This is a genomic window from Mycobacterium sp. UM_11 (assembly GCF_001414075.1).
GTDB lineage: Bacteria > Actinomycetota > Actinomycetes > Mycobacteriales > Mycobacteriaceae > Mycobacterium.
In genome coordinates, this window is record NZ_LATC01000009.1 from 1 (window position 1) to 57,671 (window position 57,671).

At 69.3% G+C, this 57,671-nt stretch carries 51 protein-coding genes and 1 riboswitch (1 of these 52 running past the window's edge); of the genes, 31 read left to right on the plus strand and 20 right to left on the minus strand.

Going from position 1 to position 57,671, the window contains the following annotated elements:
* From WU80_RS03955 to WU80_RS03980, 6 genes are all read left to right on the plus strand, one after another.
* On the plus strand, nt 1-716 hold a 716-nt coding region (locus tag WU80_RS03955), incomplete at its 5' end, for an AAA family ATPase (RefSeq protein WP_156371777.1).
* Between the two features lie 960 nt (nt 717-1,676).
* Nucleotides 1,677-2,933 carry a PPE family protein gene (locus WU80_RS03960; RefSeq protein WP_055404903.1) on the plus strand — a complete coding sequence of 419 codons (1,257 nt, stop codon included), beginning with the start codon at nt 1,677-1,679 and terminating at the stop codon, nt 2,931-2,933.
* A 64-nt stretch (nt 2,934-2,997) separates the two neighbouring features.
* The gene (locus tag WU80_RS03965; protein WP_055404902.1) at nt 2,998-4,410 is read left to right on the plus strand and encodes a PPE family protein; all 1,413 of its coding nucleotides are present in this window, start codon (nt 2,998-3,000) and stop codon (nt 4,408-4,410) included.
* Nucleotides 4,411-4,457: 47 nt separating this feature from the next.
* Nucleotides 4,458-4,781, plus strand: a complete 324-nt coding sequence (locus WU80_RS03970; protein ID WP_055404901.1) for a DUF732 domain-containing protein — start codon at nt 4,458-4,460, stop codon at nt 4,779-4,781.
* Nucleotides 4,782-4,873: 92 nt separating this feature from the next.
* The gene (locus WU80_RS03975; RefSeq protein WP_055404900.1) at nt 4,874-5,194 is read left to right on the plus strand and encodes a DUF732 domain-containing protein; all 321 of its coding nucleotides are present in this window, start codon (nt 4,874-4,876) and stop codon (nt 5,192-5,194) included.
* Between the two features lie 148 nt (nt 5,195-5,342).
* Nucleotides 5,343-6,062, plus strand: coding sequence for an MgtC/SapB family protein (locus WU80_RS03980; protein WP_055404899.1), 720 nt, complete (start codon nt 5,343-5,345; stop codon nt 6,060-6,062).
* On the opposite strand, the gene WU80_RS03985 is transcribed toward WU80_RS03980, so the two are convergent.
* The gene (locus WU80_RS03985) at nt 6,059-7,255 is read right to left on the minus strand and encodes an NAD(P)/FAD-dependent oxidoreductase (protein WP_055404898.1); all 1,197 of its coding nucleotides are present in this window, start codon (nt 7,253-7,255) and stop codon (nt 6,059-6,061) included. The two genes, WU80_RS03980 and WU80_RS03985, sit on opposite strands and share 4 nt — an antisense overlap.
* Before the next feature lie 64 nt (nt 7,256-7,319).
* Here WU80_RS03985 and WU80_RS03990 point away from each other — a divergent pair, with 64 nt between their 5' ends.
* Nucleotides 7,320-8,264 carry a sterol desaturase family protein gene (locus WU80_RS03990; RefSeq protein ID WP_055404897.1) on the plus strand — a complete coding sequence of 315 codons (945 nt, stop codon included), beginning with the start codon at nt 7,320-7,322 and terminating at the stop codon, nt 8,262-8,264.
* Between the two features lie 95 nt (nt 8,265-8,359).
* Nucleotides 8,360-9,043, plus strand: coding sequence for a hypothetical protein (locus WU80_RS03995; RefSeq protein WP_055404904.1), 684 nt, complete (start codon nt 8,360-8,362; stop codon nt 9,041-9,043).
* Nucleotides 9,044-9,049: 6 nt separating this feature from the next.
* Here WU80_RS03995 and WU80_RS04000 read toward each other — a convergent pair whose 3' ends face one another.
* A complete protein-coding gene (locus WU80_RS04000; protein ID WP_055404896.1) occupies nt 9,050-9,505 on the minus strand; it encodes a nitroreductase/quinone reductase family protein in 456 nt (151 codons plus the stop codon).
* A gap of 113 nt (nt 9,506-9,618) precedes the next feature.
* Here WU80_RS04000 and WU80_RS04005 point away from each other — a divergent pair, with 113 nt between their 5' ends.
* The 3 genes from WU80_RS04005 (at nt 9,619) to WU80_RS04015 (ending at nt 12,440) form a co-directional block, all read left to right on the plus strand.
* Nucleotides 9,619-10,302 carry a TetR/AcrR family transcriptional regulator gene (locus WU80_RS04005; RefSeq protein WP_197281309.1) on the plus strand — a complete coding sequence of 228 codons (684 nt, stop codon included), beginning with the start codon at nt 9,619-9,621 and terminating at the stop codon, nt 10,300-10,302.
* A gap of 121 nt (nt 10,303-10,423) precedes the next feature.
* Complete coding sequence (locus tag WU80_RS04010; RefSeq protein ID WP_055404894.1) at nt 10,424-10,927, plus strand: VOC family protein; 504 nt, start codon at nt 10,424-10,426, stop codon at nt 10,925-10,927.
* Nucleotides 10,928-10,976: 49 nt separating this feature from the next.
* Complete coding sequence (locus tag WU80_RS04015; protein WP_055404893.1) at nt 10,977-12,440, plus strand: FAD-binding protein; 1,464 nt, start codon at nt 10,977-10,979, stop codon at nt 12,438-12,440.
* Between the two features lie 67 nt (nt 12,441-12,507).
* Here the strand turns inward: WU80_RS04015 and WU80_RS04020 are convergent, their stop codons facing one another.
* A complete protein-coding gene (locus tag WU80_RS04020; RefSeq protein ID WP_055404892.1) occupies nt 12,508-14,433 on the minus strand; it encodes an ABC transporter ATP-binding protein/permease in 1,926 nt (641 codons plus the stop codon).
* 93 nt (nt 14,434-14,526) lie between these two features.
* Here WU80_RS04020 and WU80_RS04025 point away from each other — a divergent pair, with 93 nt between their 5' ends.
* From WU80_RS04025 to gcvP, 12 genes are all read left to right on the plus strand, one after another.
* A complete protein-coding gene (locus WU80_RS04025) occupies nt 14,527-16,170 on the plus strand; it encodes an acetolactate synthase (protein ID WP_055404891.1) in 1,644 nt (547 codons plus the stop codon).
* A 38-nt stretch (nt 16,171-16,208) separates the two neighbouring features.
* The gene (secA2, locus tag WU80_RS04030) at nt 16,209-18,533 is read left to right on the plus strand and encodes an accessory Sec system translocase SecA2 (RefSeq protein WP_055405729.1); all 2,325 of its coding nucleotides are present in this window, start codon (nt 16,209-16,211) and stop codon (nt 18,531-18,533) included.
* Between the two features lie 61 nt (nt 18,534-18,594).
* Entirely contained in the window at nt 18,595-19,215 is a 621-nt protein-coding gene (locus tag WU80_RS04035) for a CDP-alcohol phosphatidyltransferase family protein (protein WP_055404164.1), read from the plus strand.
* Nucleotides 19,208-20,131: a DUF881 domain-containing protein gene (locus WU80_RS04040; RefSeq protein WP_055404165.1), complete on the plus strand. Its 924-nt coding sequence runs from the start codon at nt 19,208-19,210 to the stop codon at nt 20,129-20,131. Before WU80_RS04035 ends, WU80_RS04040 begins: the two co-directional genes overlap by 8 nt.
* Before the next feature lie 52 nt (nt 20,132-20,183).
* Nucleotides 20,184-20,516: a small basic family protein gene (locus WU80_RS04045; RefSeq protein ID WP_007170008.1), complete on the plus strand. Its 333-nt coding sequence runs from the start codon at nt 20,184-20,186 to the stop codon at nt 20,514-20,516.
* Nucleotides 20,517-20,518: 2 nt separating this feature from the next.
* Nucleotides 20,519-21,358, plus strand: coding sequence for a DUF881 domain-containing protein (locus WU80_RS04050; RefSeq protein ID WP_055404181.1), 840 nt, complete (start codon nt 20,519-20,521; stop codon nt 21,356-21,358).
* A gap of 29 nt (nt 21,359-21,387) precedes the next feature.
* Nucleotides 21,388-21,786 (plus strand): glycine cleavage system protein GcvH, encoded by a 399-nt coding sequence (gene gcvH, locus WU80_RS04055; protein WP_055404167.1) that lies wholly within the window; start codon nt 21,388-21,390, stop codon nt 21,784-21,786.
* A 250-nt stretch (nt 21,787-22,036) separates the two neighbouring features.
* Entirely contained in the window at nt 22,037-22,498 is a 462-nt protein-coding gene (gene garA / locus WU80_RS04060; protein WP_369808490.1) for a glycogen accumulation regulator GarA, read from the plus strand.
* Complete coding sequence (locus WU80_RS04065) at nt 22,498-23,259, plus strand: MerR family transcriptional regulator (RefSeq protein ID WP_055404169.1); 762 nt, start codon at nt 22,498-22,500, stop codon at nt 23,257-23,259. The genes garA and WU80_RS04065 overlap by 1 nt, the downstream gene beginning before the upstream one ends.
* Before the next feature lie 102 nt (nt 23,260-23,361).
* A complete protein-coding gene (locus WU80_RS04070; protein ID WP_007170013.1) occupies nt 23,362-23,856 on the plus strand; it encodes a bifunctional nuclease family protein in 495 nt (164 codons plus the stop codon).
* A gap of 249 nt (nt 23,857-24,105) precedes the next feature.
* Nucleotides 24,106-24,711 (plus strand): MerR family transcriptional regulator, encoded by a 606-nt coding sequence (locus WU80_RS04075; protein ID WP_055404170.1) that lies wholly within the window; start codon nt 24,106-24,108, stop codon nt 24,709-24,711.
* Nucleotides 24,712-24,752: 41 nt separating this feature from the next.
* Nucleotides 24,753-24,850: riboswitch (glycine riboswitch) on the plus strand.
* Between the two features lie 161 nt (nt 24,851-25,011).
* Entirely contained in the window at nt 25,012-27,837 is a 2,826-nt protein-coding gene (gene gcvP / locus WU80_RS04080) for an aminomethyl-transferring glycine dehydrogenase (protein WP_055404171.1), read from the plus strand.
* 4 nt (nt 27,838-27,841) lie between these two features.
* Here the strand turns inward: gcvP and WU80_RS04085 are convergent, their stop codons facing one another.
* The 6 genes from WU80_RS04085 to WU80_RS04110 form a co-directional block, all read right to left on the minus strand.
* Nucleotides 27,842-28,702 carry a haloalkane dehalogenase gene (locus WU80_RS04085; protein ID WP_055404172.1) on the minus strand — a complete coding sequence of 287 codons (861 nt, stop codon included), beginning with the start codon at nt 28,700-28,702 and terminating at the stop codon, nt 27,842-27,844.
* Nucleotides 28,703-28,719: 17 nt separating this feature from the next.
* Nucleotides 28,720-29,973: a 3-oxoacyl-ACP synthase KasB gene (gene kasB / locus WU80_RS04090; RefSeq protein ID WP_055404173.1), complete on the minus strand. Its 1,254-nt coding sequence runs from the start codon at nt 29,971-29,973 to the stop codon at nt 28,720-28,722.
* Between the two features lie 237 nt (nt 29,974-30,210).
* Complete coding sequence (locus WU80_RS04095) at nt 30,211-32,256, minus strand: substrate-binding domain-containing protein (protein WP_055404174.1); 2,046 nt, start codon at nt 32,254-32,256, stop codon at nt 30,211-30,213.
* A gap of 114 nt (nt 32,257-32,370) precedes the next feature.
* Nucleotides 32,371-34,560, minus strand: coding sequence for a malate synthase G (locus WU80_RS04100; RefSeq protein WP_055404175.1), 2,190 nt, complete (start codon nt 34,558-34,560; stop codon nt 32,371-32,373).
* 280 nt (nt 34,561-34,840) lie between these two features.
* On the minus strand, nt 34,841-35,881 hold the full coding sequence (locus WU80_RS04105; protein WP_055404176.1) for a hemolysin family protein: 1,041 nt from the start codon (nt 35,879-35,881) through the stop codon (nt 34,841-34,843).
* Nucleotides 35,878-37,248, minus strand: coding sequence for a hemolysin family protein (locus tag WU80_RS04110; protein ID WP_055404177.1), 1,371 nt, complete (start codon nt 37,246-37,248; stop codon nt 35,878-35,880). The genes WU80_RS04105 and WU80_RS04110 overlap by 4 nt, the downstream gene beginning before the upstream one ends.
* Nucleotides 37,249-37,545: 297 nt before the next feature.
* Between WU80_RS04110 and WU80_RS04115 the strand changes: the two genes are divergently transcribed.
* A complete protein-coding gene (locus tag WU80_RS04115; protein WP_055404178.1) occupies nt 37,546-38,166 on the plus strand; it encodes a GNAT family N-acetyltransferase in 621 nt (206 codons plus the stop codon).
* A 10-nt stretch (nt 38,167-38,176) separates the two neighbouring features.
* On the opposite strand, the gene WU80_RS04120 is transcribed toward WU80_RS04115, so the two are convergent.
* From WU80_RS04120 to WU80_RS04135, 4 genes are all read right to left on the minus strand, one after another.
* Nucleotides 38,177-39,613 (minus strand): GuaB1 family IMP dehydrogenase-related protein, encoded by a 1,437-nt coding sequence (locus WU80_RS04120; RefSeq protein WP_055404179.1) that lies wholly within the window; start codon nt 39,611-39,613, stop codon nt 38,177-38,179.
* A gap of 40 nt (nt 39,614-39,653) precedes the next feature.
* The gene (gene gndA / locus WU80_RS04125; protein WP_055405730.1) at nt 39,654-41,111 is read right to left on the minus strand and encodes an NADP-dependent phosphogluconate dehydrogenase; all 1,458 of its coding nucleotides are present in this window, start codon (nt 41,109-41,111) and stop codon (nt 39,654-39,656) included.
* Between the two features lie 100 nt (nt 41,112-41,211).
* Nucleotides 41,212-42,162 carry a M56 family metallopeptidase gene (locus tag WU80_RS04130; RefSeq protein WP_055403614.1) on the minus strand — a complete coding sequence of 317 codons (951 nt, stop codon included), beginning with the start codon at nt 42,160-42,162 and terminating at the stop codon, nt 41,212-41,214.
* A 14-nt stretch (nt 42,163-42,176) separates the two neighbouring features.
* Nucleotides 42,177-42,596: a BlaI/MecI/CopY family transcriptional regulator gene (locus tag WU80_RS04135; RefSeq protein WP_055403615.1), complete on the minus strand. Its 420-nt coding sequence runs from the start codon at nt 42,594-42,596 to the stop codon at nt 42,177-42,179.
* 272 nt (nt 42,597-42,868) lie between these two features.
* On the opposite strand from WU80_RS04135, the gene WU80_RS04140 reads away from it, so the two are divergent.
* A complete protein-coding gene (locus WU80_RS04140) occupies nt 42,869-43,258 on the plus strand; it encodes a PaaI family thioesterase (RefSeq protein ID WP_055403616.1) in 390 nt (129 codons plus the stop codon).
* Nucleotides 43,259-43,271: 13 nt separating this feature from the next.
* On the opposite strand, the gene WU80_RS04145 is transcribed toward WU80_RS04140, so the two are convergent.
* From WU80_RS04145 to WU80_RS04160, 4 genes are all read right to left on the minus strand, one after another.
* Nucleotides 43,272-44,660, minus strand: a complete 1,389-nt coding sequence (locus WU80_RS04145) for an NAD(P)/FAD-dependent oxidoreductase (RefSeq protein WP_055403617.1) — start codon at nt 44,658-44,660, stop codon at nt 43,272-43,274.
* 180 nt (nt 44,661-44,840) lie between these two features.
* Entirely contained in the window at nt 44,841-45,221 is a 381-nt protein-coding gene (locus WU80_RS04150; protein WP_055403618.1) for a DUF4189 domain-containing protein, read from the minus strand.
* A 107-nt stretch (nt 45,222-45,328) separates the two neighbouring features.
* Complete coding sequence (locus WU80_RS04155) at nt 45,329-46,246, minus strand: LLM class F420-dependent oxidoreductase (RefSeq protein ID WP_055403619.1); 918 nt, start codon at nt 46,244-46,246, stop codon at nt 45,329-45,331.
* Between the two features lie 59 nt (nt 46,247-46,305).
* Nucleotides 46,306-46,983 (minus strand): SDR family oxidoreductase, encoded by a 678-nt coding sequence (locus WU80_RS04160; protein WP_055403641.1) that lies wholly within the window; start codon nt 46,981-46,983, stop codon nt 46,306-46,308.
* Between the two features lie 254 nt (nt 46,984-47,237).
* On the opposite strand from WU80_RS04160, the gene modA reads away from it, so the two are divergent.
* The gene (gene modA / locus WU80_RS04165) at nt 47,238-48,008 is read left to right on the plus strand and encodes a molybdate ABC transporter substrate-binding protein (RefSeq protein ID WP_055403620.1); all 771 of its coding nucleotides are present in this window, start codon (nt 47,238-47,240) and stop codon (nt 48,006-48,008) included.
* A 9-nt stretch (nt 48,009-48,017) separates the two neighbouring features.
* On the opposite strand, the gene WU80_RS04170 is transcribed toward modA, so the two are convergent.
* The gene (locus WU80_RS04170) at nt 48,018-50,663 is read right to left on the minus strand and encodes an adenylate/guanylate cyclase domain-containing protein (protein ID WP_197281258.1); all 2,646 of its coding nucleotides are present in this window, start codon (nt 50,661-50,663) and stop codon (nt 48,018-48,020) included.
* Nucleotides 50,664-50,797: 134 nt separating this feature from the next.
* On the opposite strand from WU80_RS04170, the gene WU80_RS04175 reads away from it, so the two are divergent.
* The 5 genes from WU80_RS04175 to WU80_RS04195 all read left to right on the plus strand — a co-directional run bounded on the left by WU80_RS04175 (nt 50,798) and on the right by WU80_RS04195 (nt 55,360).
* Nucleotides 50,798-51,574 (plus strand): ABC transporter permease, encoded by a 777-nt coding sequence (locus WU80_RS04175; protein WP_055403622.1) that lies wholly within the window; start codon nt 50,798-50,800, stop codon nt 51,572-51,574.
* Nucleotides 51,571-52,677 (plus strand): sulfate/molybdate ABC transporter ATP-binding protein, encoded by a 1,107-nt coding sequence (locus tag WU80_RS04180; protein ID WP_055403623.1) that lies wholly within the window; start codon nt 51,571-51,573, stop codon nt 52,675-52,677. The genes WU80_RS04175 and WU80_RS04180 overlap by 4 nt, the downstream gene beginning before the upstream one ends.
* Nucleotides 52,678-52,784: 107 nt before the next feature.
* Entirely contained in the window at nt 52,785-53,852 is a 1,068-nt protein-coding gene (locus WU80_RS04185; RefSeq protein ID WP_055403624.1) for an alanine and proline-rich secreted protein Apa, read from the plus strand.
* A gap of 131 nt (nt 53,853-53,983) precedes the next feature.
* A complete protein-coding gene (locus WU80_RS04190) occupies nt 53,984-54,283 on the plus strand; it encodes a GlsB/YeaQ/YmgE family stress response membrane protein (RefSeq protein ID WP_055403625.1) in 300 nt (99 codons plus the stop codon).
* Nucleotides 54,284-54,331: 48 nt separating this feature from the next.
* On the plus strand, nt 54,332-55,360 hold the full coding sequence (locus tag WU80_RS04195) for a zinc-binding alcohol dehydrogenase family protein (RefSeq protein ID WP_055403626.1): 1,029 nt from the start codon (nt 54,332-54,334) through the stop codon (nt 55,358-55,360).
* Between the two features lie 6 nt (nt 55,361-55,366).
* Here WU80_RS04195 and WU80_RS04200 read toward each other — a convergent pair whose 3' ends face one another.
* Nucleotides 55,367-56,110 (minus strand): CPBP family intramembrane glutamic endopeptidase, encoded by a 744-nt coding sequence (locus WU80_RS04200; RefSeq protein ID WP_055403627.1) that lies wholly within the window; start codon nt 56,108-56,110, stop codon nt 55,367-55,369.
* Between the two features lie 110 nt (nt 56,111-56,220).
* Nucleotides 56,221-57,671, minus strand: partial view of a phosphoketolase gene (locus WU80_RS04205; protein WP_055403628.1) — the 3' portion only. The gene runs 919 nt beyond the window's last position; 1,451 of the gene's 2,370 nt are visible here — the last part of the coding sequence; its start codon lies beyond the right edge, outside the window; its stop codon occupies nt 56,221-56,223.

Consider the following 57,671-nt stretch of genomic DNA (forward strand, 5'->3'; position numbering starts at 1 on the left):
ATGTGTATAAGAGACAGGTGCTGCGCAAGCCGGTGGTCGTGGAAACCAGCCGCACCAAGCTGTTGGGCCGCTACATGGCCGACGCGGAGAAGAACACCGAGGAAATGCTCGAGGAAGCTCTGGGCGGGGCGGTTTTCTTCGACGAGATGCACACCTTGCACGAGAAGGGTTACCAGCAAGGCGACCCCTACGGGAACGCGATCATCAACACGCTGCTGCTGTACATGGAGAACCATCGCGACGAACTCGTGGTCTTCGGCGCGGGATACGCCAAGGCGATGGAAAAGATGCTCGACGTGAATCAAGGTCTGCGACGGCGGTTTTCGACCGTGATCGAGTTCTTCAGCTACACGCCGGACGAGTTGGTCGCGCTGACCCGGTTGATGGGCCAGGAGAACGAGGATGTGATCACCGAAGAGGCGGCCCACTCCCTATTGCCTTCCTACACAAGGTTTTATCTGGACGAGAACTACTCCGAAGACGGCGACCTGATCCGCGGCATCGACACGCTGGGCAACGCCGGTTTCGTGCGCAACGTGGTGGAAAAGGCCCGCGATCACCGCAGTTTCCGCCTCGACGACGAAGACCTGGACGCGGTTCTGGCCAGTGACGTCACCGAATTCAGCGAGCGGCAACTCTTGCGGTTCAAGGAGCTGACCGCCGAGGACCTCGCCGAGGGCCTCAGCGCGGCAGTGGCCGAGAAGAAGACGACGTAACTCGGCCTCGCGTCCGTGGCAGGCGGCCATGACGCGACCCTCCGGGGACCATTCGCCGCCGAGCGACCCACGTACCGTCGGAGCGGATCGGCGCCGCTTCTGAAAAACCCGCGGTTGGAACCGCTCCCAGGAAACTGCCAGCAGCTAGTCAGCGGTGCGGCAGTCTAGCCCGTTTACCCTGCGAGTAGGTGAACAGTAGGGAATGACATGGCAAATCACTCGCTCGCGGTGCGACGGCGGCCGGCGGCTTGGCGTCGGCGGCGGTTCGAGCGGGTGGCGCCAGCAACGTGACGCCGACAGCGCGGTCGGCTTGCAGCCGGGGCGACTGCCTCCGACTTTGAGGCAATTGGTTCGGTGATACGCCGGCTATGAGCTGGCCGGTTTAGGGTGAATGACAATTCGTGGAGTTGTCGTGCATTTATCTCGTGCTGTCGTGTTTACGTCAATAGGAGGCCTTTTCTGCTGACGCATATTGCGGTCTGAATAGGAGCTAGATCACATTTAACCGGGGCCGGTGAAATGCCGGGTTCGTGAAGCGAATATTGCTACTGCAGCGGTGGCGGAGCCTTTCGTTACCGTTGCTCTGTGCTGCGTAAAATCTTCTTACGCTGCGTGTTTGCGATATGATCGAATAGCTAGGCGGGCCAAAGTTCTCACACTCGCCAATACCGTCGTGTCATTGACCTTTTACATTATGTTACGCGCTGGGAACGATGCGCGAATACATTACGGTCACGATGATCTTATATTGGTGCAGCGATGGGTTGGGCGTCCCGGACGCCAATCTTCGCCGGGGGAATTCAGCTAGGGAGGAAATGGTCCTGTGTCTGCAGTGCGTGAAGTGAATCCATGGCCGGCGTAGCGGATTCGATGCGTTTCCTTAGAACTGTGCCGCGGTTGCGGCCGACCCAGCAAAGCCGCGCCTACCATGGCGGCCACTTGCGGGACCGGAGGTAGTACATGCTGGATTTTGGAGCGCTTCCGCCGGAGATCAATTCGGGGCGGATGTACGTGGGCGCGGGGTCGGGCCCGTTGCTGGCCGCTGCGGCGGCCTGGGACGAACTGGCCGCGGAGTTGCAGGCGGCCGGGGTGTCGTACCACTCGACGATCGAGATGCTGGCGACGGGCCCCTGGACGGGTCCGTCGTCGATAGCGATGGCCGCCGCCGCGGCGCCGTACGTGGTATGGATGCAGGCCACCGGCGCCCAGGCCGAGGAGGCGGGCGCCCAGGCCAAGCTGGCCGCGGGCGCCTACGAGGCGGCGTTCGCGGCCACCGTGCCGCCCCCGGTGATCGCGGCCAACCGCGCTTTGCTCGCGGCGCTGATCGCCACCAACTTCCTGGGCCAGAACACACCGGCGATCGCCGCCACCGAAGCCCAATACATGGAGATGTGGGCCCAGGACGCCGCCGCGATGTACGGCTACGCGGCCTCGTCGGCGGCGGCATCGCAGCTGACGCCGTTCGCCGAGCCGCCCAAGACCACCAACGAGTCGGCCGGTCCGATGCAGGCGGCCGCCGTCACCCAGTCGGGCGCGCAGTCGAGCTCCAACACCGCCGCGCAGCTGAGCACGGCGATGCAACCCATGCTCAACGCCGGCAATGTCCAGGCGGCCGCCCCGACCGCCCCGACGACGGGAACGGGCCTGGGGATCGGACAAAACCTGGACTACTGGAACAACATCTGGTCGGTGCTGACGGGCCCGTACTCCCCGCAGTCGTGGAGCAGCGTCCCGGGTGGCCCGTTCCTGTCCTTCGGCCAGGCGTACGCCTGGGGCCAGAACGGCCAGGGCGCCGCCGCCTACCTGTCCGGCCCGAAGGCGATCAACGGCGCGCTCGCCCCCTTGACCAGCGGCCCGAGCGCGGTGCGGCCGATGCTCAGCTCCGCCGTGGGGCCGGCGTCGGGGTCCATGGGCAAGGCGGCCCTGGTCGGCGGCATGTCGGTGCCGCAGGGCTGGACGGAAGCCGCTCCGGCGATCCGAACGATCGCCCAGGTGCTGCCCGCCGACATGACGGCCGCGCCGGCCGCCGCCCTGGCCGGTGAGGAGGGCATGTTCAGCCAGATGGGCCTGTCGAGCCTGCTCGGCCGCGCCGTCGCAAGCAGCGCGACGCGTTCGGTGGGCGGCGCCGCGGCTACGGCCACTGCGCTGGGCGGTGCCGTCGCCGAGGCCGATCCGGCCGCGGCCACCATCATCGTCATCCCGGCCCTGGAGGACTGACGGCGATGACCACCACACAGAGGCCAGCGCCGTCCGCGCGGGCGCCGAGGACAGGGGAATAGAGATGTTTTACGGAGCCTTCCCGCCGGAGTTCAACTCCGGCCGGATATACGCCGGTCCGGGGGCGGAGTCGTTGGTGGCCGCGGCGACGGCATGGGAGAACCTGGCCACCGAGCTGCAGTCCGCGGCGACCGCCTACTCCTCGGTGGTTTCGAGTCTGGCCACCGGCCCCTGGGTCGGTCCGTCCTCGATCGCCATGGCGTCGGCGGCGGCCCCCTACGTGGCCTGGATGCAGCAGACCGCCGTCCAGGCCCAGCAGGCCGCGACGCAGGCCGCCGCGGCGGCGGCCGCCTACGAGACGGCGCTCGCGGCCCACGTGCCGCCCCCGGTGATCGCCGAAAACCGGGCCCTGTTGGCGCAGCTGATGGCGACCAACCTGTTCGGGCAGAACACGGCGGCGATCGCGGCCACCGAGACCCAGTACGGCGAGATGTGGGCCCAGGACGCCGTGGCGATGGACACCTACGCCAGCTCGTCGGAGGTGGCCACCCGGTTCACGCCGTTCAACGACCCGCCGCAAACCACCACCGGCGCGGGCCCGACGATGCAATCGGCCGCGGTGAGCCAAGCCGCGGGCACATCGGCCGGCAGCGTCGGGTCGACCATCAGCGCAACGGCCGACTCGCTGACCGCGGGCCCGGGCAACCCGATACTGGCGTGGCTGTCGCAGCTCGCCACCGAATACAACACCGCGATCACCACGTTCTTGAAGGGCTTCGGCACCACGCCCGCCGGCACCCCCTTGATCACGGCCATGTACAACGCCGTCAAGGTGCCGTTGGGACTGACCACCCAGTTCAACGACGTCGGGTTGCTGATCAACTTCCCCCTGTCGCAGTGGCTCAAATTCGCCCCACCCGCCGCCTACGGCGCGTTGCCGAAGGACGCGCTGGGTGCCGGTCTCGGGGCGCTGGGCTTCGGCCGCGGCACGCTGTACGACGCGATCAGTCCGGCGGCGGGTTTCGCGCGTGGCACCTTGGTGGGGCAGCTCACCGTCCCGCCCAGTTGGGCCTCGGCCACCCCGGCCATCCGGACGGTCGCCGCGGCGCTGTCGGCCGCCGGGCCCGAGGCCGTCCCGGCCGCCAGTCTGGCCGAGGGCGGCCTGTTCAGTTCGATGGCCATGGCGGGGATGCTCGGCAGTGCCCTCGGCGCCGGCGGGCCCACCGTGGTGGGGGCCAGCGTGCGCAATCGGATGAAGCCGATCAAGGACCTCAAAGACAAGCAGTCGCCGGAACAACTCAAGCGGCTGGTCGCGCAGATATCGGAGAAACCCGAAACCGTGCAGCACCACAACGTCGACCAGGAAGGCTTGGACGCCCTGCTCGAGCAGCTGGCGAAGAAGCCCGGCATTCACGCGGTCCACCTGAAGAAGGGTGACAAGTCCAAGGTCCTGCCCGCTGACGCCCAATTGGGCTGAGGGTCAACATGTTTCGGGCCAAACAGCTAAGCCAAGGAGGTTGCGCGATGAAACGTTTACTGGTTCTATTGAGCGCCCCGGTCGTGATCGGGTTGGCCGCGCCGGCGCACGCCGGCCCGCCGCCAGAGCCGGACGGCGACGACGGGGCCTTCCTCGCCGCCCTGCATCAGGCGGGCTTCAGCTTCGCCAGCCCGGACGCGGCCGTCGGGGCGGGCCGGGCCGTGTGTTCGTGTCTGAACAACGGCGAGTCGGGCCTCGAGCTGGTCCACGACGTGAAGACGCACAATCCGGGGATGGACATGGAGATGGCCTCCAACTTCGCCATGATCTCGGCGAAGTACTACTGCCCGCATCAACTCTCCAAGGCCTGATCGGCCGGCCCGAGTCAGGCTGATGGACAAGGCGATTCAGCCATAGGATTCGACGCTGCACGCGGTCCGCCGGCGTGAGACAATCGCGAGCTATGAGGATGCTGGTGGGTGTCGTCGGCGTGTGCGCCGCGATCGGACTCGCCGCGCCCGCACATGGTGACCCGGATACCGGCGGCGTCGACCAGGCGAGCTTTCTCGCGTCGCTGCGAAGCGCGGGCATCACCTACAAGACGCCGGAGGCGGCGGTCCAGTTCGCCCAAGCGGTGTGCACGGCGATGGGCAACGGCGAGTACGGCCCCCAAATGGTCAACGATCTGAAGGGCCAAAACCCCGGGCTCACTACGGATCACGCGACGTCGTTTCTGGCGATCGCCGCGAAGTATTACTGCCCCCAGCAACTCAACAGGAGCTAGCCGCCCATAGCGGGAACCGTTTGGCGGCCCCCAGGTTTCGCACAGGTGGCCGCCGCGCGTCCGGTTCCGGCGAGGTCCACCCGCTGTTCACCTGAGCCTGGTTAGCTGCGGCTACGGCAGCGTACGCGGCCCGAGGAGAAGGAGTGCCATGGATACGCTCAGCGTCGCCGATTTCGCGCTCCGGCTCGCCGTCGGGGTGGGCTGCGGCGCCCTCATCGGCCTGGAACGGCAATGGCGGGCGCGCCGGGCCGGATTGCGCACCAACGCGCTGGTCGCGGCCGGCGCCACCTTGTTCGTGCTGTACGCCGTCGCCACCACGGACACCAGCCCGACCAGGGTCGCGTCGTATGTGGTGTCCGGCATCGGCTTCCTCGGCGGTGGCGTGATCCTGCGGGAAGGCGTCAACGTCCGGGGCCTCAACACCGCCGCCACCCTGTGGTGCTCCGCGGCGATCGGCGTCCTGGCCGCGTCCGGGCATCTGGTGTTCACCCTGATCGGCACCGGCACGGTCATCGCCATCCATGTGTTCGGGCGCCCGCTGGGCCGGCTGATCGACCGCGACAACACCGGCGACGAGGACGAAAGCCTGCGGCCCTACCTGGTGCAGGTGATCGCCCGCCCGAAACACGAGAAGTACGCGCGCGCCCAGATCGTGCAGCACGCCAACGGCAACGACATCACGCTGCGCGGCATCCACACCGGGCGGGCCGACGGCGACGACGAGATCACCCTGACCGCGCACCTGCTCATGGACGGGGATGCGCCATCGCGGCTGGAGCGGCTGGTGGCCGAGCTGTCCCTGCAACCCGGGGTCCGTGCGGTCCAGTGGTACGCCGGCGACGAGGCGCAGTCGGACAGCCGCGGCTAGGGGCGCGACTGCAGCTCCGGCGCGGCCACGGCCAGCAGGTCGGCGCGGTTGCCGGTCAACGGCGGATAGATCCGGCGGGTATTGATGGTCCGCTTGGTGTCCTTGGCCCGGGCGCCGACGGCCACGACCGCCCGATCCCACCCCTCGGTGTAGAGCGCCCCCGCGGGCCCGAGGTCGAGAACCGTAACGTACCAAGGGATTCGGAGGGCCAGCAGCGGCTCGCCGAACAGGTCACTGATGACGTTGTACCCGGCGTAGCGCCCCATCGGGCGGCCGTGTTGGCACGACATCACCGACAGGTGGTCGTCGTCCATGCGGGCCGCCGCGACGTCGCCCGCGGCGAAGACCGCGGGCAGTCCGATCACCCGCAGATAGTCGTCGACGGTGACCCGCCCCAGGCCGTCGCGCGCCACCGGCAGCTGCTCGGTCAGCGGGCTCGCCCGCATTCCGGCGCACCACACCACCGTGGCCGCCGCCAGGTGCTCGCCCGAAGTCAGCGCCACGCCGCGCTCGCTGATCGCGGTGACGCCCACCCCTGCCCGCGCCTCGACGCCGTTGGCCGACAGGGCTTCTTCGATCACCGGGCGCGCCGCCGCGCCCATATCGGAGCCGATGCGGCCGCGATCCAGCAGCACCACCCGGGGAGTGACGCCGCTCGCGGCGAACAGTCCCCGCAACCGCTCCGGCAGCTCGCAGGCCACTTCGATGCCGGTCAGCCCCGCCCCGACGACGACGACCGTGGCCGCCGCGGCCGTCGGCGCTCCGTCGGCGAGCCGACGCAGATGGTCCCGCAGCGCCAGGGCGCCGGCATAGGTGTCGACGTCGAAGCCGTGTTCCCGCAGGCCCGGGATAGCGGGTTTGACGACGTGGCTGCCCGACGCCAGCACCAGCCGGTCGTAGGGATAGGTCACCCCGCTCGAGGTGGCGACTGTTCGGGCGTCGGTGTCGATGCCGGTCACCTCGGTGGCAACGTGCGCCACCCCAACGGGGTCGAGCAGGTCGGCGAGCGGAATCCGGCAGGGCGTCAGGTCGGCTTCGTAGTTACGCACCCGGATGTCGTGGAAGGGTTTGGCACTCACGACGGTGATGTCGACGCTGCCCGCCGGGATGGCGAGCTCGTCGCAGCGCCGGGCCGCGCCGAGTGCCGCCCATAACCCGGCGAACCCCGAGCCGATCACCAGCACAGCGGTCAAGTGCTCAATACCTCATTTGGTACGGGCCGTTACCAGAGTCGGCCGATGGTCGTAATCTATCGGTGTGAATGCTGTCATCGGGTTCTGGTTCGCGCTGCCCCCGCAGGTGCGCGACCCGGTGCTGTTCGCCATCCCGTTCTTCCTATTGCTGTTGGCCATCGAATGGACCGCGGCCCGCAAGCTGCAGCGCAGCGAGGCCTCCCAGACCACTGAGGAGCGGCCCGGATCCGGCGCGTACCTGACCCGCGACTCGTGGACGAGCATCTCGATGGGCCTGGTCTCGATCGCCACCAGCGCCGGCTGGAAGGCGCTCGCGCTGCTGGGTTACACCGCGATCTATGCCTACCTGGCGCCGTGGCACCTCTCGCCGGCCAAGTGGTACACCTGGGTCGTCGCGCTTGTCGGCGTCGACCTGCTGTACTACGGCTACCACCGGATGGCTCATCGGGTCCGACTGGTATGGGCGACGCACCAGGCCCACCACTCGAGCCAGTACTACAACCTCGCCACCGCGGTGCGCCAGAAGTGGAACAACAGCGGCGAGGTCTTGATGTGGGTTCCGTTGCCGCTCTTGGGCCTTCCCCCCTGGATGGTGTACTTCAGCTGGTCGCTGAACCTGATTTACCAGTTCTGGATCCACACCGAGCGCATCGACAAGCTGCCGCGCCCGTTCGAATTCGTCTTCAACACCCCCTCGCACCACCGGGTGCACCACGGGATGGACCAGATCTATCTGGACAAGAACTACGGCGGCATCCTGATCCTCTGGGACCGGCTGTTCGGCAGCTTCCAGCCCGAACTGTTCCGCCCCCACTACGGCCTCACCAAGCAGGTCGACACGTTCAACATCTGGAAGCTGCAGACCCGCGAATACGTCGCGATCGCCCGCGACTGGCGATCGGCAAACCGCCTGCGCGATCGTCTGGGCTACGTTTTCGGGCCACCGGGCTGGGCGCCGCGCACCGCGGAAGCCGGCGAGGCGACCGTCCCGCTGGCGACTTCGCCGTAACGCGGGGACTTCACGGCGCGAAGACTTCTGCGTAACGGAAAGTCACGCCGTAATCTCGAATCGGTCGAGATTTGGGCCCCGACGGATCGGAGTTGATGGTGCGTCGCCTGGCAATGCGCGCTTTCACCGCGTCGATCACCGTCGCCGCGCTCGCGCAATCGATGCCCCCTGCGCCGGCCGAGGCCGATCCCGTCGCGGTATATCCGGGCATGGAGATCCACCAGGGCAACCGCGTCTGCACGCTGGGTTACGTCGACCCCAGTCTCAAAATCGCGTTCACCGCGGGCCACTGCCGCGGCGAAGGCGGGGTCGTGACCGACCGGGGTGGCGCGGTCATCGGCCGGCTGGCCGCCTTCCGGGACAACACCCCCAGTGGCACGACGGTGGCCACCGACCAGTTGATCACCGATTACGAGGCGATCGTGCTGGACAACGGCGTGCTGGCGAACAACGTCCTGCCGGGCGGGCGGCAACTGATCTCGAACCCGGCCGCCGCGCTGGCCCCCGGCCAGGCGATCTGTCACTTCGGGGTGAGCACGGGCGAAACCTGCGGGACGGTGGAAAGCGTGAACAACGGCTGGTTCACCATGTCGCACGGCGTGCAGAGCCACAACGGCGATTCGGGCGGCCCGGTGTACTTGCCGTCCAGCGCCGGCCCCGGGCTGCTCGTCGGCATCTTCAACAGCGTCTGGGGGGACTTCCCGGCGGCGGTGTCGTGGCGGGCCACTTCCGAAGAGGTCCGGGAGGACCTCGGGGTGGCGCGGGGCGGGGCCCGCTAAGGGAACTCAGCGGGGCGCTTCGGCCTGCGCGAGGGCGAACACCGGGATCGTGGGCGCGGCGGCGCGGAATTGTTCGTCGGTGCTGTCCGGCGTCAGCCCGCCGACGTAGCCCTTGACCTGCCAATACCAGCGGTCCAGATAGCGTCGCAGCAGTTCCGGCTTGGCCGAGTCGGCCACCTCGCTGACCCGGGCGCGCCGCCTGCGCCAGCGGGGGCCCGTTTCGACGACGCCCGCCGCCCTGACGTTGCGCGCCCACTGGGTGTTGCCGCGCGGCGACACCAGGTAGTCCACGCCGTCGACGGTCAACAGATTGATGACCACCGCCCGCGGTTTCCCGGACTTGCGCCCGCGGACCCGCAGCGCGCGGGTCCCGGCGATGCTGATCCCCAGTTCGGCAAGCCACCGGATCACCGCGTTGGCGGCCCGTGCGGCGGCGTTCGGCTCTTCGTATCGCGTCGACATGTCGCGTCCTCTCTCGCAAACTTGTCGAGAGCGGTGCTCTCTAAGGCGGCGACACTGCCACAGTCCTGGCCAGAAAGCAAGAGCGGTGATCTCGGTTGTGCCAGACTGACCGCGTGGGCAAACGCCAGGAAACCCGGGAGCAGATCGAGGCGCGCATCGTCGAGCTCGGTCGCCGGCAGCTGGTCGAGCGCGGCGCGGCCGGGCTGTCCGTGCGCGCGATCGCGCGGGACCTGGGCATGGTGTCCTCGGCCGTGTATCGATATGTGTCCAGCCGCGACGAGCTGCTGACCCTGCTGCTGGTGGACGCCTACTCGGACCTGGCCGACGCCGTGGACCGCGCCCGCGAGACTGTCGGGGAGCTGTGGAGCGAGGATGTCGTGGCCATCGCGCGGGCGGTGCGGCGGTGGGCCGTCGCGCACCCCTCCCGCTGGGCCCTGCTCTACGGCAGCCCCGTGCCCGGCTATCACGCCCCGCCGGAGCGCACCGTGGCGGTCGGAACCCGCGTGGTCGCGGCCTTCTTCGACGCCGTCGCGTCCGGGATCGCCACCGGTGACATCAGGCTGACGGATGTCGTTGCACCGCAACCAATGTCGTCGGACTTCGAGCGGATTCGCCACGAGTTCGGGTTTCCCGGCGATGATCGGGTCGTGGCCAAATGTTTCCTGCTGTGGGCCGGGGTGTTGGGCGCGATCAGCCTCGAGGTGTTTGGGCAGTACGGCGCCGACACCCTCACCGACCCCGAGGCGGTGTTCGACACGCAGGTGCGCCTCCTGGTGGACGTGCTGGGCCAGCACTGACCGGCCGGCCGGCCGAATTAGAACATGTTCACCCGGCCGTCCCGGCGGCGCGACGGCCCGCGATGGCAAAGTTTTCGCGGCCCTTTCTGGCGTGCGGGCCGCTGGACTATCCTGCGAGACGATGACCCTTCCCGTTCAGTCGCCGACGCAGATCGCGTGGGTTACCACCGACCTGGATGCCACCGAAACCGCCCTCACCGGCCTGTTAGGTGTGCGCAAGTGGGTGCGGATACCCGAGGTGCACTTTGCTCCGGACACCTGCAGCTACCTCGGAAAGCCCGCCGATTTCGTTGCCAGCATCTCGCTGAGCTATCTCGGTGACATGCAGTTGGAACTGATCCAGCCGGTCAGCGGGGAGAACATCTATAGTGACTTTCTGCGCGAATCCGCGCCGGGTCTGCACCACATCTGCATGGAGGTGGAAAGCCCGGAGCAGTTCGACGCGGTGCTGGCCGAGGCGGTGCAGTTCGGGGCCCCCGTGGTGCAGCAAGGCGTGATGCCCGGCGGTATCCAATTCGCGTACGTGTCGTCGCCGCGGGCGGCGGTGCCGTTCGTGGAGATCGCCTACATTGCGCCCGAGATGAGGGCGTTTTACGACTACATCAAACAGGAGCAGCGCCCATGAGCCGCGCCGGCGACGATGCTGTGCACAGCAATGAGGAGGAGTGGCGCCAATGAGCACCGAGATACCGGCCACCGTCAGCGCGGACGACGTCAATTCGTGGTCCGATGACGTCGACGTGGTGGTGATCGGCTTCGGCATCGCGGGCGGCTGCGCGGCGGTCAGCGCGGCGGCCGCCGGGGCGCGGGTGCTGGTGCTGGAGCGCGCGGCGGCGGCCGGCGGCACGACTTCGCTTGCGGGCGGCCATTTTTACCTGGGTGGGGGAACGGCGGTGCAGGAAGCGACCGGCCACCCGGATTCGCCGGAGGAGATGTACAAGTACCTGGTGGCCGTGTCCCGGAAGCCGGACCACGACAAAATCCGGGCGTACTGCGAAGGCAGCGTCGAGCACTTCAACTGGTTGGAAGACTTGGGTTTTCAGTTCGAGCGCAGCTACTTCCCGGGCAAGGCTGTCATCCAGCCCAACACCGAGGGCCTGATGTTCACCGGCAACGAGAAGGTGTGGCCCTTCCTGGAGAAGGCGGTGCCGGCGCCGCGCGGCCACAAGGTGCCCGTGCCCGGCGACACCGGGGGCGCCAGCATGGTGATCGACCTGCTGCTGAAGCGCGCCGCGAGCCTGGGCGTGCAGATCCGCTACGAGACGGGCGCCACCGAGCTCATCGTGGACGGTTCGGGCGCGGTCAGCGGTGTCACGTGGAAGCACTTCGCCGAAACCGGTGCGGTGAAGGCAAAGTCGGTGATCATCGCTGCCGGGGGCTTCGTGATGAACCCGGAGATGGTTGCCAAGTACACGCCGAAGCTGGCCGAGAAGCCGTTCGTGCTGGGCAACACCTACGACGACGGGCTGGGCATCCGGATGGGCGTGTCGGCCGGGGGCGCCACCGAGCACATGGATCAGATCTTCATCACGGCCCCGCCGTACCCGCCGTCGATCCTGTTGACCGGGATCATCGTGAACAAGCTCGGGCAGCGCTTCGTGGCCGAGGACTCATACCATTCCAGGACCTCGGGGTTCATCATGGACCAGCCGGACAGCGCGGCGTTCCTCATCGTCGACGAGGCGCACCTCGAGCACCCCAAGATGCCGCTGGTCCCGCTCATCGACGGGTGGGAAACGGTGCCGGAAATGGAAGCGGCGCTTGGCATTCCGGAGGGCAACCTCGTTGCCACGCTGGACCGGTACAACGCCAACGCCGCCCGCGGCGAGGACCCCGATTTTCACAAGCAACCGGAATTCCTTGCGGCACAGGATCACGGGCCGTGGGGCGCGTTCGACATGTCGCTGGGCAAGGCGATGTATGCCGGTTTCACCATCGGCGGGCTGGCCACGTCCGTGGACGGTGAGGTGCTGCGCGCGGACGGCACCGTGGTGCCGGGGTTGTACGCGGCCGGGGCGTGCGCCTCGAATATCGCCCAGGATGGCAAGGGTTACGCCAGTGGCACGCAGCTGGGTGAGGGCTCGTTCTTCGGGCGCCGCGCCGGAGCGCACGCGGCCCGAGGGGCCGGGGGCGCGTAGGCGCGCTACAACCCGGCGCCGGAGCGCACGCGGCCCGAGCGCGCTAGACCCGCACGGCCCGAGCGCGCTAGACGCGCGCGGGCTCCTTCTTCTCCTCCACGGGACCCAGCCGCCACGGTCCGCCACCGAGCAGTTGCAGTTCCTGTTCGTGGTGCTGCTCGACGGTGGGCCGGTGGCTGACGCTCACGACCACGCAGTCCGGCAGTTCGGTCCGCACCAGTTGGTAGAGCGCGAATTCCAGCCCCTCGTCCAGCGCGGAGGTGGCCTCGTCCAGGAACACCGCCTTGGGTTTGGTGAGCAGGATCCGCGCGAAGGCGACACGCTGCTGCTCGCCGGGCGAAAGCACCTTGGCCCAATCCCGTTCCTCCTCGAGCCGATCGAGCAGGGGGGCCAGGGCGACCTTGTTCAGCACCTCACGCAGCTCGTCGTCGGAGACGCCGTCCGGTGAGTTCGGGTAGCACACCACGGTGCGCAGGTTGCCCAGCGGCACGTACGGCAGCTGCGACAGGAACATCGTCGCGTTGTCGCCGTCCGGGCGGCACAGGGTCCCGGAAGCATACGGCCACAGCTCGGCGAGACTGCGCAGCAGCGTGGTCTTGCCGGCACCGGAGCGCCCGGTGATCACCAGCGAATCACCTTCGGCCAGTTGAACATCCAGCGGGTCGATCAACCGGTCGCCGCCCGGCGTGCGCACCTCGACGTCGCGGAGTTCGACGGCCGATTCTTCGCTGGGCTTGACCAGCATGCTCGGCAGCGCGCGGCCCTGGCTGTTGGCGTCGACCAGCCCGTGCAACCGGATGATGGCCGCGCGGAAGGCCGCAAAGGCGTCGTAGTTGTTCCGGAAGAACGACAACGAATCGTGAATGTTGCCAAAGGCGGTCGCGCTCTGCCCGACGTCACCGAAGTCGATCTGCCCGGCGAACAAGCGCGGCGCCTGAATCACCCACGGCAGCGGGACGATCGCCTGCGACACCGACCAGTTCCAGCCGTTGAAGATGATGGTCCGGCGCACGAACTTGCGGTAGTTGTCGATGATCGGGGTGAACCGGCGCCACAGTTGCGACCGCTCGACGCGCTCGCCGCGGTAGAAGCCGACGGCCTCGGCGGCATCCCGCAAGCGCACCAGGGCATACCGGAACGCGGCGTTGAGTTTCTCGTTGTTGAAGCTCAGCCGGATCAGCGGATGCCCCAGCCAGACGGCGACCAGCGTGGCGACGAACACATACACCAGGACCGTCCAGAACATCGCGCGGGGGAAGTCGACGCCGAACACGTTGAGGTTTCCGGACAGGTTCCACAGGATCGCCGCGAACGAGATCACCGAGGCCACCGCGTTGACCGCCCCGAACAGCAGGGTGCTGCCGGTCCCGTTCGACGGAATGTTCGGCGTACCACCGGCATTCGCGGTGAAGATGTCGATGTCCTGCTGGATGCGCTGGTCGGGGTTGTCGATCGTGTTGTCGATGAACAGGTCCCGGTAGTAGGCCCTGCCGTCGAGCCAGTCGTCGGTGAGGTGGGCGGTCAGCCACATGCGCCAGGCGATGATGAACCGCTGCGTCAGGTAGATATCGATCATGAACCGGATGACGTACAGCGTGGCCAGCACGCTGAAGATGGCGATCGACATCCAAAAGCCGTGAATGCCGGACTGTTTGACCGCCTCGTCGTCGGCCGCCACGCCCTGCACCGCCTTCTGCACCGCCGTGTACAGATCGTTGCCCTGGTAGCTGAGCAACACCGTGAGCCGCACCGACAGCAGCACCGACAGCAACAACACGCCGAGCATCAGCCACACACCCACGCTGCGCGCCCCGACGAAGTAGCCGCGGGTGATCCGCCAGAACTGCCGCCCCCACGGCGTGAGGTACCTGAACGCCACCAGCGCGAGGAAGAGACACACGACGCTGATCAACCACGCGATGGCGACCCACCGCAGGGAATCCACGGCCGCGGCCGACCAGTCGATCGAGGGCTTGAACGGCTTTGGGCCCATGGTCGCTATCTCCTCACGATCGAGCCGGTGGACTGTGCTGGAACTTCAAATCCTTCGGCGAAGGTACCGGAAGGATCTGGATAGGCTGCGGTTATGAGCACCGACGCCATCCCCACACAAACATTGCACGCCGGCCGGCTGGTCGCGCGCCGGCTGCGGGCCAGCGGGGTCGACACCGTCTTCACGTTGTCCGGCGGCCACTTGTTCTCCGTTTACGACGGCTGCCGCGAGGAGGGCATTCGGCTGATCGACACCCGCCACGAGCAGACCGCCGCCTTCGCCGCCGAGGGCTGGTCGAAGGTCACCAGGGTGCCCGGCGTTGCCGCCCTCACCGCGGGACCGGGCGTCACCAACGGGATGAGCGCGATGGCGGCAGCGCAGCAGAACTGCTCACCCCTGGTGGTGCTGGGTGGCCGGGCGCCCGCGCAGCGCTGGGGCATGGGCTCGCTGCAGGAGATCGACCACGTGCCGTTCGTGGCGCCGCTGGCGCGGTTCGCCGCCACGGCCCAGTCGGCCGAGGACGCCGGCCGGCTCGTCGACGAGGCGTTGCGGGCGGCGGTCGGCGCGCCCTCGGGCGTCGGCTTCGTCGACTTCCCCATGGACCACGTCTTTTCCATGTCCGAGGATCACGGCCGCCCCGGCGCCCTCACCGACCTGCCGCCGGGGCCCGCTCCCGACGGCGAGGCGCTCGGCCGGGCCGCCAGCGCCCTGTCCGCCGCGCGGCGGCCGGTGATCATGGCGGGCACCAACCTGTGGTGGGGGCGCGGGGAGGCGGCCCTGCTACGGCTAGCCGAGGAACTGCAGATCCCGGTGCTGATGAACGGGATGGCCCGCGGCGCGGTGCCCGCCGATCACCCGTTGGCGTTCTCGCGGGTGCGCGGAAAAGCGTTGGGGGAGGCCGACGTTGCGCTGATCGTCGGCGTGCCGATGGACTTCCGGCTGGGCTTCGGGGCGGTGTTCGGGCCGCAGACGCGGCTCATCGTGGCCGACCGTGCCGAACCCGAACGCAAACATCCCCGCCCGGTCGAGGCCGAACTGTACGGCGACCTGTTGTCGATACTGGCGGCGCTGGCCCCCGGGGGCCGCAGCGACCACCAGGACTGGATCGACGAACTGCGGGCGGCGGAAACCGCGGCGCGGGCAAAGGAAAAGGCCGAACTCGCCGACGACCGCACCCCGCTGCATCCGATGCGGGTGTACTCCGAACTCGCGCCGATGCTGGATCGCGACGCCATCGTGGTGATCGACGCCGGCGACTTCGGGTCCTACGCCGGGCGGGTCATCGACAGCTACCAGCCGGGCTGCTGGCTGGACAGCGGCCCGTACGGCTGCCTCGGCTCGGGCCCCGGTTACGCCCTGGCCGCCAAGCTGGCCCGGCCGGACCGTCAGGTCGTCCTGCTGCAGGGCGACGGCGCGTTCGGCTTCAGCGGGATGGAATGGGACACCCTGGTCCGGCACAACGTGCCCGTGGTCTCGGTGATCGGCAACAACGGGATCTGGGGCCTGGAGAAGCACCCCATGGAGGCGTTGTACGGCTACTCGGTCGTGGCGGAACTGCGTCCCGGCACCCGCTACGACGAGGTGGTGCGCGCCCTGGGCGGCCACGGCGAGCTGGTCTCCGCGCCGGTCGAGCTGCGGCCGGCGCTGGAACGCGCCTTCGCCAGCGGCCTGCCGTCGGTGGTCAACGTCCTCACCGACCCGAGCATCGCCTATCCGCGCCGGTCCAACCTCGCCTGATGAGCCGGGTGGGTCCGCCCACCGCGTACCGTTGACCTGTGCCAAAGACCAGCCGCCCGCAACCCGGCCGCCTGAGCAGCCGATTCTGGAAACTGCTCGGCGCCAGCACCGAAAAGAACCGCAGCCGATCCCTTTCCCAGGTCACCGACTCGTCCGAGTACGACGAGGAGGCCGCCGGCCTCACGGACGAGCAGCTTCGCAAGGCGGCCGGGCTGCTCAAACTGGATGAGCTCGCGGAGTCCGCCGACATCTCGCAGTTCCTCGCGATCGCCCGGGAGGCGGCCGAACGGGCCACCTCGCTGCGCCCGTTCGACGTGCAGCTGCTGGGCGCGCTGCGCATGCTGGCCGGCGACGTCATCGAGATGGCCACGGGTGAGGGCAAGACGCTGTCCGGGGCGATCGCGGCCGCCGGCTACGCCCTCGCCGGGCGGCACGTGCACGTGGTGACGATCAACGATTATCTGGCCCGCCGCGACGCGGAGTGGATGGGCCCGCTCATCGAGGCGATGGGTTTGACCGTCGGCTGGATCACCGCCGAGTCGACCAGCGAGGAGCGCCGCGCCGCCTACGGCTGCGACGTCACCTACGCCTCGGTGAACGAGATCGGGTTCGACGTGCTGCGCGACCAGCTCGTGGTCGACGTCGACGACCTGGTGTCGCCGAACCCGGATGTGGCCCTCATCGACGAGGCCGACTCGGTGCTGGTCGACGAGGCCCTGGTGCCGCTGGTGCTGGCGGGCACCACCCACCGCGAGACGCCGCGGCTGGAGATCATCAAGCTGGTCGGCGAGCTTTCCCCGGACACCGACTACGACACGGACTCCGACAGCCGCAACGTCCATCTGACCGACGTCGGCGCGCGCAAGGTGGAAAAGGCGCTCGGCGGCATCGACCTCTATTCCGAGGAGCACGTCGGCACCACCCTGACCGAGGTCAACGTCGCGCTGCACGCGCACGTGCTGTTGCAACGCGACGTGCACTACATCGTCCGGGACGACGCGGTGCACCTGATCAACGCCGCCCGCGGCCGCATCGCGCAACTGCAACGCTGGCCGGACGGGCTGCAGGCCGCCGTCGAGGCGAAGGAGGGCATCGAGACCACCGAAACCGGCGAGGTGCTCGACACCATCACGGTGCAGGCGCTGATCAACCGCTACGACACCGTCTGCGGCATGACCGGCACCGCGCTGGCCGCCGGGGAGCAGCTGCGCCAGTTCTACAAGCTGGGCGTGTCGCCAATTCCCCCGAACGAACCCAACATTCGCGAGGACGAGTCCGACCGCGTCTACATCACCGCCGCCGCCAAGAACGACGCGGTCGTCGCGCACATCGCCGAGGTGCACGAGACCGGGCAGCCGGTGCTGGTCGGCACCCGCGACGTGGCCGAATCCGAGGAACTGCACGAGCGGCTGCTGCGCCGCGGCGTGCCCGCGGTGGTGCTGAACGCCAAGAACGACGCCGAGGAGGCGGAGGTCATCGCCGAGGCCGGCAAGTACGGGGTGGTCACCGTGTCGACGCAGATGGCGGGGCGGGGCACCGACATTCGGCTCGGGGGCTCCGACGAAGCCGACCACGACCGGGTCGCCGAGCTCGGCGGCCTGCACGTGGTCGGGACGGGCCGACACCACACCGAGCGGCTGGACAACCAGCTGCGCGGGCGCGCCGGACGGCAGGGCGACCCCGGCTCGTCGGTGTTCTTCTCCAGCTGGGAAGACGACGTCGTGGCGGCCAACCTCGACCACAACAAGCTGCCCATGGAAACCGACGAGGACGGCCGGATCGTCAGCCCCAGGGCGGCCGGGCTGCTCGACCATGCGCAGCGCGTCGCCGAGGGCCGGATGCTCGACGTGCACGCCAATACCTGGCGCTACAACCAGTTGATCGCCCAGCAGCGCGCCATCATCGTCGATCGCCGGAACACGTTGCTGCGCACCGCAACCGCGCGCGAGGAGCTCGCCGAACTGGCGCCCAAGCGGTACAAGCGGCTGGCCAAGGACATCGAAGAGGACCGCCTGGAGAAGATCTGCCGGCAGATCATGCTCTATCACCTCGACCGCGGCTGGGCCGACCACCTGGCCTATTTGGCCGACATCCGCGAAAGCATCCACCTGCGCGCGCTGGGCCGGCAGAACCCGCTCGACGAGTTCCACCGGCTGGCGGTCGACGCGTTCGCGTCGCTGGCCGCCGACGCGATCGAGGCCGCGCAGCAGACCTTCGAGACGGCGAACGTGCTCGAGGAGGAGCAGGGCCTCGACCTGTCCAAGCTCGCCCGCCCGACGTCGACGTGGACGTATATGGTCAACGACAACCCGCTGTCCGACGACACGCTGTCCACGCTGAGCCTGCCCGGGGTCTTCCGCTAAGCCGGGGCCCGGGTCGGTCCGTTTAACGGAACGCAATACGCCCGCGTTAAGGTCACGCCTCATGGAGCCGGAGCTTCCGCCGAACCGGGTGCTGACGGTGCCCAACGCCCTGAGCGTCATCCGCCTGGTGCTCATCGGGGTGTTCGTCTACGCCCTGCTGTTCGCGCACGCCAACGGCTGGGCGGTCGGAATCCTGATGTTCAGCGGCGCGTCGGACTGGGCCGACGGCAAGATCGCCCGCCTGCTCGACCAGTCGTCGCGGCTCGGCGTCCTGCTCGACCCGGCGGTCGACCGCCTCTACATGATCTGCGTTCCCGTCACGATGGCGCTGAGCGGGATCGTGCCGTGGTGGTTCGTCGCCGTCCTGCTGGCCCGCGACGGGCTGCTGGCCGCGACGCTGCCGCTGCTGTGGAGCCGCGGGTTGTCCGCGCTGCCCGTGACCTACATCGGCAAGGCCGCCACGTTCGCGTTGATGTCCGGCTTCCCGCTGGTCCTGCTGGGGACCTGGGACGCGCTGTGGAGCCGGGTCGTCGGGGCCTGCGGCTGGGCGTTCCTGATCTGGGGCATGTACGCCTACCTGTGGGCGTTCGCACTGTACGTGGTGCAGATGACCATGGTCATCCGGCGGGTGCCCAGGCTCAAACACGAGCCCTCCCGGCCCCAGAGGACGCGGCATGGCTGACCCGGACCGCCTGCTCGGCGGCTACGACCCCAATGCCGGCCGCAGCGCCCACGTGGCGTCGCGCCCGCAGCTGATTCCGGTGCCCTCGCTGCTTCGCGCCCTGCTCTCGGAGCACCTGGATCCCGGTTACGCCGCGGCCGCAGAAAGGCGTCGCGACGCCGACCCGCCCGGGGCGCGCGCACGCGCCTTCGGCTGGCTGTGGCAGGCGCTGGCGGCGCTGCTCATCGCGACGGTCTTCGCCGCCGCGGTCGCGCAGGCCCGCTCGGTCGCCCCCGGCGTGCGTTCGGCGCAGCAGCTCCTGCTGGGCAACGTGCGGTCGACCGAGACCACCGCCGCCAGGCTCGCCCAGCGGCGCAGCGAGCTGTCCGCCCGCGTCGACGACGTGCAGCGCCGCGCGCTGGCCGACGACGCCGAAGGGCAGCGGCTGCTGGCGCGTCTGGACGCGCTCGGCCTGGCCGCGGCCAACCGGGCGGTCATCGGCCCCGGCCTGAAGGTGATCGTGACGGATCCCGGTGCCAGCCCCAACCTTTCCGACGTGTCCAAGCAGCGGGTCAGCGGCAGCAGGCAGATCATCTTGGACCGGGACCTGCAGCTTGTCGTCAACTCGTTGTGGGCCAGTGGCGCCGAGGCGATTTCGGTCGGCGGCGTCCGCATCGGACCCAACGCGACCATTCGGCAAGCCGGCGGGGCGATCCTGGTCGACAACAACCCCACCAGCAGCCCGTACACGATCCTCGCGGTGGGGCCGGCCCGCGCGATGCGGGACACCTTCGACGAGAGCTCCGGCCGGCAGCGCCTCAAACTCCTCGAGGTCTCCTACGGCGTCGTCGTCACCGTGGACGCGGCCGACGGGCTGACACTGCCCGCCGGATCGATCCGCGATATCAAGTTCGCCAAACAGATTGGGCCACAGTGAGAAAAGTCCTCTCTCATCCGCTCACCCGGCGCTCGCGGACGGGAAATCGGGCATGATCGGCATCGCGGCGCTGGCGATCGGCATCGTGCTCGGCCTGGTTTTCCACCCCGCCGTGCCGGAGGTCGTCCAGCCCTACCTGCCCATCGCGGTGGTCGCCGCGCTCGACGCGGTGTTCGGCGGGTTGCGCGCCTACCTGGAACGAATCTTCGACCCCAAAGTCTTCGTGATCTCGTTCGTGTTCAACGTTTTCGTGGCGGCGCTGATCGTCTACGTCGGTGACCAGTTGGGTGTGGGCACGCAGTTGTCCACGGCCATCATCGTGGTGTTGGGGATCCGCATCTTCGGCAACGCCGCCGCGCTGCGGCGCCGGCTGTTCGGGGCGTGATGGTGAGCGAAGATCCGCCAGACGGCGCCCCCGAAAGTGCTGACGCGGCAAGCCGTTCGCCCCATGGCCGCCACGAGCTGCCGGCCAACCGCCCGCGCCCGCAGATCGGCGCGGTGCGCCGCACGGGGCTGTCGGGGCTGGTCCGCAGCGGCCGCTCCCGGTTCGCGTTCGGAACGTTGGCGACGCTGTTGTGCCTGCTGCTGGGCGTCGCCATCGTCACGCAGGTCCGCCAGAACGAGTCGGGCGACTCGCTGGAGACGGCGCGCCCGGCGGACCTGTTGGTGTTGCTGGATTCGTTGCGCCAGCGCGAGGCCACGTTGAACGCCGAAGTGAGCGAACTGCAGAACACACTGAATTCGCTGCAAGCGTCCGGCAACAACGACCAGGCCGCGATTGCGGCCGCCCAGGCCAAGCTGGCGGCCCTGTCCATCCTGGCCGGCGCGGTGGGGGCCACCGGGCCGGGGGTCACCGTCACCATCGACGACCCCGGTCCCGGCGTCGCGCCGGAGGTGATGCTCGACGTCATCAACGAACTGCGGGCCGCCGGAGCGGAGGCGATGGAGATCAACGACGCACACCAGTCGGTGCGTGTGGGTGTAGATACCTGGGTGGCGGGTATGCCTGGCTCGCTGACCATCGACACCAAGACCCTGTCACCCCCGTATTCGATTCTGGCGATTGGCGATCCACCCACCCTGGCCGCGGCGATGAACATCCCGGGCGGCGCCGAGGACAGCATCAAGCGCGTCGGCGCGCGCATGTCCGTCCGGCAGGCCGACCGGGTGGACGTGACCACCTTGCGACAACCAAAACCGCACCAATACGCTCAGCCCGTCAAGTGAGCACTTCGGTCGACAGAACAGGACTACTCGTGAGCGATATCCCACCCGATTTGCACTACACCGCCGAACACGAGTGGGTTCGCCGAAGCGGGGATGCCACCGTGCGGGTCGGGATCACCGACTTCGCCCAGTCGGCGCTGGGCGATGTCGTCTTCGTTCAGCTGCCCGACGTCGGCGCCGACCTGACCGCGGGCGAATCGTTCGGCGAAGTCGAGTCGACCAAGTCGGTGTCGGACTTGTACGCCCCGGTTTCGGGCAAGGTCGCCGCGGTCAACGCCGACCTGGAGGGCAGCCCGCAGCTGGTCAACTCGGACCCGTACGGCGCGGGCTGGTTGCTGGATGTCGAGGTGTCCGACGTCGCCGCATTGGAGTCGGCCATCTCGTCGCTGCTTGACGCCGAGGCCTACCGCGGAACACTGACCGAATGAGGATTGCTAATCTGCCTGCCAGCCGCGAGCGGTGCGGCGAACCGGCGGGGGAAAGGCGGAAAATCGGTCTTCCGATCGTCGGGTGGGGGCCACATTGCAGACCTATGCGCGGTACCGTCGACAGATCGACACTCGAACCCACCCGTCTTAGTAATCGGCAGTACCGGGCGAATAAACCCAGTAAGCAGCCGGCCGAGCGGCCCGGTCAAACAACGCCACAGCGGCCAGTGAGGAGCAGCGCGTGACGGACATGGACAACGACCAGACCTCTGACGAAGTCACGGTGGAGACGACCTCCGTCTTCCGGGCCGACTTCCTCAACGAACTGGACGCCCCCGCCCAGGCGGGCACCGAGACCGCGGTATCCGGGGTCGAAGGCCTCCCGGCGGGCTCGGCGCTGCTGGTCGTCAAACGGGGACCGAACGCCGGATCGCGCTTCCTGCTCGACCAGCCCATCACGTCCGCCGGCCGGCACCCCGACAGCGACATCTTCCTCGACGACGTGACCGTCAGTCGACGCCACGCCGAATTCAGGTTGGAAAACAACGAATTCAACGTGGTGGATGTCGGTAGCCTTAATGGCACCTACGTCAATCGGGAGCCCGTCGACTCGGCGGTGCTCGCCAACGGCGACGAGGTGCAGATCGGCAAGTTCCGCTTGGTGTTTCTGACCGGGCCCAAGCAGGGTGAGGAAGGAGGATCCGGAGGCTAGTGAGCGCACCCGATAGCCCGGCACTGGCCGGGATGTCGATTGGGGCGGTCCTGGAACTGTTGAGGCCGGACTTTCCCGATGTCACGATCTCCAAGATCCGCTTCCTGGAGGCCGAGGGATTGGTGACGCCCCAGCGCGCCGCGTCGGGCTATCGGAGATTCACCGCGTACGACTGCGCGAGGTTGCGGTTCATCCTGACCGCGCAGCGCGATCACTACCTACCGCTCAAGGTCATTCGGGCGCAGCTGGACGCCCAGCCCGACGGCGAACTGCCGCCGTTCGGCTCGCCCTACGCCGCGCCGCGCCTGGTCTCGGTGGCGGGAATCGGGGAGGCCGACGACGAGCCGGGCGCCGGGCCCAAGTCCGACGCGGCCGCGGTGGCGCCGTCGAGCATTCGGCTCAGTCGTGAGGATCTGCTGGAGCGCTCCGGCGTCGACGGCGATCTGTTGACGGCGCTGCTCAAGGCGGGCGTGATCACCACCGGCCCCGGCGGCTTCTTCGACGAACACGCCGTCGTCATCCTGCAGTGCGCGCGGGCGCTTTCGGAGTACGGCGTCGAGCCGCGGCACCTGCGTGCGTTCCGCTCGGCGGCCGACCGGCAATCCGACCTGATCGCCCAAATCGCCGGGCCGGTAGTCAAAGCCGGCAAGACCGGCGCCCGCGATCGGGCCGACGACCTCGCGCGTGAGGTGGCCGCCCTGGCCATCACCCTGCACACGTCGTTGATCAAATCGGCCGTTCGCGACGTTCTCCATCGCTGAGGACTAGACTTCGTCGATAGCTTGGTTGTCAGCGGCACAGCGGTAATTCGGCGTCGTCGTTGCGCCAAGAACAACGGCGGTCTATGCGGAGGGCAGACACAGATGGGTGAAGTTCGTGTTGTCGGCATTCGCGTGGAGCAGCCGCAGAACCAGCCCGTGTTGTTGCTGCGCGAAACCGACGGCGACCGCTACCTGCCGATCTGGATCGGTCAATCGGAGGCCGCCGCCATCGCGCTCGAGCAGCAGGGCGTCGAGCCGCCGCGCCCGCTGACGCACGATCTGATCAGGGATGTGATTGCCGCGCTTGGTCATTCGCTCAAGGAGGTGCGCATCGTCGACCTGCAAGAGGGCACCTTCTACGCCGACCTGGTTTTCGACCGCAACATCACGGTGTCGGCGCGGCCCTCGGATTCGGTGGCGATCGCGCTGCGCGTCGGCGTCCCGATCTACGTCGAGGAGGCCGTGTTGGCCCAGGCCGGCCTGCTCATCCCGGACGAGAGCGACGAAGAGGGCGGCACCGCCGTCCGCGAGGACGAGGTGGAGAAGTTCAAGGAGTTCCTCGACAGCGTGTCGCCCGACGATTTCAAGGCCACCTAGGCCCCCGCGGGCGTACTACCCTGGACACCGACATCACGGATGCGTCTCAACTGGCATCGGGATGTCGACACGCCTGGCGGATAGCGCCCCCTCTTAGCCCGGCGGCGGCCATACTTTGATCACGACTTAAGGGCGCGGTAGCTATCGAACAGCGTAAGCTCTCTAGCACTCGGGCCTGAGCAAACGTGGCTGCGACCCAGCCACGAGACGCAGCTGGAAACGATAGCGCGATCGGCGAGAGGAAGCACCGTGAGCGAGCAGCCACGCCAAGAACAGCTGGACCTAGCTGACACCGCGACCGCCGCGCCGGAGGTGCCCGTGCAACCCGGGCTGTTTCCCGACGACTCCGTGCCGGACGAGCTGGTGGGCTACCGCGGCCCAAGCGCTTGCCAGATCGCCGGAATCACCTACCGCCAGCTGGACTATTGGGCGCGCACCTCGCTGGTGGTGCCGTCGATCCGCAGCGCCGCGGGCTCGGGCAGCCAGCGGCTGTACTCGTTCAAGGACATCCTGGTCCTCAAGATCGTCAAGCGGCTGCTCGACACCGGGATCTCGCTGCACAACATCCGGGTCGCGGTCGACCACCTGCGCCAGCGCGGCGTGCAGGACCTGGCCAACATCACGTTGTTCTCCGACGGCACCACGGTTTACGAATGCACGTCGGCCGAAGAGGTCGTCGACCTGCTGCAGGGCGGGCAGGGCGTGTTCGGCATCGCCGTCTCCGGCGCCATGCGCGAGCTCACCGGGGTGATCGCCGACTTCCCCGGCGAGCGGGCCGACGGGGGCGAGTCCATCGCCGCGCCGGAAGACGAGCTGGCGTCCCGCCGCAAGCACCGCGACCGCAAGATCGGTTAAGCGCACCCGCGCCGCCCGGCCGGGTAAACTGGCGCACGCATCGCACTCGTGCGGGAGAGTTCCGTGACGGCCAGTCACGGACGCCGAAGGAGCAACACCTCTCCGCTAACCTCTCAGGCACCCGGACCGCGCGGGTTAACGATGCCTCTGGAAAGCGGTGCCGATCCCCGGCACCCGCCGATGGGGAAAGGCGCGCGGGCAGCACCCCGCGCCGAATCTCTCAGGCGCCCGGCGATCGGGTGAAGACAGAGGGAGAGGACCGCACGTCCTCTGCCTTGTCGACGCCGTAGGAGTTCGCCAGTGCCCGACCAATCAACCTTCGCAGCCCGGCACATCGGGCCGGACGGCCAAGCCGTCGCGACCATGCTTGCCGTCATCGGCGTCGATTCGCTCGACCAGCTGGCGGCCAAGGCCGTCCCCGCCGGCATCCTCGACAAGCTCACCGGCGGCGGGGCGGCACCCGGGCTGGACGAGCTGCCGCCGGCCGTCACCGAGACCGAGGCGCTGGCCGAGCTGCGGGCGATGGCCGAGGCAAACACGGTGGCCGTGTCGATGATCGGTCAGGGTTACTACGACACGCTCACCCCGCCGGTGCTGCTGCGCAACGTGCTGGAGAACCCGGCCTGGTACACCGCCTACACGCCGTACCAGCCCGAGATCAGCCAGGGCCGGCTGGAGGCGCTGCTGAACTTCCAGACGATGGTGGCCGACCTGACCGGGCTCGAAGTCGCCAACGCCTCGATGCTCGACGAGGGCACCGCGGCCGCCGAGGCCATGACGCTGATGCACCGCGCGACCCGCGGCACGTCGAACCGGCTGGCCGTCGACGCCGACCTGTTCGCCCAGACCGCGGCCGTGCTGGCGACGCGGGCGCGGCCGCTGGGCATCGAGATCGTCACCGCCGACCTGAGCGCGGGCCTGCCCGACGGCGACTTCTTCGGCGTCATCACGCAGCTGCCCGGCGCGAGCGGCCGGATCACCGACTGGGCCGCGCTGGTGCAACAGGCGCACGACCGTGGCGCGCTCATCGCCATCGGCGCCGACCTGCTGGCGTGCACGCTGATCACGCCGCCGGGCGACATCGGTGCCGACGTCGCGTTCGGCACGACCCAACGATTCGGTGTGCCAATGGGATTCGGCGGTCCGCACGCCGGTTACCTGTCCGTGCACTCCAAACACGCCCGGCAGCTGCCGGGCCGGCTCGTCGGCGTGTCGCTGGATGCCGACGGCTCCCCGGCCTACCGGCTGGCGCTGCAGACCCGCGAGCAGCACATCCGCCGGGACAAGGCGACCAGCAACATCTGCACCGCCCAGGTGCTGTTGGCGGTGATGGCCGCGATGTACGCCAGCTACCACGGCGCCGACGGGCTGGCCGCGATCGCCCGCCGGGTGCACGCCCACGCCGAGGCGATCGCCGCGGCGCTCGGCGACGCGCTGGTGCACGCCACCTTCTTCGACACCGTGCTGGCCCAGGTCCCGGGTCGCGCGGACGAGGTGGTGGCCGCGGCCAAGGCGAACGGCGTCAACCTGTGGCGTGTCGACGCCGACCACGTCTCGGTCGCCTGCGACGAGGCCACCACCGACGCCCACGTGGCGGCGGTGCTGGAGGCGTTCGGGGTCGCGGCGGCCGAGCCGGCAGGCGTCGACATCGCGACCCGCACGTCGGAGTTCCTGACCCATCCGGCGTTCACGCAGTACCGCACCGAGACGGCGATGATGCGGTACCTGCGCACGCTGGCGGACAAGGATATCGCCTTGGACCGCAGCATGATTCCGCTCGGCTCCTGCACCATGAAACTCAACGCCGCCGCGGAGATGGAGCCGATCACCTGGCCCGAATTCGCGCGCCAGCACCCGTTCGCCCCGGCGTCCGACACGCCCGGGCTGCGCCGGCTGATCAGCGACCTTCAGGCCTGGCTGGTGCGGATCACCGGGTACGACGCCGTGTCGCTGCAACCCAACGCCGGCTCGCAGGGCGAGTACGCCGGTCTGCTGGCCATCCACGACTACCACACCAGCCGGGGCGAACCGCACCGCAACATCTGCCTGATCCCGTCCAGCGCGCACGGCACCAACGCGGCATCGGCGGCGCTGGCCGGCATGCGGGTGGTCGTGGTGGCCTGCCACGACAACGGTGACGTCGACCTGGATGACCTGCGCGCCAAGGTGACTCAGCACGGCGACGAGCTGTCCACGCTGATGATCACCTACCCGTCCACCCACGGCGTCTACGAGCACGACATCGCCGAGATCTGCGCGGCCGTGCACGACGCCGGCGGCCAGGTGTACGTCGACGGCGCCAACCTCAACGCGCTGGTCGGCCTGGCCCGGCCCGGAAAGTTCGGCGGCGACGTCAGCCACCTGAACCTGCACAAGACGTTCTGCATCCCGCACGGCGGCGGGGGACCGGGTGTGGGGCCGGTGGCGGTGCGCGAGCACCTGGCCCCGTTCCTGCCCGGGCACCCGCACGCCCCGGAATTGCCGCAGGGTCATCCGGTGTCCTCGGCGCCCTACGGCTCGGCCTCGATCCTGCCGATCAGCTGGGCCTACATCAGGATGATGGGCGCCGACGGCCTGCGGGCGGCGTCGCTGACCGCCATCGCGTCGGCCAACTACATCGCCCGCCGGCTCGACGAGTACTTCCCGGTGCTATACACCGGGGAGAACGGCATGGTCGCCCACGAATGCATCCTGGACCTGCGGCCGATCACCAAGTCCACCGGCGTGACCGTCGATGACGTCGCAAAGCGGTTGGCGGACTATGGTTTTCACGCACCGACGATGAGCTTCCCGGTGGCGGGCACGCTCATGGTGGAGCCCACCGAGAGCGAGACGCTGACCGAGGTCGACGCCTTCTGCGAAGCGATGATCGCCATCCGGGGTGAGATCGACCGGGTGGGTTCGGGGGAGTGGCCGGTCGACGACAACCCGCTGCGGGGCGCGCCGCACACGGCCGAGTGCCTGCTGGTCACCGACTGGGAGCACCCGTACACGCGTGAAGAGGCCGCCTACCCGCTGGGCAAGGCCTTCCGGCCAAAGGTGTGGCCGCCGGTGCGGCGCATCGATGGCGCCTACGGGGACCGCAACCTGGTGTGCTCGTGCCCGCCGGTGGAGGCGTTCGCCTGACCGGCTAGCCGAATCGCTCGACGATCGCCGCCGCGATCTGATCCGGCGCGTCCTCCTGGATGAAGTGCTTGGCGTGGGGCAGTTCGACGACGACGTGGTCGGGGAACGCCGCGCGCATGCGCGGGATGTTGGGACCCGGCCGGAAGGCGAAGTCCTTCATGCCCCAGACGAACAGGGCCGGTTTGGTGCCCAGCTTGTCCGGCACCTCCCGGGCGAGCCGCGCCAGCAGCGGGCCCGCGGCCAGGATCTGCTTGGGCATCTCGGCGACGCCCCTGCGGGCGTCCGGGTTGGGCTGCACCGCGCGGTAGTGCGCCATCACCGCGTCGCTGGGGCGGTGCGCGGTTCCGGCCGGGACCAAACGCTCGACGAAGAAGTTGCGCTGCAGGATCGCGTATTGCAGTGGCGGGCTGGACATCACGCGGCTGAACATCTTCGTGGTGAATTCCGACGTCGGCCAGAACCAGGTGTTGCCCAGGATGACGCCGCGCACCCGCTCGGCACGCTGGACGGCGACCGCCATGCTGATGGGCCCACCCCAGTCCTGGCCCATGGTCAGGTAGCCGTCCAGGCCGAGATGGTCGACGAACTCGCCGACCACCCGGGCATGCTCCTCGATCGTGTAGCCGAACGCGGCCGGCCGATCCGAAAGGCCGAACCCGAGGTAATCCGGTGCGATGCAACGGAAGCGGTCGCGCAGCGCGATGACGATGTTGCGGTACAGGAAGCTCCACGTCGGGTTGCCGTGATACAGCAGGATCGGCGGCCCGTCACCCTCGTCGAGGTAGTGCATGCGGCCTTGTGAGCTGTCGAACCAGCGCGACTGGAACGGATACAGCCGGGGGTCGGGGGTGAAGGCGATGCTCATGTCCGGCGGTCGAGCCGTCAGTACCGGCCGAAGGCCAGGGCGACGTTGTGGCCGCCGAACCCGAACGAGTTGTTGATGGCGTACCGGTAGTTGCCGCGCCGGGGATCGCCCGCCACCACGTCCAAATCGATTTCCGGGTCGAGGTTTTCCAGGTTCAGCGTCGGCGGGACGATCTGATCGCGCAGCGCCAGCACGGTCAGGATGGACTCCACCGCGCCGACCGCGCCGACCGAATGGCCCAGGGCGGACTTGGGCGCGTACACCGCCGGCTTGTTGCTGCCCAGCGCGTTGTTGATCGCCTTGCCCTCGGCCAGGTCACCGATCTGGGTGCCGGTGGCATGGGCGTTGACGTGGTCGATGTCGCCGGGCGTGAGGCCCGCGAGCTGGATGGCGCGCGTCATCGCCTGGCCGGCACGGTTGCCGCTCGGGTCCGGCGCCACCATGTGGTAGCCGTCGGACGTCACGCCGGCCCCCATCAGCCGGGCCAGGATGCGCGCCCCGCGCGCCTTGGCGTGCTGCTCGGTTTCGAGCACCATCAGGGCGCCGGCCTCGCCGAACACGAAGCCGTCGCGGTCCTTGTCGAACGGGCGGCAGGCCCCGGCCGGATTCGCGTTGTTCGTCGACATCACGATCCGCATGTTCGCGAAGGCGGCGATGGGCACCGCCTCGATCCTGGTCTCGACGCCCCCGCAGATCGCGACGTCGGCCTCCCCGAACGCCATCGCCTGCCAGGCCCGGGCGATGGCCTCGGAACCGGACGCACACGCCGACACCGGCGTCATCACACCGGCCCGGGCCCGTCGTTCCAGCCCCACCGCGTTGGCGGCCGCGTCGGGCATGTACTTGCTGACGGCCAGCGGCGAGACCGCCTTCACGCCCCGGGCGCGCAGGGTGTCGCGGGTGAAGACCAGTTCCTCGCCGGAGCCGAAACCGGTGCCGATGGACACCAGCACCCGGTTGGGGTCGACCTCGGGCGAGCCGGCATGGTCCCAGGCCCGCCGGTTGACGATGGCGGACATTCGGGCCAGGTAGCCCGTCCTGCGCAGCTCGGCGGGGTTCAGTTCGCTGTCGAACTCCTCGAGCAGGTGCCCGCCGATGCGAACCGGGAGGTCGAATTCCTCCACGAACGGGTCATCGAGTTCGCGGATCCCACTTTGGCAGTCGAGGAGCAACTTCCAGGTGGTCTCGGCATCGGTGGCCAACGCGGTGGTCATCGCGAACCCGGTCACGACGATGTCCGGAAGCGCTTGCCCAGTAACCAGATTCGTCATTGCTGTCGCGGTCATCCTTTCGCAGCGTCACCCCGGCCGTGTTCGCGGACGCGCGTGTTGGCAGGTCACCCTCCCCAAGTGAGAAGGAAGGCGCCCGACCCGAACCATCGCACCGCTCCCCATAGCGTTGGCCGTGGCATCAACCTCGGTCGAGCCTAGCGCCAAGTTGGGATTCCGAGCCGAAACACCCCGCCGCAACCTTCGCTTGCCGGTCCGTACCCGAGCCTATCCCCGGCCTCAGCCCAGGAAGGCGTTGATGGCCGCGGCGAGGTCGGGGGACGCCGAGCTGGCCAGATTCTGGTAGCCACCACCGCTGAGCTGGGCGACCGCCTCCCAGGTTGCGCGGTCCGGGTCGCCGCCGAAGTCGATGACGTTCACCGCGATCGGCTTGGCCGGGTCGGCGCTCTTGCGGATGAAGTCCTGCAGGCCGGGGCCGTCGAGGGTCTGGTCGGTGTGCGGGCCCGCCGTGATGACCAGGATCGAGTTGGTCTGGCCGGCGCGGTAGTTGGCCTGCAGGTCCTGGTAGATCATCCGCAGGGTGGTGAAGGACACCGCGCCACCGGCCGAGGAGTATTGCTTGTCCAGCGCGGCCGTCAGCGCCGTCGACCTCGGCTGGCCGTTGACCGGGTCTCCGAGCGGGCCGCCGGGCACCTCCGAACGCCCCTCGTGGCCGTCGAACGTCCACAGGCCGACCACTGCGGTCGGCGGCAACGCCCTGATCTTGTCCTGAAGTGCGCCAATCACATTCGCCAGCCGGGACTTGCCGCCTTCCTGGCCGGGCATGGACTGGTCGAGCATGATGGTCGCGGCCAGTCCGCTCGACGGGGCGGCCATGGCCTCGGCCAGCGTCGCGCGCATGGCCTCGTCACCCACCGACAGCGCCGCGGGCAGCGCCGGGAACGAGGTGACCGGGCTGCTGGGCGGGGAGACGCCGTTGACCCGGAAACCGGCCTTGGCCAGCTTGGCGAGTTGATCCGGCTTGTGCATGAAGCGGGCGAACTCGCTGGCCGCCGAGGTCTGGTCCTTGGTCAGCCAGGACCCGCTGAGCAACACGGTGGGATAGTCGGCGACCGGCGCCGGCCCGGACGGGATCCAGGAAGCCAACGCGCCCTTGGCGTTTGGCAACGTCTGGCCGCGCTGGAACTGCTGCTGCTCGGTGGTGATCACGGCGTGCACCGGCGCGCTCGCCGCGTCAGGGTGCCCGATCAGGATGTCCATCGCCTCGGTCAGCGAGTTGTTCGCCAGCTTGGGTTGCGCGCCCAGCACCGCGCGCACCGCGCCGGTACCCTGCGTCGCGGGGCTACCGGGAGGCGCCGCGGCGGCCGCTATCGCTTCCCCGGCCAGGAACCCGGCGTCACCGTTGCCGCTCATCGGCACGGCCAGCCGCAGCGACCCCCACGCCGGCAGGTTCACGCCGGCCAGCCCGTTCGGGTTGGTCTGCAGCCCGGGCAGCGCCGCCCAGGTCTGGTTGCCGAGCGCCTGCTGCAGCTCGGGCCGGACGGCCAGCACCACCGGCGACGTCACCAGCGAGCGGCTGTCGGTGATCGTTTTCTGCGCCGTGGCCCCGGCGAGCCGGGCGGCCGAGATCGAGCTTGCCGGGATCCACAACGCCGGCTGTCCGCCCAGCTCGGCGGGCCACTTGCCGATGAATCCGTTGAGCACCGCGTCGGAGGCGGCCGGTTTGACGCTGACCGCCACGCAGTGGTCGCCGATCGGGCCGGCGGTAGCGTTGTAGCTTTCCGCGAACTGTTGCACCGAATCGGCGATCGACGGGTCGGCGATCACCGCGACCGTCTCCTTGCCGCCCACGCAGCCCCCGGCGGCCTTGTGCGAGCGGTTGGACAGCGCGTCGCCGAAGAAGCTCCACAGGATCACGCTGCCCACCACCACGACGACGGCGACCAGCGCCACGATCACGCCGATGCTGACACCCCGCCGCCCGCCCTCGCTGCGGTGGCCGCCGCGCCAATCGCCGAGCCCGCGGTGGCCGCGGGAAAACAGCGAGGGCGACGAGGCCGGCGGTTCCGCGCTCGACGGGCCGGGCTGCCGGGGCGGGAACTCCGGGTAGTCGTCGGCGGTGCCGCCCTCGAACTCGTCGCCGGCGGCATAGGGTTCATCCTCGGCGGGGAAGTCATCGTCGCCGCGGAAGTCATCGTCGGCGGGATAGTGCCCCTCGTCCGAGTAATCCTCGGTGACGTCGTCGCGCTGCTGGTCGTCCGCCTCGCCGTCGTCGTACGGCTCGTCGACGGAGTCGTCAGGGTCGGGCAAACTGTGCCTACCCATAGCGGTGTCCGTCGCCTTTCCGTCGATGAAGCCGAGCTGTTGTGAATCCGCCGCTGATCTTAGTCATCGGCGGCGTCGATGCGCCGCGAGCCCGATGCGGGCACGGGCTCAATCTCACCGCGCCGCGCGGGCCTTGGCTTCGCGCCGGCGACGATGCAGGATCGGCTCGGTGTAGCCGTTGGGCTGCTGCGTGCCGGTCAGGATCAGGTCCTGGGCGGCCAGGAACGCCAGGCTGTCGTCGAAGTTGGGCGCCATCGGCTGGTACGCCGCATCCTTGGCGTTCTGCTCGTCCACCAGCGGCGCCATCCGCTCCAGGCTGGCGCGCACGTCCTCCTCGGTGATCACACCGTGCCGCAGCCAGTTGGCCAGCAGCTGGCTCGAAATCCGCAGCGTGGCACGGTCTTCCATGAGCGCCACGTCGTGGATGTCGGGCACCTTCGAGCAGCCGACGCCCTGGGCGACCCAGCGCACCACGTAGCCCAGGATCGACTGGCAGTTGTTGTCGACCTCCTCGCGGATCTCCTCGGGCGCCCAGGCCAGTTCCTTGGCCAGCGGGATGGTCAGCAGCTCGTCGATGTTGGTGCGCTTCTTGCCCGCCAGCTCCTCCTGGACGGCGCCCACGTCGACGTAGTGGTAGTGCATCGCGTGCAGGGTGGCCGCCGTCGGCGAGGGCACCCACGCGGTGGTGGCGCCGGCCTTGGGCTGGCCGATCTTCTGCTCGACCATGTCGGCCATCAGCTCGGTCATCGCCCACATGCCCTTGCCGATCTGGGCCTTGCCCTTGAACCCGGCGGCCAGCCCGATGTCGACGTTGGCGTCCTCGTAGGCCTTGATCCAGGTGCTGTTCTTCATCGCACCCTTGCGGATCATCGGGCCGGCTTCCATCGAGGTGTGGATCTCGTCACCGGTGCGGTCCAGGAAGCCGGTGTTGATGAACACCACCCGGTCGGCCGCGGCCTTGATGCACGCCTTGAGGTTGACGGTGGTGCGCCGTTCCTCGTCCATGATGCCGACCTTGAGGGTGGCCTGCGGCAGGCCCAGGACGTCCTCGACGCGGCTGAACAGCTCGCAGGTGAACGCGACCTCGTCGGGACCGTGCATCTTGGGCTTGACGATGTAGATGGATCCGGTGCGGCTGTTGGCCAGCGGGCCGTTGTCGGAGCCGGTCTTGAGCCCGTGGATCGCGGTCAGGCCGGTGAACAGCGCGTCCATGATGCCCTCGAACACCTCGTTGCCCTCGGCGTCCACGATCGCGTCGTTGGTCATCAGGTGGCCCACGTTGCGGACGAACAACAGGCTGCGGCCGGGCAGGGTCAGCTGGCCCTCACCGTCGGGCGTGGTGTAGGTGCGATCCTGGTTGAGCACCCGGGTGAAGCTCTTGCCGTCCTTGGCGACCTCCTCGGACAGGTCGCCCTTGTTCAGGCCGAGCCAGTTGCGGTAGCCGAGCACCTTGTCGTCGGCGTCGACGGCGGCCACCGAGTCCTCGAAGTCCATGATCGTGGTGACCGCGGATTCCAGCACCACGTCCTTGATGCCGGCGCGGTCGGTCTTGCCGATCGGCGATTCCGGGTCGAGAAGGATCTCGATGTGCAGGCCGTGGTTGACCAGCAGCACCGACCAGTCGGGGGAGCCGAGCTCGCCGGTGTAGCCGGCGAACTTCTCCGGGCTGGCCAGGCCGACGGAGCCGTCACCGGTCGCCACCTTCAGCTGCCCGTCGTCGACGGACAGGCCCGTCGCGTCCGCCCAGGAGCCGGACTCCAGCGGCACGGCCTCGTCGAGAAACTTGCGCGCGTAGGCGATGACCTTGTCGCCGCGAACCTTGTTGTAGCCGGTGCCCTTTTCGGCGCCGTCGTCCTCCGGGATCACGTCGGTGCCGTACAGGGCGTCGTACAGCGAGCCCCAGCGCGCGTTCGCGGCGTTCAGCGCGAAGCGGGCGTTGAGCACCGGCACCACCAGCTGGGGGCCCGCGGTCGTGGTGATCTCGTCGTCGACACCGGAGGTGGTGATGGTGAAGTCTTCGGGTTCGGGCAGCAGGTAACCGATTTCGGTGATGAACTGGCGGTACGCCTCGACGTCGAACGGCTCGATGACGCGTTGGCGGTGCCACTTGTCGATCTGGGCCTGCAGCTCGTCGCGCCGGCGCAGCAGATCCTGGTTCTTGGGCGTGAGGTCGGTGACGACTTTGTCGACTCCGGCCCAGAAGCTGTCCGCGTCGATGTCGGTGCCGGGCAGGGCCTCGTTGTTCACGAAGTCGTAGAGCACTCGGGCGACGCGCAGGTTCCCCGCCGACACGCGATCAGTCATGTTTCTCCTCCATAATGAAGCCTCTTCAAGCCGCCATTGGCTCGGAGCGGCAATGCCTTCAGCGTACCGAGCAGCAGCCTGGTGAGCTTATCCGCCTAACCCGCCACCCCAGGTCAGGCCGCGCTGACAGCTCAAAACCAGGCCGCCGCGGCGGGCCAGGGGATCGTTTTCCAGCAACGCATCCGCGCGCGGGGATCCTGCGCCCTCCAGCACTTTCTTGACTGGCAGCCGATGGAAATCATACGGGCTCTTGCGAATCCGCCTCGGGGACGGCGTACCCCTAAGCCTCGCGCATCGTGCCGACGAGGTCCTCAACCAGGTCTTCCATCGCGACCATCGCCACCACCTCGCCGCCCGCGCCGGTCACCAGCGCCAGATGGCTGTTGCTGCGGCGCATCCGTGACAGCGCGTCGGCCAGCGGCAGCGACTTGGGCAGCCGCGGCAGGGGCCGGACCATCGCCAGGTCGATCACCGTGCGCGGATCGTCACCGAGCGTCAGCATGTCCTTGATGTGCAGGTAGCCGATGAAGTCGCCGGCGGCGTTCGCCACCGGAAACCGCGAGTAGCCGGTCCGGGCCAGGGCCTGCTCGACGGCGCCGATCGTCGGCCCGCTGCCCGGCGCGGCCACCGGCACGGCGTGGACGTCGGCGAGCGGGACGGCCACGTCGCCGACCACCCGGGTGCCGATCTGCAGCGCCCGCGTCAGCCGGGTGTGCTCCTCGCGGTCCAGCAGGCCTTCGGATTCCGATTCGGCGATCATCTCGCTGAGCTCGACGGGGGAGACCGCGATCTCGAGCTCTTCCTTGGGCTCCACGCCCAGCGCGCGGACCACCACGCTGGCGCACTTGTTGTAGAACACGATCAACGGCCGGACGGCTCGCACATAGGCCAGGTAGGCCGGCACCAGCAGCATCGCGGTGCGCTCGGGGCCCGCCAGCGCGATGTTCTTGGGCACCATCTCGCCGAGCAGCACGTGCAGCGTGACCACGATCGCCAGCGCGATGGCGAACGACAGCGTGTGCAGCAGCGTCGGGGGAATGCTGGTCAGGCCCAACGCCGAGCGCAGCAGGCTGGAGACCGCCGACTCACCGATCCGGCCGAGCAGCAGCGACGCGGCCGTGACCCCCAGCTGGGCCCCGGCCAGCATGGCCGGGAGCTGCTCGCCGGCACGGATCACGGTGACCGCCCGCGCCTTGCCCTGTTCGGCCAACGCTTCGAGGCGGTCGCGCCGGGCCGAGATCAGCGAGAATTCCGCCCCGACGAAGAAGGCGTTCACGCCGATCAGCAGGAGCGCCAGGACCACGCCCACGGGATCGCTCATCGTTCCCCCCCGGCCGCCGCGGTCTCGCCGTCACCCCGAAGCTCGATCAGCTCCAGCAGGTCGATGCGGCGTCCCTCCATCCGGATGACGGTCGCTTGCCACCGCAACGCATGGTCCAGCAGCCCGTCGGCGTCCAGGGCCGGCAGCTTGACCGTTTCGCCGGCCACCGGGATGTGACCGAATTCGCGCAGCGCCAGCCCGCCGATGGTCTCGTAGGGCCCCTCCGGGGCGCGGAAGCCGGTGGCGGTGGCCACCTCGTCGATGCGCAGCAGACCCGACACCCGCCAGCCGCTGCCCGCCGCGACCACGTCCGGGGTGGCGTCGTCGTGTTCGTCGCGGACGTCGCCGACGATCTCCTCGATCAGGTCCTCGACCGTCACCATGCCCGCGGTGCCGCCGTATTCGTCGACGACCATCGCGGTCTGCAGGCTGTTGGCGCGGATCTCCGCCATGACGGCGTCGCCGTCCAGCGTCGACGGCACCACGGGAACGGGCCGCGCCACCGTCGTCAGCAGCGTGCGCGCCCGGTCGGCCGCCGGGATGGCCAGCACCTGTTTGACGTGCACGATGCCGACGGTTTCGTCGAGGTCGCCGTCGACGATCGGGAAGCGGGAGAAGCCGGACTCCGCGGCCGCGGCCACCAGGTCGGCGACGGTCTCGTCGGTCTGCAGCGCCACGATCTTCGACCGGGGCGTCATCAGCTCCTCGGCGGTCAGGGTGCCGAACTGCAGCGAGCGCCGCACCAGCGCGGCGGTGGCCGCGTCCAGGGAGCCGCTGCGCGCCGAGGAACGCACCAGCGACAACAGCTCCTGCGGCGACCGCGCCGACCGCAGCTCCTCGGCCGGTTCGATGCCCAGCCGGCGCACGATCCAGTTCGCCGCGCCGTTGGTGAGCCGGATCGCCGGGGTGAACAGCAGCGAGAACAGCAACTGGACGCCGACCACGGCCCGGGCCGTGGACAACGGCCGGGCGACGGCGAGGTATTTCGGGACCAGCTCGCCGAACACCATCGACACCGAGGTGACGATCACCAACGCCACGAACGCCATGATCGCGTCGGCCACCTTGTCGGGAACGCCCATCGCGTCGAACCACGGGTGCGGCAGGTCGGCCAGCATCGGGTCGGTCAGGTAACCGGCCGCCAGGGTGGTCGCCGAGATGCCCAACTGGGCGCCGGACAGCTGGAACGACAGCTTGTGGTGGGCCCGCCGGATCGCGCGGTCCCGGCGCCCGCCGCCGCGGGCGTTGGCCTCCACCGCGCTGCGGTCCAGCGTCGTGAGCGAGAACTCGGCGGCCACGAATATCGCGTTGCCGAAGATGAGCACCGCGATGGCCACGATGCTGAGCGCGGTGACGTTGACGTTCATCGATCACGCCGCCCGCCGGCCGATCGGCCCGCCCGCCTCGGCGGGGAAGGCTCCGCATCGGGCGGCTCGTCCGACGGCTGCCGCCCCCGAAAGCCCATGGCCTGCACGGGTGCCTGCGGCACGTCGATCCTTTCGCTGCGGAGAATCCGGTGCGGACGCGGTCGCCTCCGTCTTTGCTGATTTATGGTAGCCGGATCCGGGCCGCGCCCGGCCGAGCACCGTGTTCGCCGGCGCCCCCACTCGGGGCCCGACCTAAGTTTGGGTTGCCTAACCTTACTTCGGTAGGCTCTGCGCACTATGGTCTCCGAAGCCCCGCCCGAAACCCAACCGGCCCAAGCCCTTCCGCGCGAGCGCGCCGACATCCCCCACGAGATCGCGCGCATCGCCCGGCCGCCGCTGCCCGTGCTGGAGGCGCCCTTCGCGCTGCGCGTCGCGCGGCACGAGGACGCGGGCATGGTGTCGGAGTGGATGAACCGCCCGCACCTGGCGGCGGCCTGGGAATACGACTGGCCCACCCCGCGGTGGGAGCGACATCTGGGTGCGCAGCTGGACGGCACGTATTCGCTGCCGCTGATCGGCGCCGTCCGCAACACGGCGTGCGCTTATCTCGAAGTGTATTGGGGCGCAAAGGATTTGATTTCTCGGCATTACGATGCCCGGCCCTTCGACCTGGGGCTGCACGCCGCGATAGCCGACCCCGCCATGGTGCACCAGGGGCTGGGCGCGACGCTGCTGCCGCGGATCGTCGGCAGCCTGTTCGCCGCGGAGCCCCGGTGCCGGCGCATCATGTTCGACCCCGATCACCGCAACACCTCGGCGCGCCGCGTGTGCGAGTACGTCGGCTGCGCGTTCCTCGGCGAGCACGACACCGGGAACCGGCGCATATCGCTCTACGCGCTGCCCCGTCCGGACGCGTGACGGGGGCCGCTCACCAACCCAGCGGCAGCGGATGCCCTTCGGCGAATCCGGCGGTGGACTGCACCCCGACGACGGCCCGCTCGTACAGCTCGGTCAGGTTGGCGGCGCCGACGTAGGTGCACGTGCTGCGCACGCCCGAGGTGATGTGGTCGAGCAGATCCTCGACGCCGCCGCGATCGGGGTCCAGCTCCATGCGTGATGTCGAAATGCCTTCCTCGAACAGCGCTTTGCGGGCGCGATCGAACGCGGTGTCGGCGGCGCTGCGGGCCACCACCGCCCGCTTGGAGGCCATGCCGTAGCTCTCCTTATAGGGCTGGTCCTCGCGGTCGCGCATCAGGTCCCCGGGCGATTCGTAGGTCCCGGCGAACCACGAACCGATCATCACGTTGGACGCCCCGGCCACCAGCGCCAGCGCCACGTCCCGCGGGTGCCGGACGCCGCCGTCGGCCCACACGTGCCCACCCAATTGCCTTGCTGCCGAGGCGCATTCGACCACGGCCGAGAACTGTGGGCGGCCCACGGCGGTCATCATCCGGGTGGTGCACATCGCCCCCGGCCCGACGCCGACCTTGACGATGTTGGCCCCGGCGCCCAGCAGGTCACGGGTGCCCTCGGCCGAGACGACGTTGCCCGCCACCAGCGGCACGCCGAGTTCCAGCGACGACACCGTGCGGATCGCGTCGAGCGTCTTGACCTGGTGCCCGTGCGCGGTATCGATGACGAGCACGTCGACGCCCGCCTCGACCAGGGAGCGCGCCTTGGCCCCCACGTCGCCGTTGATGCCGACGGCCGCACCCACCCGCAGCCGTCCGGTGCCGTCGACCGCCGGCGTGTAGAGGCCGGTCCGGACGGCCCCGGTGCGGGTCAGCACGCCGGACAGCGTGCCGTCCGAGTTCGTCACCACGGCGACGCCGATCGGGGCGTGCTCGAGCAGGTCGAAGATCTTGCGCGGCTCGGTGCCGGCCGGGGCGGTGACGAAATCGGTGATGGCGACGTCGCGCACCCGGGTGAAGCGGTCCACGCCCAGGCAGCAGGATTCGCTGACCAAACCGATGGGGCGGCCCTCGAAGGCGACGACGGCGACCCCGTGGGCGCGCTTGTGGATCAGCGCCGTCGCGTCGGACACCGAATCGTCGGGCCCCAGCACCACCGGGGTGTCGAGAACCAGGTCCCGGCTCTTGACGAACTCCACGGTCTGCTGCACCGCGGTGATCGGCAGGTCCTGCGGCAGGATGACCAGGCCGCCCCGCCGCGCGACCGTCTCGGCCATCCGCCGCCCGGCCACCGCGGTCATGTTGGCGACCACCACCGGAATGGTGGTGCCCGAGCCGTCGGCGGTGGACAGGTCGACGTCGAAGCGCGAGGCGACCTCCGACCGGTTCGGCATGATGAAGACGTCGTTGTAGGTCAGGTCGTACCCGGGCCGATGCCCGTCCAGGAATCTCATCGCCGTCGCCTGCCCCCTCGTGTCCTCTAGTAGTACCCCGCTAGGCGGGCACTTCGCTGCGGTCCCCGCTCCACAGCGTGTGGAAGCGCTTGGCCGGGTCGTCGTCGATGCGGCCGTAGGTGTGTGCCCCGAAGAAGTCCCGCAGGCCCTGGGTCAGCGCGGCCGGCAGCCGCTCGGTGCGCAGGGCGTCGTAGTAGGACAGCGCGGAGGAGAAACCCGGGATCGGGATGCCTAGGCGCGTGGCGGTCACCACGACGCGACGCCAGCCGTCGATGGCGGCCTCGATCGCGCTGCGGAAGTAGGGCGCGACGATCAGGGACGGCAGGTCGGGGTCCTCGTCGAAGGCGTCCTTGATGCGGTTGAGGAACTTCGCGCGGATGATGCAGCCGCCGCGCCAGATGGTGGCCAGGTCACCCGGCGTGATGTCCCAGTCGTATTCGGCGCTGCCGGCCTGGATCTGGTTGAAGCCCTGGGCGTACGCGATGATCTTCGACGCATACAGGGCCTGGCGGACATCCTCCACGAATTGCTTTGCATCGCTGGGCTTTTCGCCCAGCTGGCCGGACGCCAGCCCGGTGGTGGCCTTGCGCTGGGTCACCGAACCCGACAGCGCGCGGGCGAACACCGCCTCGGCGATGCCGGTGACCGGGACACCGAGGTCCAGCGCCGACTTCACCGTCCAGCGGCCGGTGCCCTTCTGCTCGGCCTCGTCGAGGATGACGTCGACGAGCGGCTTACCCGTCTTGGCGTCGTTCTGACGCAACACTTTTGCGGTGATCTCGACGAGGAAGCTGTCCAGGTCGCCTTTGTTCCACTCGTCGAAGACGTCGGCGATCTCGCCCGCGGTCTTGCCCAGGCCGTCGCGCAGCAGCTGGTAGGCCTCGCCGATCAGCTGCATGTCGGAGTACTCGATGCCGTTGTGCACCATCTTCACGAAGTGGCCGGCGCCGTCGGGCCCGATGTGGGTGCAGCACGGGACGCCGTCGACGTGGGCGGAGATCTCCTCGAGCAGCGGGCCCAGCGACTTGTACGACTCGGCGGGGCCGCCCGGCATGATCGACGGGCCGTTCAGCGCGCCCTCCTCGCCGCCCGAGATGCCGGCGCCGACGAAGTGCAGGCCGCGCTCCCGCATGGCCTTCTCCCGTCGGATGGTGTCGGTGTAGAGGGCGTTGCCGCCGTCGATGATGATGTCGCCTTCCTCCATGGCGTCGGCAAGCTCGTTGATCACCGCGTCGGTGGGGTCGCCGGCCTTGACCATGATCAGCACCCGCCGGGGCTTCTCGAGCGCGTCCAGGAACTCGGCGATGGACTCCGAGCGCACGAAGTTGCCCTCGTCGCCGTGCTCGGACAGCAGCGCGTCGGTTTTCGCGATCGACCGGTTGTGCAGCGCGACGGTGTAGCCGTGCCGGGCGAAATTGCGTGCGATGTTCGAACCCATCACCGCCAGCCCGGTGACGCCGATTTGCGCGGTACCCGTAGTCGAATCGGACGAACTCATGTCATGGCCTCTCACGTCGGTGAACTCTGCCGAAAAGCTTTCCGTCACACTGTGGCACAGCGGGCAGGCGTGCGCCCGGGGTGATCGCTTCGGCGTCGGGTCAGAGGTTGAACAGGCGCCGCAGCTCCGTGAGCCACGGTACGGCCAGCGCGACGGTGGGCACCACGAACACGGCCACCGCGGACAGGTATGCGGCCGCCGACAGCGCCAAGCTGTTGCCGTCCCCGCACAGCCGGCGCACGCGGACCACCGTGCTGGGGCCGCCGGCGGCCAGCGCGCCCGACGGCGCGCGCCCTGACGCGCAGGCAACCAGCGCGCGCGCCAGGGGAGTGCGACCCGCCGCGCGCACGGCGGCGTCGTCGGCGAGCAGCTCGACGAGGAGCTTCACCGCGCCGAGCGCGTTCGCGCTGCGCACCAGCCGCGGGAAGGCGGCGTGCACGGCGGTGAAAGCCTCCAGGACGAGGTCGTGCCGGGCGCGCAGGTGGGCCCGCTCGTGGCTGAGGATCGCGGCGACCTCGGCATCGGCGAGCGCGCTCAGCGCGCCCTCGCTGACGACCACCCGGCTACGGACGCCGGGGAGGCAGTAGGCGAGCGGCTGCGGAACGTCCAACACCCGGAGGTCGCGGGTGCGGGCGCAGGGCCGGGGGAGCGCCCCGTCGTGCCCGTGGCCGACCAGATCGACCACCATGCGGTGATGGGCCCGCCGGCGCCGGTTGACGATGGCGACCCGGACGACGGCGACCATCAAGCGGGCGCCGACCAGCACCGTCAGGGCGAACACGCTGATGTAGGCGGCCCACAGCGGCCACCCGAGCCGGCCGGCCGCGCCGACGATGCTGGCCGTGGGCCGCCCGTCGGGACCCGGCATCAACAGCCGAGTGGCGATCGCGATGCCGGCGCTGAACGCCGAGAGGACCGCGGCCAGCGCGATGGCCTGCCACAACACCATCGCGGCGCGCGGAGCGCGCAGCGGCCAGCTCGCGCGTGCCAACAAGGCCGGCACCGGGCCGACCAGCAGCACCGCGAGGATGGTGAAGGCCAGCGCGGACACGCTGCCAGTCTCCCTCAGTCCTCCGTCGACGCGCCAGCGGATGGCGCGTGATCGCGTTGATTGGCCTCGAGCTCGGCCAGCGCCCGCCGCAGGGCGTCCGCCTCGTCGGCGCCCACCCGCTCGACGAAGTGCACCAGCGCGGCCTGCCGGCCGCCGGAGTCTTCCGCCTGGGCGAGGGCGTCCACCATCAGGCCGGCGACCAGTTCGTCGCGGCCGTGCACGGGCGCGTAGCGGTGCGCGCGGTCGTCGCGAATCTGGGAGACCAGGTTCTTCTTGGCCAGCCGTTGCAGGACGGTCATGATCGTCGTGTAGGCAAGGTCGCGTCGCGCGGACAACGCGTCATGGACCTGCCGGACCGTTTGAGGCTCGGGCATGGACCACAAGTGATCCATCACCGCGCGTTCCAGATCCCCCAGTCGGGTCAGTTTCGCCATAGTGCGTTCTCTCCTGAGCGTCGACATCATCGTACTCCGCGTTACTACCGACCGTCGTACCGAAGCGGCCCCCGCGCCAGCGAGTAGATGCTTGCGAAATTAGGGCAGCCTTGCCTATGCTAACCGGGTCGAGCGAACTACGACCGCGGCAGAGTCCTGAGGGCTGCAGTGACCCCCGGTCTACTCGATCGGCGAGCCCCGTGCCCAGCGGCACGGGGCTCAGCCGTTTCCGGGCGATGGTGTAAACACAGAACGTGCCACAGCCGCCGACCATGCCACCGGATTTCACCGCGCCCTTCGATCAGGAGATCGGGCTGCAATTCACCGAACTCAGCCCCGACGGCGCCCGGGCGCAACTCGAGGTCACCCCCAAGCTGCTGCAGCCGATGGGCCTGGTGCACGGCGGTGTCTACTGCTCGATCATCGAGAGCATGGCCAGCGTGGCGGCCTACACCTGGCTCGCCACCCGTGGCGGCGGCAACGTCGTCGGCGTCAACAACAACACCGACTTTCTGCGTTCCATCGGCTCGGGCATGGTCTACGGCGCCGCCGAGCCGATCCACCGGGGCCGGCGCCAGCAGCTGTGGCTGGTCACCATCACCGACGACGACGGCAAGGTGGTGGCCCGCGGCCAGGTGCGGCTGCAGAACCTCGAGGCGTAGCCGAGGCGGCCGGTTAGCTCGCGCGCCTGGTGGTCGCCGGGCGCTTGGCCTCCGCCGCGAGCACCGCCAGTTGTTCGAGGCGGGTGCGGGCGAAGGCCTGCTGCTCGGTGATGGTCAGCTGGCCGCGGCGGGTGCTCAGGAACGTGACCGTCCACGACAGCAGCGTGCTGACCTTCGTCTTGAACCCGACCAGGTAGACCAGGTGCAGCACCAGCCACATCAGCCAGGCGATGAAGCCGCTGAACTCCAGCGGGCCGACCTTGGCCACGGCGGAAAACCGCGAGACGGTGGCCATGGAGCCCTTGTCGAAGTACTGGAACGGCTCGCGCTCCGCCGGGTCCGCGCCGCCCAGTTCGGCCTTGATCGTGCCGGCGACGTACTTGGCGCCCTGAATGGCGCCCTGGGCCACGCCCGGAACGCCCTCGACGGCGGCCATGTCGCCGATCACGAACACGTTCGGGTGTCCCGGGATCGACAGGTCGGGCAGCACCTTGACCCGGCCCGCCCGGTCGAGTTCGACCGACGACTGCTCGGCCAGGTCCCGGCCGAGCCCGCTGGCCTGCACGCCGGCGGACCACACCTTGCAGGCGGACTCGATGCGCCGGACGGTGCCGTCGGAGTCCTTGACCGTGATGCCGTTGCGGTCGACGTCGGTGACCATCGCCCCCAGCTGGATCTCCACGCCCATCTTCTCCAGTCGGGCCCGCGCCCGCGTCCCCAGCTTCTCGCCGAACGGCGGCAGCACGGCCGGGGCGGCGTCGAGCAAGATCACCCGCGCCCTGGTGGAGTCGATGCCCCGGAAGGAGCCCTTCAGCGTGTGGGCCGCCAATTCCGCGATCTGCCCGGCCATTTCGACGCCGGTCGGGCCGGCGCCGATGACGGTGAACGTCAGCAGCTTGGCCCGTCGCTCCGGATCACTCGACCGCTCGGCCTGTTCGAACGCGCTCAAGATCCGTCCGCGCACCTCGAGCGCGTCGTCGATGGACTTCATGCCGGGCGCGAACTCGGCGAAGTGGTCGTTGCCGAAGTAGGACTGGCCCGCACCGGCGGCGATAATCAAGCTGTCGTAAGGGGTTTCGTAGGTGTGGCCGAGCAAATCGGAAACGACGAACTTCCCGGCCAGATCGATGTGCGTGACGTCGCCGAGCAGCACCTGAACGTTGCGCTGCCTGCGCAGGACGACGCGGGTGGGCGGGGCGATGTCGCCTTCGGACACGATGCCGGTCGCCACCTGGTACAGCAACGGCTGGAACAGGTGATGGGTGGTGCGGGCGATCAGCTTGATGTCGACGTTCGCGTGCTTGAGTTTCTTTGCCGCGTTGAGGCCACCGAAGCCCGAACCGATGATGACGACCTGGTGGCGACGATCGGTTCCAGCTGTGGTTTCTGGTGGGGGGCTCATGTTTCCACTGCTCCTGACGGGGGCTTCTGGACACGCGACTGTTGTTAGCCACAACGCTAGTCAGGCGGGTACCCGGAAACCTAGTTGATACCCCTGTGTTGTTTGCAACACTAACGGTGTACGGCGGCGAAAACCCTGGTGGGCAACGGGTGCTGTGGCGCAGTTATCACCGCGCCGCCGTCACTGGCTGGAGCCTTCTCCCGCGCAGTGGTCGTGGCCCTGAGCGATGGTTCCGCCGGGGGCGCGGCCGAGCGCTGCCGCCTCCGCCTCCTCCCGCGTCGGACCCCAGCCGCCGAAGTATCGGGTCTTGGCCGCGTTGACCGCGAGCGCCAGGCAGCCACCCTCGCCGCTGGCCAGCAGGCGGCAGTCGCTGATGCTCTTGCGGCAGGTGTCCATCACCGCCTTCTCGGCCGCGCCCTGATTGGCCGCCCCGTCGGCGATCTTGATCTGGCCGGTGGAGTCCGAGATCGCCATCGCGATCCAGTTGTTGTCGGCGTGCGCGATCGGCGGCGCGGCAAACGCCACACCGGCCGCGATCGCCGCCACGGCTCGTCTCTTCATGGCCCGCCCGGCCCTTTTCTTCCGCGCTGCACCCGGTGGCGCAGGTAAACGCTGCTACACCGAAGTATTACCGCGGCGGGGCCAATTCGCGACCCCAGGGCAGCGGGCTACAGGCCGACGGCCGGGCGCAGCGCCTCACCCACCGCGGCGATGACGCCGGGGGTGTAGAAGGGCAGGTTGATGATCACGCCGTCGATGCCGGCGTCGACCACCTTGGTCTTGATCTGGTCCGCCACCGAGTCGGGGCTGCCGACCACCATGCGCTGGGTCATCTCCGCCGGAACCTGATCGGGTTTCGCGTTCTCGTCGACCAGCACCGTCGTCAGCGTGCTGGTCTCCAGCGTCGCCGGGTCGCGGCCGATGTCCTCGCAGCGCCGCCGCACGACCTCCAATTTGCCTGGCAGCTCGTCGAATCCGGCGATGACGTTCAGGTGGTCGAAGTGGCGCGCGGCGAGCGGGATCGTCTTCTTCTCACCGCTGCCGCCGATCATCAGCGGAATGTGGTCGCGGAAGCGGGGATTCGCGAGCGCCTCGCGCACTTGGTACCACTTGCCCGAGAAGGTGGGCCGCTCGCCGGAGATCATCGGCAGGATGATCTGCAGCGCCTCCTCGAGCCGGTTGAACCTGTCGGTGAAGGTGCCGAATTCGAATCCCAGTTGGTCGTGTTCGAGTTCGAACCAGCCGGTGCCGATGCCCAGGATCGCGCGACCCTGGCTGACCACGTCGAGGGTGGTGATCGTCTTCGCCAGCAGCGCCGGGTTGCGGTAGGTGTTGCCGGTCACCAACGTGCCCAACTGAACTCGTTCGGTGGCGGTGGCCAGCGCGCCCAGGGCGGTGTAGGCCTCCAGCATCGGCTGGTCGGGATCGCCGAGCATGGGGAGTTGGTAGAAGTGGTCCATCACGAAGACCGAATCGAAACCGGCCGCCTCGGCCTCGCGGGCCTGGGCCGCAACGGTGGGGAAGAGCTGCTCCACCCCGGTGCCGTAGGAGAAGTTGGGAATCTGCAGACCGAGTCGAATTGCCACGCGATCTACCGTAGTGCGGCGCCGCGCGCGACGATACGGCTCGACCGGTGATTACGCCCTCAGCCGAATTGCGCGAGCGCGCCGTGGCTGACGTGCAGCGTCTGGCCGGTGATGTGCCGGGCCGCCGGGGTGGTGAGGAACAGCGCCAGCCGGGCCACCTCGGCGGCGACCGACGGGGGCGTGCGGGACAGGCCGTCGTAACCGGGCTGGGCGCTGCGCCCGCTGGCCACGGCGTTGACCGTGATGCCACGCGTGCCGAAGATGCTCGCCTGCCCGGCGACCCAATTCGACAGCGTCGCTTTGATCGCGGCCTCGACGCTTCCGGCGGGCGGGTTCTCGGGCACCACGCTGATGATCGAGCCGCCCGAGCGCAGGTGGTCGCCCACGGTCTGCACCGTCAACACCGCCGACAGCACGGTGGCGTCCAAGGCGTTCCGCCACGCAGCGGCGGTGTCGGCGAGCGAGTAGGTGCGCGGGTCGCCGGCTTCCCAGGAGGGCGCCGGCACGTTGACGATGGTGTCCAGGTGGTGCGGGAACAGCGCGCGGGCCTCGGTCAGGCTCGCCGCGTCGGTGGTGTCGCAAACGATCGCGTCGACGTCCAGTTCCTTGGCGGCGATCTCCAGGTCGCTGCGCCGCGCCCCCACGAGGGTCACCTTGTGACCGTCATCGCGGAAGCCTTCGGCCACTGTGCGCCCCAGTTCGGTGTCTCCGCCGGTGACCAGTACTTCCACTGCCATGACCTCCTCGTGTTCAACGTTGAACCCAGACCCGGGCAGTTCCGTGTGGCCGACCACCGGACCGCTGAGAGGACCCGCCTGGGATGTCAGCGCGTTATGGCATCAATCTCCTTAGATGTTACTGGACAGTAGCTAGTCGGCGAAATTGTTCGCGCCGCGACGCGCGGATCATTTGCATAACTCTTCGGCCGTCACTTTTCTGCGCCGATTCGGCGGGTAATTGGACCGCATTGGCGGCGGGTTAGGGTGCATCCATGCCTCGGATCGGGTTGCTGGCGGGTTTGGTGTCGACGCTGCTGGCGGCGACCCTCATCGGGTGCGGTTCGAAATCGGCGCCACCGCCCTCGGCGTCGGGGAAGGTGGTGGTATTCGCCGCGGCCTCGCTGAAGCCCGCGTTCACCCAGATCAGTGCGCAGTTCAAGGCGGAAAACGCCGGCAGCGAGGTCGACTTCGAATTCGCCGGCTCCTCCGAACTGGCCACCCAGTTGACGCAGGGCGCGGCCGCCGACGTCTTCGCCTCGGCCGACACCGCGCAGATGGGCACGGTCGCCAGGGCCGGCTTGCTGTCCGGTGACCCGACGAACTTCGCGTCGAACACCCTGGAGATCGTCACGGCGCCGGGCAACCCCAAAAACGTCGGATCGTTCGCCGACCTGGCCAGGCCGGGCGTGGCCGTGGTCGTGTGCCAACAGCCGGTGCCGTGCGGGTCGGCCACCCGCCGCGTCGAGGACAGCACCGGGGTGCGTCTCAACCCGGTGAGCGAGGAGTTGAGCGTGACGGATGTCCTCAACAAGGTCACCACCGGGCAGGCCGACGCCGGGCTGGTCTACGTCACCGACGCCCGCAGCGCCGGGAACAAGGTCACCGCGGTGGCCTTCCCGGAGGCGGCCCGCGCGGTGAACGTTTATCCGATCGCGGCGTTGAAGAAGGCGCCGCAGCCGACGCTGGCGCAACGGTTCGTGGCCATGGTGACGGGTGACGCCGGCCAAAAGATTCTGGCCCAGTTGGGTTTTGCCAAGCCCTGATCAGCGCGGCTATTCGAATTCCGTTCTCGCCCGGTCGATTTGGTCGTAGGCGTAGGTCACGATGTCGGCGATGGTCATCGCCGCGCCCTTGCGAGCCAGCGATTCGTAGGTTTGGTCGCCGAGGACCTTGCGAAGGTCGGCGATCAATTCCGAGAGTTCGGGCAAGGTCGTTGCTGCCATCGGGCTGACCGCCGCCAAACCGGCGATGGTGGCGGCCGGTTCGTAGTGCCCCAGCCGGTTGAGGAACACGGCGAGGACGGCGAGCGCGTTGTACATCATGCCGATGTTGCCCGACTCGTGGTTGTTGCGGATGGCCACGGCGAGGTGATCCACCGCCGCCCCGGGATCCCCTTGCTCGGCCATGAGTCCGGCGGCCCAGTACGGGAATTGGGTCTCGTAGAACCGGTTGCCGCTATCCCGCGCGACGAGCAGACTGCGGCGCAGCGCCGCCAGGGCGCGATCCGGATTGGTGGCCCGGACCGCGTACCCATACGCGAAGAGTGCGTAGGCAAGCACCCATGGATTCCCGGTGGCCTCGGCGGCATCGATAAGGCCGTCCCCCGTTGCCAACGCCTCGTCAGCCGAACCGCAGACGGCCAAAGCGAACACCAGGTTCGCCCTGGCGAACGTGTTGGCGTCCCCACCGCGCCGCACCTGGGCGCGGCACAGCTCGAGATACCGTTCGGGCTGCCCGACGAACAAATACGCGCTGCCCAGAAAGGCCTCGCCGAAGGACGACACCTTGTCGCTGGCGGCGGCGATAACCGTCGCGCCGATTTCGCTGTAGCGCACGGCCTCTTGGTACCGGCCGACCAGAACGGCCAGCGATGCCCCCACGCACACGGCTGCCAGCCGCGGGTGGTCGACGGCACGAAGGGGGCCGACCATTTCTTCGGCCCAGGCGATCGGTTCGTAGTTCTCGAGGAACGGACCAAGCAAGCCCGCATACGCGGCGATGGCCGCACCCGCATCCAGGTCGCCGTGTTCGGTCGACCAGCGAAAGGCGGTGCGCAAGTTGGCCAACTCGACCGTCAGCCAGTCGTATGCCTCGCGCTGGCGCGGGCTGTCCCACAGCGCCATGATGTCGGCCTCACGCCCGGCGAAGTAGTGGGCATGCGCGGCGCGAATCTCCTCCGCGCCGGAGGCGAGGAGCTGTTCCTCGGCGAACTGGCGGATCGTCTCCAGCATCGAGAACCGGGTGCGTCCCGAAGACCGGTCGGCGACCAGCAGCGACTTGCGCACCAGAGCATCGAGCAGGTCCAGGATGGCGTAGTCATCCTCGGAACCCATGACGGCACAAGCGCTTTGGAGGTCGAATCCGCCGGCGAAGACCGAACAGCGGTCCAGCACTGCCCGTTCGGTGTCGTCGAGCAGGTCGTAGGACCAGGCCACCGCGTGGCGCAGCGTGTGGTGGCGTTCCAGGCCGCGCCGCGAGCCGACCAGCAGCCTGAAGCGCTGGTCAAGGCGGTCGCGCATTTCACCGGCGGTCATCGACGCCATCCGCGAGGCGGCCAGTTCGATGGCGAGGGGAATTCCGTCCAGCCGCCGGCATATCTCGGCCACCGCGGCGGCCTCACCGCCGTCGGCCATCGAGAAGCCCGCCGAGATGCCTTGGGCGCGTTCGGCGAACAGCGTCACCGCGGCCGAGTCCACTCCCGCCGCCACGTCCAGGGAGCGCACCGGGCGCACCTGCTCGTCCGGGATGCCGAGGCCTTCGCGGCTGGTGGCAAGGATTTTCACGGTCGCTGATCGCGCGAGGATGGCTTCGATCAGGTCGGCGGCGGCGTCGAGCACGTGCTCGCAGTTGTCGAGCACCAACAGCCTGACCCGGCCCTCCAACGCGGCGGCCACCGACTCGGTGACGGTCTTGCCGGGCTGCTGGGTGATGCCGAGCACCGCCGCGACGGCGTCGGGCACCGCCGCCGCATCGGTGACCGCGGCCAATGCGAAAAGCCAAGCGCCGTCCGGGAATTCATCGGCCAACCGCGCGGCCACCTCCAACGCCAGGCGGGTCTTGCCGACGCCGCCGACTCCGGTCAGCGTCACCAGCCGGTGCGTCTTGACCGCCGCCTCGATGTCGGCGGCCGCCGCCTCGCGGCCGATCAGGCTGGTGCCCGCGGGACGCAGATTTCCCGGACTCGCATCCAGCGCCCGCAGCGGCGGGAACTCCGTCCGCAGGCCTTCGGCGCGGACCTGGAACACGCCGACCGGCAGGGGGATGTCCCGCAACCGTCGCGGCCCCAGGTCGAGCAGATCCACTCCGTTCAGCAGGCCTGCCGTCGACTCGGCCACCAGGATCTGACCGCCGTGCCCGGCGGCCATCACCCGCGCCGCACGGTTGAGCACGGTGCCGAAGTAGTCGTTGTCGCGCAGCTCGGCCTCGCCGGTGGCCAGCCCCATTCGCACCGGCAAGTCGAGGGTGCGCTGCGCTGCCACCGCGGCATCCACCGCCGCGCGCGGCGAGGCGAACGCCGCGCACACACCGTCACCGGTGTGCTTGAACAACCAGCCCCGGTGCTCCTCGATCGCTTTACGCAAGGCGTCGTCGTGGGCCGCGAGGGCCACCCGCATCGCGTCCGCGTCGGCCTCCCACCGCCGCGTCGAACCCTCGACGTCGGTGAACAGGAACGTCACGACACCAGAAGGCGCTGACACCCCAGCAGAATCTCACAACGGACCCGCTTCGACCTCGCACATCGGCGGAAACCACGGCCCCGGGCGCTAGGTTGGGGCGGTGTTCATCGCCCGATCATGGTTGAGGCCCAGGCATTAGCGGGCGTCGCGCCGTTCTGCCGCGATGGGTATACGTCCCCGCGGCGGTGGGGACCGCGTTCGTGGCGTTGCCGTTGCTGGCCATCGCGATCAAGGTGGATTGGGCGAACTTCTGGGCGCTGATCACGAGCTCGTCGTCGCGGGCGGCCCTGCTGCTCAGCCTCAAGACCGCCGCGGCCAGCACGGTGCTGTGCGTGCTGTTCGGCGTGCCGATGGCGTTGGTGCTGGCCCGCAGCGCGGCGCGCGTGGTGCGGCTGCTGCGGCCGTTGATCCTGCTGCCCTTGGTGCTGCCGCCGGTGGTGGGCGGGATCGCGTTGCTCTATGCGTTCGGCCGGCTCGGGCTGGTCGGCCGGTACCTCGAGGCCGCCGGAATCGGCATCGCGTTCAGCACCACCGCGGTGGTGCTGGCGCAGACCTTCGTGTCGTTGCCGTTCCTGGTGATTTCGTTGGAGGGGGCGGCGCGCACCGCGGGCGCCGATTACGAAGTGGTGGCGGCGACGTTGGGGGCGCGGCCCAGCACCGTCTGGTGGCGGGTCACGCTGCCGTTGCTGCTGCCGGGCCTGATCTCCGGGGCGGTGCTGGCGTTCGCCCGCTCGCTCGGGGAGTTCGGCGCAACGCTGACCTTCGCCGGCTCTCGCCAGGGCGTCACCCGCACCCTGCCGCTGGAGATCTACCTGCAGCGGGTGACCGACGCCAACGCGGCGGTGGCGCTGTCGATCCTGCTGGTGGCGGTGGCCGCGGTGGTGGTGCTGGGGCTCGGCGCCCGCCGGCTGACGGGGACCGAGGGCCCATGAGCGGACTGCGGCTGCGCGCCGTCGTGGCGGATCGCCGCTTCGACGTGGAGTTCTCCGTGTCGGCGGGCGAAGTGCTTGCGGTCCTCGGGCCCAACGGCGCGGGCAAGTCGACGGCGCTGCACGTCGTCGCCGGGCTGATCCGCCCGGATCACGGGCTGGTGCGGCTGGGAGACCGGGTGCTGACCGACACCGCGGCCGGGGTGGACGTGGCCACCCACGACCGCCGCGTCGGCCTGTTGCTGCAGGACCCGTTGTTGTTCCCACACATGAGCGTTGCCGCCAACGTGGCGTTCGGGCCGCGCTGCCGGCGCGGGTGGCTTCGCCGGGGCCGGGCCGACGGCAAGGCGACGGCGCTGCGCTGGCTGCGGGAGGTGGACGCCGAGGGGCTCGCCGACCGGAAGGCGCGGCAGCTCTCCGGCGGTCAAGCCCAGCGGGTGGCGATCGCGCGGGCCCTGGCCGCCGAGCCCGACGTGTTGCTGCTCGACGAACCGCTGAGCGGGTTGGATGTCGCCGCGGCCGCGGGCGTCCGCGCGGTGCTGCGCGGCGTAGTCGGCCGCACCGGTTGCGCGGTCGTCCTGATCACGCACGACCTGCTCGACGTCTTCACGCTGGCCGACCGGGTGCTGGTGCTGGAGGCCGGAAAGGTCGCCGAGATCGGTCCGGTTCCCGACGTGCTGACGGCGCCGCGCAGTCACTTCGGGGCCCGCATCGCGGGCGTCAACCTGGTCAACGGGACGGTCGCCGGCGACGGGTCGCTGCACGCGCGCTCCGGCGCTCGCTGGCACGCGAAGCCGACGCCGGTCGGGGGCGACGAGCTGACCGCCGGCCGCAGCGCGATCGCGGTCTTCCCGCCCACGGCGGTGGCGGTCTATCGGGACCAACCGCACGGCAGCCCGCGCAACACGGTCGAGGTGACGGTGGCGGAGCTGGACGTCCGCGGGCCGGCGGTGCTGGTGCGCGGCGAGCAGCAGGCCGACGGCGCCCCGGGCCTGGCCGCGGAGATCACCGTCGACGCGGCCTCGGAGTTGCGGCTGGCGCCCGGCGAGACGGTGTGGTTTTCCGTCAAGGCCCACGAGGTGACGTTGTACCCGGCGGCGCACTGACCGGCGAAATTCGACGCGCGTTGCACATCGGCAACATCGGCAAAACGACGGCGCAATTGTCCGCAAGGCTCCTTGCGTCACAGCGGTAACACGGTAGGTTCGTCGCCATGGAGCAGGTGGAACCCAACTCGACGCGTCGCCAAGGCCTGTGGGCGACGCTCGCGATAGCAGCGGTGACCAGTGCCAGCGCCGTCACCATCGCCTTGCCGGCAACTTCGAACGCCGATCCGGAGGTGCCGACTCCGGTCCCGCCGGCGACCACGACGGCCCCCGCGCCGGCGGCCGGTCCGGCGGCTCCCGCAACCACGCCGGCGCCGGCGGCGCCCGCGCCCGGCGCGTCCCCGACGCCCGTCGACCCGAACGCGCCTGCGCCTCCGCCGCCCCCGCCGGTCGACCCGAACGCACCGCCGCCGCCGCCCGTCGACCCCAACGCCGGGCGGGTCGCCAACGCCGTGGGTGGCTTCAGCTACGTTTTGCCCCCCGGCTGGGTGGAGTCGGACGCATCGCACCTCGACTACGGCTCGGCGCTGCTGAGCAAGACCACGGGCCAGCCGCCGCTGCCGGACCAGCCGCCACCGGTCGCCAACGACACCCGCATCGTGATGGGCCGGCTGGACCAAAAGCTTTACGCCAGTGCCGAAGCCAACAACGCCAAGGCCGCGGTGCGGCTCGGCTCGGACATGGGTGAGTTCTTCCTGCCGTACCCGGGCACCCGGATCAACCAGGAAAGCACCACGCTCACCGGGGCCAATGGGGTCACGGGCAGCGCGTCCTACTACGAGGTCAAGTTCAGCGACGCATCCAAGCCGAACGGCCAGATCTGGACGGGCGTGGTCGGACTGCCCGCGACGAGCACGGCCGGACCGCCGCAACGCTGGTTCGTGGTGTGGCTCGGCACGGCGAACGACCCCGTGGACAAGGGCGCGGCCAAGGCGTTGGCGGAGTCGATCCAGCCTTGGGCTGGTCCGCCCGCGGCGGTGCCCGGCACCCAACCGGCTCCCGGCACCCAACCCGCGCCGGGCGCTCAACCGGCTCCGGGCACCCAACCGGCGCCAGGGGCGCCGGCCCCTGCCCCGGCTCCGGGAGCCCCGGCGGCTCCCTCGCCGGCCCCCGCGCCGGCGGGCGAGGTCAGCCCCACCCCGTCGCCGTTGCCGCAGCGCACGCAGTCGGCCTGACGCGGCCGGGCGTGCGGAACATGCGCCCAATCGTCGTTAAATACGAACCTTTTTCGTTACGCAGAGCGGGTATACCGAAATGACGGCTCAGCGACGCGCTGGGCTTTGCCAGCGAATGCAAGGAGACCCGCATGGACGTCATGGCAGCTACCGAATACCTGGCCCGCTCAACGACATTCACTAGCGTCGGCCTCATCGGTTACATCATCATCGGCGGTTTGGCGGGTGCGCTCGCCAGCAAAATCATCCGGGGCAGCGGCGCCGGAATCCTCATGGACATCGTCATCGGCATCATCGGCGCGCTGATCGGCGGCTTCATCCTGAGCTTCTTCGTCAACACCGCGGGTGGCGGCCTCATCTTCACCTTCTTCACCGCGCTGCTGGGGTCGTTGATCCTGTTGTGGATCGTCGGCATGGTGCGACGCACCTGATTGCGGTTACCGCGTTGCGGCCGCGGTGGTTGACGGCATGATTGACGGATGGTGTCACCGCTAACCACCGCGACCATGCGCGCGTGGCGGGTGCGTCGGCCCGGCCCGATGAACACGGACCCGCTCGAGCCGGTCACCAGCGAAGTGCCGCGCCCCGGGCCGTCGGAGTTGCTGGTCGCCGTCCGGGCCTGCGGCGTGTGCCGCACCGACCTGCACGTCACCGAGGGCGACCTGCCCGTGCACCGCGAACGCGTCACGCCCGGCCACGAGGTGGTGGGGGAGGTCGTCGAGCTCGGGGCCGAGGCCGCCGGGGAGTTCCGGGTCGGCGACCGGGTGGGCATCGCCTGGCTGCGCCACACCTGCGGCGTGTGCAAGTACTGCCGCCGCGGCGACGAGAACCTCTGCCCCCAGTCCCGCTACACCGGCTGGGACGCCGACGGCGGCTACGCCGAGTTCGCCACGGTCCCGGCCGCTTTCGCGCACCCCCTGCCGGACGGTTACACCGACAGCGAGCTGGCGCCGCTGCTGTGCGCCGGGATCATCGGATACCGCTCCCTGCTGCGGGCGGAGCTGCCGCCGGGCGGCCGGCTCGGGCTCTACGGCTTCGGTGGCAGCGCGCACATCACCGCGCAGGTCGCGCTGGCGCAGGGCGCCGAGGTGCACGTGATGACCCGGGGCGCCGAGGCGCGGGAGCTGGCGATGGAGCTCGGCGCGGCGTCGGCGCAGGGCGCGGCCGACCCGCCGCCGGTCCCGCTGGACGCCGCGATCCTGTTCGCTCCCGTCGGCGACCTGGTGCTGCCCGCGCTGGAGGCGTTGGACCGCGGCGGCACCCTGGCGATCGCCGGCATCCACCTATCCGACATCCCGGTGCTCAACTACCAGCGCCACCTGTTCCAGGAACGCCAGGTCCGCTCGGTCACGTCGAACACCCGGGCCGACGCGCGCGCGTTCCTGGACTTCGCGGGCACGCACCACATCGAGGTGACCACCCCGGAATACCCGCTGGCCCAGGCGGATCGGGCGTTGGCGGATCTCAGCGCCGGACGCATCGCCGGCGCGGCGGTGCTGCTGGTCTGACCGGCCCTATGTCAGGTGCCACACCAGCGCGGCGGCCAGCGCCCCGAGCCCGTTCAGCGACCAGTGCAGCGCAATCGGCGCGATCAGGCTGCCGCTGCGCCGGCGTAGCCAGCTGAAGACGAAGCCGGCGGCGCCGGTGGCGAACACCGCGCCCACCACGCCGGCGACCATCCCGAGGAACCCGCCGCCCAGCAGCCGGGTGAAGCCGACGTTGCTACTGGTCAGCCCCAGCGACGTGGCGACGTGCCACAGGCCGAACAGCAGCGAGCCGGCCAGCGCGACCCCGCGAAAGCCCCAGGCCCGGTGCAGCGCGCCGTGCAACACCCCGCGGAAGGCCAGCTCCTCGGGAATCACGGTCTGCAAGGGGATGACGACCATCGAGGCGATCAACGCGCCGGAGACCGTGGCGTAGCGGTGGTTCATGAACATCGGCCGCGTCATGGGCAGCAGCACCCCGACGGCGATCACCGCCGCCACGACCGCGACGGCGGCCAGCGCGTAACCGAACCCGGACTTCCAGTGGGCGCGTCCGAGGCCGAGGTCTGCCCAGTCCAGGCCCCGGGCCCGCATCAACATCGCGAGGCCGACGGCGGCCGCGGGCACGGTGGCGACACTCGCCCACGGCGTGGTGAAGTGCGCGATCAGGTTCGTGAGCACCAGGACGGCCACGACGACGGCGATGTCCAGATGGATCCGGAGCCGGTGCGCCGCTGCGGGGTGCTGAGGGGCGGCGGCGGTCGCGTCGGGCATTGGGCCAGTTTACCCGGGCGCCGGGCGCACCCCCGGGTTCAGCGAGATTGCCGCCACGGTCGTGGTTCGCGCGCCAACCGCAGCCACCACCGCAATCTCGGCGTCAGGCGTCAACCCTCCCAGGTCCAGCCGGCGATCTGCGGGTCGTCCTCGCCGTGCTCGCGGGTGTAGACCCGCGCGGCGAGCCGGGCGTCGACCATGCGCTGGCGCAGCACCGCGGCCCGGCTGGCCAGCCCGTCGACCCGGTCGATGACATCCATCACCAGATGGAAGCGGTCCAAATCGTTGAGCATCACCATGTCGAACGGTGTCGTGGTGGTGCCGCGCTCCTTGAACCCGCGCACGTGGATGTGCGGGTGATTCGTGCGGCGGTAGGTGAGCCGGTGGATCAGCCAGGGGTAGCCGTGATAGGCGAAAATGACCGGCTTGTCGCGGGTGAACAGCGCGTCGAACTCCCGGTCGGGCAGGCCGTGCGGATGCTCGGACTCCGGCTGCAACCGCATCAGGTCGACGACGTTGACAACCCGGACCGCCAGCTCCGGCAGTTCGCGCCGGAGGATGTCCGCGGCGGCCAGGGTCTCCAGCGTCGGGACGTCCCCGGCGCAGGCCAGCACCACGTCGGGTTCGGCGGTCGCGGTGCTCGCCCACGGCCAGATGCCCAGGCCGCGGGCGCAGTGCTCGATGGCCTGCTCCATGTCCAGGTAGGCCAGCGCGGGCTGCTTGCCGGCGACGATGACGTTGATGTAGTCGCGGCTGCGCAGGCAGTGGTCGGCCACCGACAGCAGGGTGTTGCCGTCCGGCGGCAGGTACACCCGGGTGATCTCGGCCCGCTTGTTGGCGACCAGGTCGATGAAGCCGGGGTCCTGGTGCGACGCGCCGTTGTGGTCCTGGCGCCACACGTGCGAGGACAGCAGGTAGTTCAGCGACGCGATCGGCCTTCGCCACGGCAGCTCCCGGCTGGTGGCCAGCCACTTGGCGTGCTGGTTGAGCATCGAGTCGACGATGTGCACGAACGCCTCGTAGCAGTTGAACAGGCCGTGCCGCCCGGTCAGCAGGTAACCCTCGAGCCAGCCCTGGCACAGGTGCTCCGAGAGCACCTCCATCACCCGGCCATCGGCGGCGAGGTTTTCGTCGTCGGGACCGAGCTCCGAGAGCCACACCTTGGCCGTCGACCCATAGACGGCGTCCAGCCGGTTGGAGGCGGTCTCGTCGGGACCCATCAGGCGGAACCGATCCCTGTTGCGGCCGATGACATCCCGCAGGAAGGTGCCCAGCACCCGCGTCGCCTCGTGCGTCTGGGCGGCGGGCCGCGACACCTCGACCGCGTAGTCGCGGAAGTCCGGCAGGTCGAGGTCGTGCAGCAGCAGGCCGCCGTTGGCGTGCGGGTTGGCGCTCATCCGGCGGTCACCGCGCGGCGCCAGCGCACGCAGCTCGGGGCGCAGCGCCCCGTCGCCGTCGAAAAGCTCCTGAGGCGCATAGCTGCGCAGCCATTCCTCGAGCTGCGCGCGGTGCTGGGGATTGTCGTGCGTTTCGGCGAGCGGAACCTGATGCGCTCGCCAGG

Bases quoted from the DNA above. Each gene is read 5' to 3' on its own strand.
- WU80_RS03960 (WP_055404903.1), top strand. From the start codon at position 1,677: ATGCTGGATTTTGGAGCGCTTCCGCCGGAGATCAATTCGGGGCGGATG.
- WU80_RS03965 (WP_055404902.1), top strand. From the start codon at position 2,998: ATGTTTTACGGAGCCTTCCCGCCGGAGTTCAACTCCGGCCGGATATAC.
- WU80_RS03970 (WP_055404901.1), top strand. From the start codon at position 4,458: ATGAAACGTTTACTGGTTCTATTGAGCGCCCCGGTCGTGATCGGGTTG.
- WU80_RS03975 (WP_055404900.1), top strand. From the start codon at position 4,874: ATGAGGATGCTGGTGGGTGTCGTCGGCGTGTGCGCCGCGATCGGACTC.
- WU80_RS03980 (WP_055404899.1), top strand. From the start codon at position 5,343: ATGGATACGCTCAGCGTCGCCGATTTCGCGCTCCGGCTCGCCGTCGGG.
- WU80_RS03995 (WP_055404904.1), top strand. From the start codon at position 8,360: ATGGTGCGTCGCCTGGCAATGCGCGCTTTCACCGCGTCGATCACCGTC.
- WU80_RS04000 (WP_055404896.1), bottom strand. From the start codon at position 9,505: ATGTCGACGCGATACGAAGAGCCGAACGCCGCCGCACGGGCCGCCAAC.
- WU80_RS04010 (WP_055404894.1), top strand. From the start codon at position 10,424: ATGACCCTTCCCGTTCAGTCGCCGACGCAGATCGCGTGGGTTACCACC.
- WU80_RS04015 (WP_055404893.1), top strand. From the start codon at position 10,977: ATGAGCACCGAGATACCGGCCACCGTCAGCGCGGACGACGTCAATTCG.
- WU80_RS04020 (WP_055404892.1), bottom strand. From the start codon at position 14,433: ATGGGCCCAAAGCCGTTCAAGCCCTCGATCGACTGGTCGGCCGCGGCC.
- WU80_RS04025 (WP_055404891.1), top strand. From the start codon at position 14,527: ATGAGCACCGACGCCATCCCCACACAAACATTGCACGCCGGCCGGCTG.
- WU80_RS04035 (WP_055404164.1), top strand. From the start codon at position 18,595: ATGGAGCCGGAGCTTCCGCCGAACCGGGTGCTGACGGTGCCCAACGCC.
- WU80_RS04040 (WP_055404165.1), top strand. From the start codon at position 19,208: ATGGCTGACCCGGACCGCCTGCTCGGCGGCTACGACCCCAATGCCGGC.
- WU80_RS04045 (WP_007170008.1), top strand. From the start codon at position 20,184: ATGATCGGCATCGCGGCGCTGGCGATCGGCATCGTGCTCGGCCTGGTT.
- garA (WP_369808490.1), top strand. From the start codon at position 22,037: ATGGACAACGACCAGACCTCTGACGAAGTCACGGTGGAGACGACCTCC.
- WU80_RS04070 (WP_007170013.1), top strand. From the start codon at position 23,362: ATGGGTGAAGTTCGTGTTGTCGGCATTCGCGTGGAGCAGCCGCAGAAC.
- WU80_RS04085 (WP_055404172.1), bottom strand. From the start codon at position 28,702: ATGAGCATCGCCTTCACCCCCGACCCCCGGCTGTATCCGTTCCAGTCG.
- kasB (WP_055404173.1), bottom strand. From the start codon at position 29,973: ATGACGAATCTGGTTACTGGGCAAGCGCTTCCGGACATCGTCGTGACC.
- WU80_RS04095 (WP_055404174.1), bottom strand. From the start codon at position 32,256: ATGGGTAGGCACAGTTTGCCCGACCCTGACGACTCCGTCGACGAGCCG.
- WU80_RS04100 (WP_055404175.1), bottom strand. From the start codon at position 34,560: ATGACTGATCGCGTGTCGGCGGGGAACCTGCGCGTCGCCCGAGTGCTC.
- WU80_RS04105 (WP_055404176.1), bottom strand. From the start codon at position 35,881: ATGAGCGATCCCGTGGGCGTGGTCCTGGCGCTCCTGCTGATCGGCGTG.
- WU80_RS04110 (WP_055404177.1), bottom strand. From the start codon at position 37,248: ATGAACGTCAACGTCACCGCGCTCAGCATCGTGGCCATCGCGGTGCTC.
- WU80_RS04115 (WP_055404178.1), top strand. From the start codon at position 37,546: ATGGTCTCCGAAGCCCCGCCCGAAACCCAACCGGCCCAAGCCCTTCCG.
- WU80_RS04120 (WP_055404179.1), bottom strand. From the start codon at position 39,613: ATGAGATTCCTGGACGGGCATCGGCCCGGGTACGACCTGACCTACAAC.
- gndA (WP_055405730.1), bottom strand. From the start codon at position 41,111: ATGAGTTCGTCCGATTCGACTACGGGTACCGCGCAAATCGGCGTCACC.
- WU80_RS04135 (WP_055403615.1), bottom strand. From the start codon at position 42,596: ATGGCGAAACTGACCCGACTGGGGGATCTGGAACGCGCGGTGATGGAT.
- WU80_RS04140 (WP_055403616.1), top strand. From the start codon at position 42,869: ATGCCACCGGATTTCACCGCGCCCTTCGATCAGGAGATCGGGCTGCAA.
- WU80_RS04145 (WP_055403617.1), bottom strand. From the start codon at position 44,660: ATGAGCCCCCCACCAGAAACCACAGCTGGAACCGATCGTCGCCACCAG.
- WU80_RS04150 (WP_055403618.1), bottom strand. From the start codon at position 45,221: ATGAAGAGACGAGCCGTGGCGGCGATCGCGGCCGGTGTGGCGTTTGCC.
- WU80_RS04160 (WP_055403641.1), bottom strand. From the start codon at position 46,983: ATGGCAGTGGAAGTACTGGTCACCGGCGGAGACACCGAACTGGGGCGC.
- modA (WP_055403620.1), top strand. From the start codon at position 47,238: ATGCCTCGGATCGGGTTGCTGGCGGGTTTGGTGTCGACGCTGCTGGCG.
- WU80_RS04180 (WP_055403623.1), top strand. From the start codon at position 51,571: ATGAGCGGACTGCGGCTGCGCGCCGTCGTGGCGGATCGCCGCTTCGAC.
- WU80_RS04185 (WP_055403624.1), top strand. From the start codon at position 52,785: ATGGAGCAGGTGGAACCCAACTCGACGCGTCGCCAAGGCCTGTGGGCG.
- WU80_RS04190 (WP_055403625.1), top strand. From the start codon at position 53,984: ATGGACGTCATGGCAGCTACCGAATACCTGGCCCGCTCAACGACATTC.
- WU80_RS04195 (WP_055403626.1), top strand. From the start codon at position 54,332: ATGGTGTCACCGCTAACCACCGCGACCATGCGCGCGTGGCGGGTGCGT.
- WU80_RS04200 (WP_055403627.1), bottom strand. From the start codon at position 56,110: ATGCCCGACGCGACCGCCGCCGCCCCTCAGCACCCCGCAGCGGCGCAC.